At 30.7% G+C, this 57671-nt stretch carries 62 protein-coding genes, 1 pseudogene and 1 other annotated feature (1 of these 64 running past the window's edge); of the genes and pseudogenes, 13 read left to right on the top strand and 50 right to left on the bottom strand.

Translation table 11 applies throughout. The annotated features are described in order from the left end of the window. The 13 genes from B5E79_RS03580 to B5E79_RS03525 all read right to left on the bottom strand — a co-directional run. A protein-coding gene (locus tag B5E79_RS03580) for a glycosyltransferase family 2 protein (RefSeq protein ID WP_087296993.1) crosses the window boundary here: on the bottom strand, positions 1–328 show its 5' portion. Its footprint begins 503 nt before the window's first position; the window shows 328 of its 831 coding nt (coding positions 1–328); its start codon is at positions 326–328; the stop codon falls past the left edge of the window. Next, positions 328–1371, bottom strand: a complete 1044-nt coding sequence (locus tag B5E79_RS03575) for a nucleoside-diphosphate sugar epimerase/dehydratase (protein ID WP_087296992.1) — start codon at positions 1369–1371, stop codon at positions 328–330. The genes B5E79_RS03580 and B5E79_RS03575 overlap by 1 nt, the downstream gene beginning before the upstream one ends. Continuing rightward, a complete protein-coding gene (locus B5E79_RS03570) occupies positions 1368–2561 on the bottom strand; it encodes a glycosyltransferase family 4 protein (RefSeq protein WP_087296991.1) in 1194 nt (397 codons plus the stop codon). Before B5E79_RS03570 ends, B5E79_RS03575 begins: the two co-directional genes overlap by 4 nt. 1 nt (position 2562) lies before the next feature. Continuing rightward, entirely contained in the window at positions 2563–3447 is an 885-nt protein-coding gene (locus tag B5E79_RS03565; protein ID WP_241147443.1) for an NAD-dependent epimerase/dehydratase family protein, read from the bottom strand. Beyond that, positions 3438–4058, bottom strand: coding sequence for a sugar transferase (locus B5E79_RS03560; protein ID WP_087296990.1), 621 nt, complete (start codon positions 4056–4058; stop codon positions 3438–3440). Before B5E79_RS03560 ends, B5E79_RS03565 begins: the two co-directional genes overlap by 10 nt. A gap of 62 nt (positions 4059–4120) precedes the next feature. Then, positions 4121–4477, bottom strand: coding sequence for an antiterminator LoaP (gene loaP, locus B5E79_RS13785; protein WP_255376338.1), 357 nt, complete (start codon positions 4475–4477; stop codon positions 4121–4123). Between the two features lie 15 nt (positions 4478–4492). After that, positions 4493–4639, bottom strand: coding sequence for a transcription termination/antitermination NusG family protein (locus B5E79_RS13780; protein WP_241147441.1), 147 nt, complete (start codon positions 4637–4639; stop codon positions 4493–4495). Between the two features lie 121 nt (positions 4640–4760). After that, positions 4761–6659, bottom strand: a complete 1899-nt coding sequence (locus B5E79_RS03550) for a nucleoside-diphosphate sugar epimerase/dehydratase (RefSeq protein WP_087296989.1) — start codon at positions 6657–6659, stop codon at positions 4761–4763. A gap of 212 nt (positions 6660–6871) precedes the next feature. Continuing rightward, on the bottom strand, positions 6872–7312 hold the full coding sequence (locus B5E79_RS03545; protein WP_087296988.1) for a hypothetical protein: 441 nt from the start codon (positions 7310–7312) through the stop codon (positions 6872–6874). A gap of 81 nt (positions 7313–7393) precedes the next feature. Beyond that, on the bottom strand, positions 7394–7942 hold the full coding sequence (locus tag B5E79_RS03540; protein ID WP_087296987.1) for a hypothetical protein: 549 nt from the start codon (positions 7940–7942) through the stop codon (positions 7394–7396). An 11-nt stretch (positions 7943–7953) separates the two neighbouring features. Continuing rightward, positions 7954–8280 (bottom strand): hypothetical protein, encoded by a 327-nt coding sequence (locus B5E79_RS03535; protein WP_087244648.1) that lies wholly within the window; start codon positions 8278–8280, stop codon positions 7954–7956. Positions 8281–8282: 2 nt separating this feature from the next. Further along, positions 8283–8696: a bilirubin utilization transcriptional regulator BilQ gene (bilQ, locus tag B5E79_RS03530; RefSeq protein WP_087244649.1), complete on the bottom strand. Its 414-nt coding sequence runs from the start codon at positions 8694–8696 to the stop codon at positions 8283–8285. A 115-nt stretch (positions 8697–8811) separates the two neighbouring features. Beyond that, entirely contained in the window at positions 8812–11259 is a 2448-nt protein-coding gene (locus B5E79_RS03525) for a YhgE/Pip domain-containing protein (RefSeq protein ID WP_087296986.1), read from the bottom strand. A gap of 151 nt (positions 11260–11410) precedes the next feature. Here B5E79_RS03525 and B5E79_RS03520 point away from each other — a divergent pair, with 151 nt between their 5' ends. From B5E79_RS03520 to B5E79_RS13445, 4 genes are all read left to right on the top strand, one after another. Then, entirely contained in the window at positions 11411–11839 is a 429-nt protein-coding gene (locus tag B5E79_RS03520; RefSeq protein WP_087244651.1) for an Rrf2 family transcriptional regulator, read from the top strand. A 12-nt stretch (positions 11840–11851) separates the two neighbouring features. After that, on the top strand, positions 11852–12871 hold the full coding sequence (locus B5E79_RS03515) for a M42 family metallopeptidase (RefSeq protein WP_087296985.1): 1020 nt from the start codon (positions 11852–11854) through the stop codon (positions 12869–12871). Positions 12872–12881: 10 nt separating this feature from the next. After that, complete coding sequence (locus tag B5E79_RS03510; protein ID WP_087296984.1) at positions 12882–13694, top strand: HAD family hydrolase; 813 nt, start codon at positions 12882–12884, stop codon at positions 13692–13694. Positions 13695–13768: 74 nt separating this feature from the next. Next, positions 13769–13945 (top strand): hypothetical protein, encoded by a 177-nt coding sequence (locus tag B5E79_RS13445; RefSeq protein WP_158095459.1) that lies wholly within the window; start codon positions 13769–13771, stop codon positions 13943–13945. 62 nt (positions 13946–14007) lie between these two features. On the opposite strand, the gene B5E79_RS03505 is transcribed toward B5E79_RS13445, so the two are convergent. The 6 genes from B5E79_RS03505 to B5E79_RS03480 form a co-directional block, all read right to left on the bottom strand. Then, positions 14008–14970, bottom strand: a complete 963-nt coding sequence (locus B5E79_RS03505) for an alpha/beta hydrolase (RefSeq protein WP_241147440.1) — start codon at positions 14968–14970, stop codon at positions 14008–14010. 77 nt (positions 14971–15047) lie between these two features. After that, the gene (locus tag B5E79_RS03500; RefSeq protein WP_087296982.1) at positions 15048–15662 is read right to left on the bottom strand and encodes a cell division protein FtsQ/DivIB; all 615 of its coding nucleotides are present in this window, start codon (positions 15660–15662) and stop codon (positions 15048–15050) included. Between the two features lie 204 nt (positions 15663–15866). Next, positions 15867–17432 carry an ABC transporter permease/substrate-binding protein gene (locus B5E79_RS03495; RefSeq protein WP_087296981.1) on the bottom strand — a complete coding sequence of 522 codons (1566 nt, stop codon included), beginning with the start codon at positions 17430–17432 and terminating at the stop codon, positions 15867–15869. Beyond that, entirely contained in the window at positions 17432–18553 is a 1122-nt protein-coding gene (locus B5E79_RS03490) for a betaine/proline/choline family ABC transporter ATP-binding protein (RefSeq protein WP_087296980.1), read from the bottom strand. The genes B5E79_RS03495 and B5E79_RS03490 overlap by 1 nt, the downstream gene beginning before the upstream one ends. A gap of 165 nt (positions 18554–18718) precedes the next feature. Further along, positions 18719–22939 carry a 2-hydroxyacyl-CoA dehydratase gene (locus B5E79_RS03485; RefSeq protein ID WP_087296979.1) on the bottom strand — a complete coding sequence of 1407 codons (4221 nt, stop codon included), beginning with the start codon at positions 22937–22939 and terminating at the stop codon, positions 18719–18721. 82 nt (positions 22940–23021) lie between these two features. Further along, the gene (locus tag B5E79_RS03480; protein ID WP_087296978.1) at positions 23022–23453 is read right to left on the bottom strand and encodes a MarR family winged helix-turn-helix transcriptional regulator; all 432 of its coding nucleotides are present in this window, start codon (positions 23451–23453) and stop codon (positions 23022–23024) included. A 148-nt stretch (positions 23454–23601) separates the two neighbouring features. On the opposite strand from B5E79_RS03480, the gene B5E79_RS03475 reads away from it, so the two are divergent. Continuing rightward, positions 23602–24918, top strand: coding sequence for an amidohydrolase (locus tag B5E79_RS03475; RefSeq protein WP_087296977.1), 1317 nt, complete (start codon positions 23602–23604; stop codon positions 24916–24918). Positions 24919–24952: 34 nt separating this feature from the next. On the opposite strand, the gene B5E79_RS03470 is transcribed toward B5E79_RS03475, so the two are convergent. The 3 genes from B5E79_RS03470 to B5E79_RS03460 are packed head-to-tail and all read right to left on the bottom strand — an operon-like array spanning position 24953 to position 26827. Next, positions 24953–25183, bottom strand: a complete 231-nt coding sequence (locus B5E79_RS03470) for a hypothetical protein (RefSeq protein ID WP_087296976.1) — start codon at positions 25181–25183, stop codon at positions 24953–24955. 29 nt (positions 25184–25212) lie between these two features. Continuing rightward, on the bottom strand, positions 25213–26190 hold the full coding sequence (locus B5E79_RS03465; RefSeq protein ID WP_087296975.1) for an HD domain-containing protein: 978 nt from the start codon (positions 26188–26190) through the stop codon (positions 25213–25215). Beyond that, the gene (locus tag B5E79_RS03460) at positions 26183–26827 is read right to left on the bottom strand and encodes a YggS family pyridoxal phosphate-dependent enzyme (RefSeq protein ID WP_087296974.1); all 645 of its coding nucleotides are present in this window, start codon (positions 26825–26827) and stop codon (positions 26183–26185) included. Before B5E79_RS03460 ends, B5E79_RS03465 begins: the two co-directional genes overlap by 8 nt. A 135-nt stretch (positions 26828–26962) precedes the next feature. On the opposite strand from B5E79_RS03460, the gene B5E79_RS03455 reads away from it, so the two are divergent. Beyond that, a complete protein-coding gene (locus tag B5E79_RS03455) occupies positions 26963–27919 on the top strand; it encodes a hypothetical protein (protein WP_087296973.1) in 957 nt (318 codons plus the stop codon). A gap of 37 nt (positions 27920–27956) precedes the next feature. Here the strand turns inward: B5E79_RS03455 and metG are convergent, their stop codons facing one another. Beyond that, the gene (gene metG, locus B5E79_RS03450; RefSeq protein WP_255374749.1) at positions 27957–29951 is read right to left on the bottom strand and encodes a methionine--tRNA ligase; all 1995 of its coding nucleotides are present in this window, start codon (positions 29949–29951) and stop codon (positions 27957–27959) included. Further along, positions 29914–30112, bottom strand: a binding site (T-box leader). Its footprint overlaps the gene before it by 38 nt. A gap of 163 nt (positions 30113–30275) precedes the next feature. Between metG and B5E79_RS03445 the strand changes: the two genes are divergently transcribed. The 5 genes from B5E79_RS03445 to B5E79_RS03420 all read left to right on the top strand — a co-directional run bounded on the left by B5E79_RS03445 (position 30276) and on the right by B5E79_RS03420 (position 34367). Continuing rightward, complete coding sequence (locus tag B5E79_RS03445) at positions 30276–30617, top strand: DUF4299 family protein (RefSeq protein WP_158095458.1); 342 nt, start codon at positions 30276–30278, stop codon at positions 30615–30617. 437 nt (positions 30618–31054) lie between these two features. Beyond that, a complete protein-coding gene (locus B5E79_RS03435) occupies positions 31055–31513 on the top strand; it encodes a hypothetical protein (protein WP_087296970.1) in 459 nt (152 codons plus the stop codon). Positions 31514–31524: 11 nt separating this feature from the next. Further along, positions 31525–32694, top strand: coding sequence for an iron-containing alcohol dehydrogenase (locus B5E79_RS03430; RefSeq protein ID WP_087296969.1), 1170 nt, complete (start codon positions 31525–31527; stop codon positions 32692–32694). Then, on the top strand, positions 32684–34054 hold the full coding sequence (locus B5E79_RS03425) for an aldehyde dehydrogenase (protein ID WP_087296968.1): 1371 nt from the start codon (positions 32684–32686) through the stop codon (positions 34052–34054). The genes B5E79_RS03430 and B5E79_RS03425 overlap by 11 nt, the downstream gene beginning before the upstream one ends. Positions 34055–34130: 76 nt before the next feature. Next, positions 34131–34367 (top strand): TFIIB-type zinc ribbon-containing protein, encoded by a 237-nt coding sequence (locus B5E79_RS03420; RefSeq protein ID WP_087296967.1) that lies wholly within the window; start codon positions 34131–34133, stop codon positions 34365–34367. Positions 34368–34410: 43 nt separating this feature from the next. Here B5E79_RS03420 and mscL read toward each other — a convergent pair whose 3' ends face one another. From mscL to B5E79_RS03320, 20 genes are all read right to left on the bottom strand, one after another. Next, on the bottom strand, positions 34411–34806 hold the full coding sequence (gene mscL, locus B5E79_RS03415) for a large conductance mechanosensitive channel protein MscL (protein WP_087296966.1): 396 nt from the start codon (positions 34804–34806) through the stop codon (positions 34411–34413). A gap of 92 nt (positions 34807–34898) precedes the next feature. Further along, positions 34899–36329 carry a polysaccharide deacetylase gene (locus tag B5E79_RS03410; RefSeq protein WP_087296965.1) on the bottom strand — a complete coding sequence of 477 codons (1431 nt, stop codon included), beginning with the start codon at positions 36327–36329 and terminating at the stop codon, positions 34899–34901. Positions 36330–36390: 61 nt separating this feature from the next. Beyond that, positions 36391–37170 carry an N-acetylmuramoyl-L-alanine amidase family protein gene (locus B5E79_RS03405; RefSeq protein ID WP_087296964.1) on the bottom strand — a complete coding sequence of 260 codons (780 nt, stop codon included), beginning with the start codon at positions 37168–37170 and terminating at the stop codon, positions 36391–36393. A 98-nt stretch (positions 37171–37268) separates the two neighbouring features. Beyond that, entirely contained in the window at positions 37269–37577 is a 309-nt protein-coding gene (locus tag B5E79_RS03400) for a PTS sugar transporter subunit IIB (RefSeq protein ID WP_087296963.1), read from the bottom strand. Positions 37578–37664: 87 nt separating this feature from the next. Beyond that, positions 37665–38072, bottom strand: a complete 408-nt coding sequence (atpC, locus tag B5E79_RS03395; protein ID WP_087296962.1) for an ATP synthase F1 subunit epsilon — start codon at positions 38070–38072, stop codon at positions 37665–37667. Beyond that, entirely contained in the window at positions 38059–39465 is a 1407-nt protein-coding gene (gene atpD / locus B5E79_RS03390) for a F0F1 ATP synthase subunit beta (protein ID WP_087296961.1), read from the bottom strand. The genes atpC and atpD overlap by 14 nt, the downstream gene beginning before the upstream one ends. Positions 39466–39479: 14 nt before the next feature. Beyond that, on the bottom strand, positions 39480–40328 hold the full coding sequence (gene atpG / locus B5E79_RS03385; RefSeq protein WP_087296960.1) for an ATP synthase F1 subunit gamma: 849 nt from the start codon (positions 40326–40328) through the stop codon (positions 39480–39482). 3 nt (positions 40329–40331) lie between these two features. Beyond that, positions 40332–41855 carry a F0F1 ATP synthase subunit alpha gene (gene atpA, locus B5E79_RS03380; protein WP_087245152.1) on the bottom strand — a complete coding sequence of 508 codons (1524 nt, stop codon included), beginning with the start codon at positions 41853–41855 and terminating at the stop codon, positions 40332–40334. A gap of 8 nt (positions 41856–41863) precedes the next feature. Further along, entirely contained in the window at positions 41864–42394 is a 531-nt protein-coding gene (locus tag B5E79_RS03375; RefSeq protein ID WP_087296959.1) for a F0F1 ATP synthase subunit delta, read from the bottom strand. Continuing rightward, a complete protein-coding gene (gene atpF / locus B5E79_RS03370) occupies positions 42394–42897 on the bottom strand; it encodes a F0F1 ATP synthase subunit B (protein WP_087296958.1) in 504 nt (167 codons plus the stop codon). Before atpF ends, B5E79_RS03375 begins: the two co-directional genes overlap by 1 nt. Before the next feature lie 37 nt (positions 42898–42934). Further along, entirely contained in the window at positions 42935–43177 is a 243-nt protein-coding gene (atpE, locus tag B5E79_RS03365) for an ATP synthase F0 subunit C (protein ID WP_087296957.1), read from the bottom strand. A 57-nt stretch (positions 43178–43234) separates the two neighbouring features. After that, entirely contained in the window at positions 43235–43900 is a 666-nt protein-coding gene (locus tag B5E79_RS03360; RefSeq protein WP_087296956.1) for a F0F1 ATP synthase subunit A, read from the bottom strand. Further along, positions 43901–44266, bottom strand: coding sequence for an ATP synthase subunit I (locus B5E79_RS03355; protein ID WP_087245157.1), 366 nt, complete (start codon positions 44264–44266; stop codon positions 43901–43903). It lies immediately after the preceding gene. A gap of 163 nt (positions 44267–44429) precedes the next feature. Beyond that, positions 44430–45053: a uracil phosphoribosyltransferase gene (gene upp, locus B5E79_RS03350; RefSeq protein ID WP_087296955.1), complete on the bottom strand. Its 624-nt coding sequence runs from the start codon at positions 45051–45053 to the stop codon at positions 44430–44432. Positions 45054–45167: 114 nt separating this feature from the next. Then, positions 45168–46409 (bottom strand): serine hydroxymethyltransferase, encoded by a 1242-nt coding sequence (locus B5E79_RS03345; protein WP_087296954.1) that lies wholly within the window; start codon positions 46407–46409, stop codon positions 45168–45170. Between the two features lie 2 nt (positions 46410–46411). Further along, entirely contained in the window at positions 46412–46852 is a 441-nt protein-coding gene (gene rpiB / locus B5E79_RS03340; RefSeq protein WP_087245160.1) for a ribose 5-phosphate isomerase B, read from the bottom strand. Next, positions 46849–47451 carry an L-threonylcarbamoyladenylate synthase gene (locus B5E79_RS03335; RefSeq protein ID WP_087296953.1) on the bottom strand — a complete coding sequence of 201 codons (603 nt, stop codon included), beginning with the start codon at positions 47449–47451 and terminating at the stop codon, positions 46849–46851. Before B5E79_RS03335 ends, rpiB begins: the two co-directional genes overlap by 4 nt. A 108-nt stretch (positions 47452–47559) precedes the next feature. Continuing rightward, positions 47560–47766, bottom strand: a complete 207-nt coding sequence (locus B5E79_RS03330) for a hypothetical protein (RefSeq protein WP_087296952.1) — start codon at positions 47764–47766, stop codon at positions 47560–47562. 594 nt (positions 47767–48360) lie between these two features. Next, positions 48361–49386, bottom strand: a complete 1026-nt coding sequence (locus B5E79_RS03325) for a zinc-dependent alcohol dehydrogenase (RefSeq protein WP_087296951.1) — start codon at positions 49384–49386, stop codon at positions 48361–48363. Between the two features lie 82 nt (positions 49387–49468). Continuing rightward, on the bottom strand, positions 49469–50020 hold the full coding sequence (locus tag B5E79_RS03320; RefSeq protein ID WP_087296950.1) for a TetR/AcrR family transcriptional regulator: 552 nt from the start codon (positions 50018–50020) through the stop codon (positions 49469–49471). 658 nt (positions 50021–50678) lie between these two features. Between B5E79_RS03320 and B5E79_RS03315 the strand changes: the two genes are divergently transcribed. Next, positions 50679–51602: an alpha/beta hydrolase gene (locus tag B5E79_RS03315; protein WP_241147439.1), complete on the top strand. Its 924-nt coding sequence runs from the start codon at positions 50679–50681 to the stop codon at positions 51600–51602. A gap of 52 nt (positions 51603–51654) precedes the next feature. On the opposite strand, the gene B5E79_RS03310 is transcribed toward B5E79_RS03315, so the two are convergent. From B5E79_RS03310 to B5E79_RS03280, 7 genes and pseudogenes are all read right to left on the bottom strand, one after another. After that, a complete protein-coding gene (locus B5E79_RS03310; protein WP_087296948.1) occupies positions 51655–52206 on the bottom strand; it encodes a DUF5714 domain-containing protein in 552 nt (183 codons plus the stop codon). A gap of 89 nt (positions 52207–52295) precedes the next feature. Beyond that, positions 52296–52943, bottom strand: coding sequence for an ABC-2 transporter permease (locus B5E79_RS03305; RefSeq protein ID WP_087296947.1), 648 nt, complete (start codon positions 52941–52943; stop codon positions 52296–52298). Then, positions 52937–53803 (bottom strand): ABC transporter ATP-binding protein, encoded by an 867-nt coding sequence (locus B5E79_RS03300; RefSeq protein ID WP_087245852.1) that lies wholly within the window; start codon positions 53801–53803, stop codon positions 52937–52939. The genes B5E79_RS03305 and B5E79_RS03300 overlap by 7 nt, the downstream gene beginning before the upstream one ends. A 3-nt stretch (positions 53804–53806) precedes the next feature. Then, on the bottom strand, positions 53807–54181 hold the full coding sequence (locus B5E79_RS03295) for a GntR family transcriptional regulator (protein WP_087245850.1): 375 nt from the start codon (positions 54179–54181) through the stop codon (positions 53807–53809). A 138-nt stretch (positions 54182–54319) separates the two neighbouring features. Beyond that, positions 54320–55702: a leucyl aminopeptidase family protein gene (locus B5E79_RS03290; RefSeq protein WP_087296946.1), complete on the bottom strand. Its 1383-nt coding sequence runs from the start codon at positions 55700–55702 to the stop codon at positions 54320–54322. A 146-nt stretch (positions 55703–55848) separates the two neighbouring features. Next, positions 55849–56220 (bottom strand): hypothetical protein, encoded by a 372-nt coding sequence (locus tag B5E79_RS03285; protein WP_241147438.1) that lies wholly within the window; start codon positions 56218–56220, stop codon positions 55849–55851. Positions 56221–56265: 45 nt separating this feature from the next. Further along, positions 56266–56883: pseudogene (locus tag B5E79_RS03280) on the bottom strand (YczE/YyaS/YitT family protein). 101 nt (positions 56884–56984) lie between these two features. Between B5E79_RS03280 and B5E79_RS03275 the strand changes: the two are divergent. Further along, entirely contained in the window at positions 56985–57659 is a 675-nt protein-coding gene (locus tag B5E79_RS03275; protein ID WP_087296945.1) for a LysR family transcriptional regulator, read from the top strand. The last annotated feature ends 12 nt before the right edge of the window (positions 57660–57671 follow it).

Here is a 57671-nt window from a genome sequence, read left to right as displayed (position 1 = left end):
CATTAATATCAGTATCTTTATTTTCTTTACAAATTTTCTCAATTTCTTTAGAGGCTTCAATTGAAATCATTTCGTCTGCATCTAAACGCATAATCCATTGTGTATTTATTTTTAATGTCTCAATTGCATAAATAAATTGTTTTGCCTGATTAATAAATTCATGTTGAATTACTTTTGCACCTAAATATTCGGCTATTTCTACAGTTCGATCATTTGAATAACTGTCAACAACAACAATTGTTTTTGAGATTTCTTTTACAGAATTAATTGCATTAGCAATATTCTTTTCTTCATTATAGGTTAAAATAATAGTTGTTAAATCTGCCATTACTTATTCTCCCAAGCTTCTAATTCTTCTCTAACTAATGGTACTTCTAATAATTTGTTTTTAACTTCTTCCACACTCATTAATGCTGTATTGTTAGAATTAAACTGTGTTAAAGTATTTACTTTCATTCCTTCAAAGAAATATTTATCATAATTTAAATCTCTCTTGTCTGCTGGGACTTTATAGAAATCACCTAAATCAATAGCATTAGCACATTCTTCATCTGTAAGCAATGTTTCATACATTTTTTCACCATGCCTAATTCCAATCACTTTGATTTCATTATCAACTTTGAATAATTCTTTGACTGCTTGTGCTAATACGTCAATTGTACAAGCTGGTGCTTTTTGAACAAAAATATCACCAGATTCACCATTTTCAAAAGCAAACAATACTAAATCTACTGCTTCTTCTAATGTCATAACAAAACGTGTCATTGTTGGCTCAGTCACAGTTAGTACATTTCCTTCTTTAATTTGATTAATGAATAGTGGTACTACAGATCCTCTTGACGCTAGAACATTTCCATATCTTGTACACATAATTGCTGTTTTTTCTGGATCAACTGTTCTACTTTTCGCAACGATAACTTTTTCCATCATTGCCTTACTTGTCCCCATAGCATTTACTGGATAAGCTGCTTTATCCGTACTTAAACATACAACTCTTTTAACACCACATTCAATTGCTGCAGTTAATACATTTTCTGTACCTAATACGTTTGTTTTGACAGCTTCAATTGGGAAAAATTCACATGATGGAACCTGTTTTAATGCTGCTGCATGATAGACATAATCAACCCCATGCATCGCATTTTTAATCGATTGAATATCTCTAACATCACCAATATAGAATTTTAATTTATGAAATGTATCAGGATATTTTGCTTGATATTCATGTCTCATGTTATCTTGCTTTAATTCATCTCTACTAAATACTCTAATTTCTTTAATATCTGTTTCTAAAAATCTGTTTAATACAGCATTTCCAAATGATCCTGTTCCACCAGTAATCATTAATGTTTTATCTTTGAATTGTGTCATACTATTTCCTCCAACATTTTTTCTAATCTAGAAATTAGTTCTAATTTATTAAAATTTTCTTCTCCGTATTGATAAGCTTTATCCTTATATTTATCTAAGCCTTCAGAATTCAAACAAACAAATTTACGGCACGCTTTGACTAATGCATCTACAGATATTTCTTCACTAACAATTCCAGCTTGAGACTCTTCAATAATCCGTCTACCTTCACCACTTACACAACCAAGTATAGGAACTCCACATGACAAATATGTTTGTAGTTTAGCAGGTATTGTCATTTCAAAAATAGGATTTGGCTTAAGAATTAAAAGTGCTGCATCAGCATTTTTTAAGAACTTTGGAATTTCTTCTTCAGGATGAAATCCATAAAAAATTACTTTATCAGTAATTTTGTAATCTTTTACCATTTTTTCTAATTTATCTTTATTTCGTCCATCACCAACAAAATGCCAACATATTTTCTCATCTTTTAATACGTTAGCTGCCTCTATTGCTAAATCAATTCCCTGAGCTTCTCCAATATTCCCAGTAAAAACAATATTGAAAAAATCCCTATTATATAGAGATATATCTTCCTTAGTTTTACTTACAATTGAATACTGTGGCCAATATTTAACTTTATCTTTATTTTTAATTCTTTCTTTAATTTTATCTACAAAACTAGGGCTAGCAGTTAAAATAAGATCACAATGCTTATATATATAGTTGACCATTTTATTTATTAATCCAATAATGATCAGATTAGTTATCCCAGTAACTGCTACAATATTTTCTGGCCATAAATCTTGAATATTTATAACGATTGGAATATTCTTTTTCTTTTTAAACTTAATAGCAGGCAAAGCTACTGTTATTGGCGATACTTCAAAAACATATATTAAATCAAAATCTTGATTTTCAATTTCTTTGATTTTTTTATTAGCCTCAATAACAAAACTTAAATAATTTCTTATCAAATTTACAGAACCAGTTTTTCTAGGGCGAAGTTTACAACGATAAATAGGAATATCAAACCATATCTCATCGCAATTTTTATTTTTTGAATAACCAGAATAATACTCTCCAGAAGGATAATTTGGTAAACCAGTAAGAACTGATACTTCGTGACCTCTTGTTTTTAATTCTATAGCTAAATCATTGATTCTAAAGTTTTCAGGATAAAAATACTGAGATATAATAAGAATCTTCATATTACTTTACCTCAGTTTCATGAATTGATTGAACAAAATCGTACTGTTCTACCAAGTTATCTTCCATATCATAAACCATATTGCCAAAGGCTTTATTACACATACCACTTACTTTTCCTGGAATCTTAGAGCATATGTATACTACTGGATTTAATAATCGAGTAACATAAATCTTCTTATGGTGTTCATATGCTATTTGTTTAACAAGTTCTGATGTTGATATATATTTAGCATTTTGAGGAAAGAATGTTCCTTCTTTATTCTTATCAATAATGTCTTTAATGTAAAAACACAAATTACCCACATATAACATACTTCTTTGATTTTTAATATTTGGAAAAATGGGCAACTTCTTTGCTAGTTTAGATAATAATTGATAATTCCCCTTACTGCCTGGTCCATAAATCATAGGTGGTCTGACTATACAAACTTTAAAATCATCTTTTGATAATTTATTTAATTGAAAATCCGCTTGTAATTTACTATCACCATAAAAATTTGATGGATTTGGTTTTGTATGTTTAGTTATAATTTTACTTTTACCTAAAGGAGCACTTTCACCATAAACAATAATTGATGACATATAAATGAATTGTTTTACTCCTTCTTTTTGTGCCTTTTTTGCTGTTTCTACTGCTAAATCACAATTAACTTTATAATACATCTTCTTTTGTTCTTCGCTGACATGCCCTATATCCGCATGTGCAATCCCTGCAACATGAAAAATTGTGTCATAACCGTAAAATTTGCAATCCATCCATTTTGGATCAATCATATCAATCGTATCAATTTGATATTCATTAGGAAAATTATTTTGTAAATAACTTTCAAAAAAAGCCCCAATATAACTATTAGCTCCTGTAATTAAAATCTTTTTCAAAGGCATTCACCATCCTTTTTATGTAATTCTCCGGTTCCTCCTTCAACAACACCATCTGACTTAAGAACAGATGTAATTGTTCCAAAAAAGCATTTTATATCAAATAAAAAAGAGATACGATTTACGTATTCTCCATCTAATTTCGCTTTTACTGGTATTTCCAGTTCATCTCTACCATTGATTTGTGCCCATCCTGTAAGTCCTGGTCTCACATCATTAGCGTGATATTTATCTCTTTCTGCTATTAAATCATCCTGATTCCATAGCGCTGGCCTTGGACCAATAATAGCCATTTCACCTTTTAAGATATTTATAATTTGTGGCAATTCATCTAATGAAGTTTTTCTTAAAAATTTTCCTGCTTTTGTTATATATTGATCAGGATTAGATAACATATGTGTCGGCATATCTTTAGGTGTATCAATATACATCGTTCTAAACTTATATATATTAAAATATGATTTATGAATTCCTATTCTTTTTTGTTTAAAAAGAATAGGTCCTTTACTATCTAACTTAATCCAAATACATAAGATAAGAAAAATAGGACTTAAAACAATTAAACCTATAAATGATAATACAAAATCTATACCTCTTTTTATTCCATTTTTGTACATTATTTCACCCCATAACCAAAGTCTTTATATACGAAAAAAAATCATATTGTTAAATATGAGTTTTATATTTTTTTAATAATTTCTAATGCGATTTGGACAATTCTTGATTGTCCTAATAATGAGACTTCTATAAATGCAATTCTTTTATGTCTATCAATCTTGCGAATCAAGCCTTCTATTCCCATCAAAGGACCACTAGTCACCTTAATCGTATCTCCCTCAATATATCCAATAGAAATATCGATAAGATGTTTTTGACCACCAACCTGTGATAGAAACATAGCTTCTTCTTTATATATAGGATAGATGTTTTCTCCATCATTTCCTAAAAGTTTTGTCAGATCTGGAACTTTTTTAAGTTGGGTATACAAATCATCAACATGATCAGTAATCATAAAGACATAACCTTTAAATAAGATATCATCAACTTGTTTCTATTCTCTTCTAAACTTCTTCATTCTTTTACATCGAGGAATAAAGCATTCTTGATAAACACCTTGATCGATTAATATATCACATGCTCTGACAACTTCATCTTCTTTACCGCTTCTCACTTGAACGGCATACCAGTTTTCAAACATCGTTATCCTCCTTTAGGGTAGGCTTCGCCTATCGAAGAATGTATCATTCTTCGACTAGATCAATATGACAGAAAATTGATCATAACGCGACCCTGCGACGATTATCATCACTTTTTCATTTTTAAGCTTCAACTAATTCCTTAATTTTTCTAGGAACACTTGTTGGTTCTTTTTTATATTGATAAGTTGGAACTATATGTTTCACAGCAGCTTTAATATGACTGTGTTCATCATAAGTAACTTTATATAAATCATTGAGTTCTTCAAGGAATACTTCACTATCAAAATCAATTGGTTTTCCAATGTGAATTAACTTGTTAGGCGTTGTTTGCATTCCTTCTTCTTTCATCAACATTTCTTCATATAATTTTTCACCTGGTCTTAACCCTGTAAATTCTATCTTAATATCGACATCAGGTTCAAAACCCGAAAGTTTGATTAAGTTTCTTGCCATATCTAAGATTTTTACTGGTTTACCCATATCTAAGACAAAGATTTCTCCACCTTTAGCGTATGCTCCTGCTTGTAAAACAAGGGAAACAGCTTCAGGAATTGTCATAAAGTAACGAATGATATCAGGATGTGTGACAGTTACGGGTCCACCATTGGCTATTTGTTTTTTAAATAATGGAATAACAGAACCATTTGAACCTAATACATTTCCAAATCTTACAGCGACATATTCTGTTGCAGACTTTTTATCAAAAGTCTGAACGATCATTTCACATAAACGTTTAGAAGCACCCATGATATTTGTTGGATTGACAGCTTTATCTGTTGAAATCAAGATAAATTTTTTCACATGATATTGATCACATGCTTTGGCTACATTTAATGTTCCAAAGACATTGTTTTTAATCGCTTCATGTGGTGCATCTTCCATTAATGGGACATGTTTATGTGCAGCAGCATGATAAACAATATCTGGATGATAGGTTTCAAATAAATCATTGATTTTATTTTGATCTCTTACTGAAGCAATCATGACTTGAAGATCAAGTTTTGGATATTTCTTATTTAATTCCATTTGAATATCATAAGCATTATTTTCATAAATATCTACAATAATTAATTGTCTTGGATTTCTTTCTGCAATCTGTCGACAAAGCTCACTACCGATGGAACCACCACCACCTGTTACCATAATAACTCTATCAGTTACATAGGACATGATTTCATTTAAGTTAACTTTGATTGGATCTCTTCCAAGTAAATCTTGGACTTCTACATCTTTTAATTTATTTAAGATGATTTCACCATTAATAAATTGGTACATTCCTGGTAGTCTTTTTAACTTACATTTTGTTTCTTTGCAGATATTTAAAATATCTGCAACTTCTTTTTTATCAACAGAAGGTAAAGCAATATATATTTCATCAACTCTCAATTTTTCTACAGCTTCTACTACACGATAACGATTTCCATAAATCGTTATATTATGTATTGATCTTCCTTGTTTGGCTGGATCATCATCTATAAAACATACAACTCTTTTATTCAGACTTGGCGTATTAGAGATCTCTCTATATATTTTTTCACCTGCAGCTCCAGCACCAACAACCATAACATTACTAATAGCTCCATCATTTCTTCCAAATAAATGATGGCGTGAAATATAAAGACGAACAAATCGATAACCGAAACGACTTCCTCCTACTAATAATGTTAATAATAAGAAATAAACAATATAAAGTGCTGAAGGAACATATAATCCTAATACAAGACTTATTATACATGCTCCAAAGGTACTCCATAATGTAGCCAAAATAATATTCATTAATTCTGTCACTGAAGCAAACTGCCATAAACTTGTATAGAGTTTAAAGAAGATAAAAATACCCATAGTGACAATCCATAATGATACGGCTTCTGGAAGCACATAGGTTATAAATTGCATAGATAATAAACTATTGTAAAAAATCATGAATGATGCATAAAAAGAAACGAAAATACTCAATGAATCAAGTAGCAGTAAAATGATTCTTCTTATTAGCATTGGTGTTTTGCTATTGTTTTTCATTGCTCATTCCTCCCCAAACTTTATTTTCATTCACCCTAAACAAACACATTTATAATAGTATTTTTTGCATTAAAATTCAAGGAAAAAGTCGTTTATTTTCCTTTTTTGTAAAAATCATTTTTTTATGACAATAACATTGCTAATTATTCCCATTTTATGAGCTATTTTTGTTATAAATATAAAAAAGCCTTGCATTTCTACAAGACTTTCACCTATTTTAAATTCCTAAAAATATCTAAAACATCCTCAGATAACCCATCTGATACAATCACCATATGATCATTCACTTCTACTTTTCTTTTATCATCACCTATAGTCTTTTCATTCATGATACGATCAAACTCATCACCATCATCATAACGATAAACATCAATATTTCCATTTGCTGTTACATAACGATAACCTTCAACACCACCAACATCTGATGCATCTAAAACATTTTTAGATGAATAATTAATATTTCCATCTTTTAATCCATTTTCAAATTTTGTATACCAGTCATCTGTTTTATCCGGTGTTGACGTATTGTTATTGTTTTGTGTTGTATTATCCGTTACCGGATTATTGGATGCTGTATCATCAACAGAATCATTCGTTGTACTACATCCAGTAAAAAAACTCATACATAAAAGTAATGCCAAAATTTTCTTCATATTCTAACCTCCACATACATAGCATGGACAAAGATTTTAAGAATATACAGAATTTATAGAAATAATCATATATATAGATATTTATTTTCTCTTGTAAATTATCGGTTCGTCAAATCCAAATACTTTTTTTCCACGAACTTCCATTGATTCATCAACTTCTAAATAATCTTCACAAAATCTTTCAAATAAATGAAATTTTAATACCGGTGAAAACATACTGTCACTTCCGCCTTCCCATACTTTCCCAGTGTAATGATAGATAGCTGGTGTAAATTTTTCTGATACATTTAAATCTTTATAAGATACTTCTTTCATTTGCTGATACGTAAAACTATCTTTATCATATCCATCAGGTAATTCATAAGATGTTAATTGAACATCTTGTCCTTCTTGAGTGAATAAAAACAAATGTGGTGTCGCACGTGTTTGTCCATCCATCGTATAATAACTTTCTTCAACCATAAAAATTCCCTGAAAATCATCTGGAAGATCTGTTATCTTATCATTACAGATCGTATTGACATGACGCGCATATGGATAAGCAATTCCTGCTTTTTCTTTTTGTTCAAATTGTTCCTGATTATCAAAATTTCCTGTTAATACACTCATAAAATGATTTAATTCTTTCATATTGTTTCTCCTTATCTCCTTAATATTTTATCTTTAACTAAAAACATAGCTGTAATACCTGGAATAAAAACACTACCCACAAATGACATCACTATATAAATAATCATTTGTGAACTTCCTATACTACTTATAACACTATATATAAATGAAAATACATAACATATACATGTTAAATAAAATCCACGTTTGTCATTTCTCAACAGTAGCTCAATTAATCCTATAATAGCAACTATTGCTAAAACAACACTTATCCATCTTGCTTCAACAACATTTATACATGTTGTAAGTGCACAGATGGCTATTGCAACAAGCAACCATATCTTTGTCTTCTTTTCCAAATCTATTCTCCTTCTCTTGTGATTTTCTTTAATATGTTGATCATCTGTTGGCGTTCATCATAACTTAATGACTTTAATATTTGTTCATCCCATTCATGAAATAAATCTTGGCTAAAATGAAAAACATTTTCACCTTCCAAAGTCAAACATAATATTTTTGCACGTTTGTCTTTTTCATTTGGTTTTTGTATTAAAAAACCATTATCTACAAGTTTATTGATTGTACGATTCAGATGACCAGCATCTAATTTTAAAGCCTGCGAGATTTCACTAGGCGAACATGACCCTTTTTTACCAATATAAATAATGATATATAATTGACCATAACTTACACCTATTTCATTTAATCTCTCACTACAATATTTTGTAAATTGCTTTCTTAAAAGCGTTATATAAAATGCAAATGAATCAGTCATAAATCCCTCCTATTTACTTGACTAAGTCAAATATATACCATTTAATTGACTTGGTCAAGTATTTTATAATATAAAAGACTTACATTGTTAGATATTCATGTAAGTCTTTCCTTTCTTATTCATTCACTTTTTCAAAAGCTTCAGGTATAAGATGTTTATCTTCTTTATTTTTAAAACGATAATAAAGAATTGTTAATAATGAACAAATGATAAATATACCTACAAAAACAATCATTTCTGTTGATATGGATGCATGAGCCATACTAATGACTTTTCTAAATCCATTCACACTATAAGTATAAGGTACAAATGGATGAATCATTTGATAAAAGAGACTTGATGTTTCTAATGGATATGTTCCTGCTGATCCACCAAGATTGATAATCATAAAAATGAGTAGTAAGAATTCTCCAATATACCCAGTTGTAAGTGATAACAACATCACAAGTGACATAAATGCTGCAGAAACAATAATTGCGAAAAGATATGTCATCAATAATTGTTGAGGTTCAAAACCACATATCCACCTCAAGCTTGTAATTAAAACGATTGCTGCTAATGTAGAAATACTATACATAACAGAGGCTTTTGATAACCAATATTTGACAGGTGATGAAGCTTGTTTTATACCTTCTCTGATTGGATACATCAATGTCAAAGCCAGTGCAGCAACATATAATGCTACGCTCATCATATAGGGTGCCATCGCATGCCCATTATTTTCTACAACTGAAATTTCTTGATGTGATGTCTCTACAGGAGCTGACATCATATCTAAAGTCTTATCATCGATATCAAGACTTGCTTTTTTTACACCATCAGCTAAACTTTCATCTAAAGTTTCGAGTCCATTTTGTAATGTCTGTAAACCTGAACCCAATGTTTGAGAGCCATCACTTAACTGTTGTGATCCATCTTTGATTTGGGTAGAACCGTCACTTAACTTAGCAGAGCCGCTTATTAATGTATCATTATTGGATACGATTTTTGAAGTTCCTTCATATAATGCTTTTGCTCCTTGATCTAATTGTTGAATGCCATCAATAAGTGCTGGTGTCTGTTTTTGAAGAGCTGATAGCCCATCATTCATTTGTTGACTACCATCTAGTAACACTTGACTTTGACTATTCAATGTTTCTAAGCCACCATAGACTTGTGTTACACCGTTCATATAAGTTTCAAAACCAGGTTTCAATGTTTCTTCTACTGAATTATTTAAAGATTCTAATCCTGTTTGTACTTTTTGACTTCCTGCTTCTAATTTCTGTGTATTCCCATAAACTTGTGTTAATCCTGAACTTAATTGATTGATTGCTTCTTGATTTCCACTTGTGACAGTTTTTACCAATTCTGTATATGAATAATGCGTTAATAAATATTGAGCAGTTTGATTATCCTTAGCAATAAGATTAGCTTCATCCATGCTCAATGACCTATTCATCCATGTCTGAGCAATGGTTGGATTTGTAGTAAGTATTTGATTTAATAATGTTGTTGCCTGATTCAAAGAATCATTTGCTTGATTTGCTGAAGATATTTTATTCATATTATCAGATGATAAATTATTTTTTAATTGTTGATCCAACTGTGTTAAGCCTTGTAAGACTTGCTTATTTCCATCAACGAGCTGATGAACACCTTGATTGAGGCTATCTATTCCATTATTTAATGCTTCATTGTTTTCAATAAGTTTCTGTGTCCCCTGATAAGTTTGTAAAACACCATTTGTATATTTTTGGAGACCTTCATTCAATGAAGAAGAACCCGTTGCAAGCTGTTGAACACCATCATTTAATGGTTTTGTTGAATCATTGAATGTATCTAAACCTGTTTTTAAGGAATAAACGCCATTATGAACAGTCAATACACCATCTGTATAATCTTTTAACCCCTGGCTAAGTGTTTGAACACCATCATCAAATGTTAATGAACTGCTTGCTAAAACTTGAAGATTATCCGAAATAAGTTGATTTCCATCTGTTAATTGTTGCGAACCATCTACTAATTGACTCGTTCCATCCTGTGCTTCTTTCAATCCATCTGTTAATGTTCCCACTTGTTCAAAGATAGTTTTCGCATATGTTTTCGTTACTGTTTGAGAAACTTCTTCTTTTATTTTTTCAATAGCTGAATCATCCATCTTTGAAGCAATATAATTACTTCCTGGATTTGTTATATATTGAAGTTTCATCTTTTGTGGTTGTTGATCTAAAAGCGTCGTTGCATTTTTTGAAAAATCTTCAGGAATACTTATAATCATATAATATTGACCGTTCCTTAAACCATCCTGTGCTTTTCCTTCATCTACACATTGAAAATTCATACTTTGATTCTCTTGCAGACGATCAACCAATTCTTCTCCTACATTCAAAGTTGAATTCCCATAATCAACCGCTTGATCATGGTTGACTACAGCAACTGGTATTTTATCCGTATTTCCGTAAGGATCCCACATAGACCCTAAAAAGATACACGCATATAAACTTGGAATCAAAATGATTGCAACCAGTACAACTTTTATCCAAGTGTGATGAAAAATATTTTTCCATTCTTGCTTAAGCATAAAATTCCTTCTTTCTTTTCATCTTTAGATATTTATTATCCATAGATATATAATATCTATGAAGTATTATATAAATTTATACATATTTGTCAACTCTTTTAGATACAAAGTGTTATTTTTCTGTTAAAATAAAAAAGAAGGTGATAAGGATATGAAGATTAGAAAAAGTTTTGAACAGGCTATTTGTATATTACTTTTAATTGGGGCACAGGATAAACCTATTAAAAGTCATGAATTGAGTGAAAAACTACTTGTATCAGATTCTTATCTCAAAAAAATCACCAGACAACTTGTTGTTTCTGGCTTAATTTCATCCATGGCAAATAAACGTGGGGGATTTGTGTTAACCAAATCATTGGATTGCATTTCTTTATTAGATATCTTTGAAGCTATGGAAGGCAAAGAAGCTTTTGTCAAGACAACACATCTGGTAGAAAAGGTTTTTGATTCTCAATTGAGAGTCAAAGAAACTGAAGACTTTATTGTTGATTATTTAAATGCAGCAGAATGGCAATACAAAGAAAAATTAAGAGAAATCACTTTGGCTCAAATTGTGGATGCTGCACATCAAAAGGAATAAGGAGATTATTTTATGAATGCATACATACTTTCTATTTTAAAAGATATTATGGCTATTGATAGTCCTTCTGGTTACACTAAAGAAGTGATTCAATACTGTCAAAAAGAAGCTCAAAATTTAGGATTTGAAACTAAACTGACAAATAAAGGAAATTTACAGATTTTTGTAAATGGTCAAGATGACTATACTGTTGGGTTTTGTGCACATGTTGATACTTTAGGATTAATGGTAAGAAGTATCAAAGATAACGGAACTCTAGCATTTACAAATGTGGGTGGTCCTATTATTCCAACTTTAGATGGTGAATATTGTCGTATCATCACAAGAAATCAACAAATATATACAGGAACGATTCTTTCTAATTCACCTGCTGCGCATGTTTATGAAGATGCTAAAAACAAAGAAAGAACATGTGATACAATGCATATTCGTATTGATGAAAAAGTGAAGACAAAAGAAGATGTGCAACAATTAGATATCTGTAATGGGGATTATATTGCGATTGATCCTAAAACAACAATCACAGATTCAGGATTTATTAAATCAAGATTCTTAGATGATAAAATGAGTGTTGCGATTCTTTTTGGTGTTTTAAAACATCTTTCACAAAATCATATTCAACCAAAACATAATCTTTATTTTATGATTTCCACTTTTGAAGAAGTAGGTCATGGCAGCAGTTATATTGATCATCATGTAGATGAATTGATTGCGGTAGATATGGGATGCATTGGGCAAGATTTATCATGTAGTGAATATGATGTCAGTATCTGTGCTAAAGATTCAAGTGGTCCTTATGATTATGAAATCACATCTACATTCATAGAACTTGCGAAAACTCATAATCTTCAATATGCCGTTGATGTTTATCCATTTTACAGCAGCGATGTTTCAGCTGCATTAAGAGGTGGACAAAATATCAAAGGCGCTTTGATTGGTCCTGGTGTTCATGCTTCTCATGGTATGGAAAGAACACATATGCAAGCAGTAGAAAATACATATCAATTAATTCTTGCTTATATTAATAAATAGGAGTCTTGTCATGAATAAAAAACTATTATTATTTGATGTAGATGGAACCTTAGTGAGTTATGATGGTATTGTACCTCAAAGCTGCAAAGATGCTTTAAAGCAGGCAAAAGATCATGGACATTATGTTTTTGTCGTTACGGGTAGAACGAAAAATAGAGCAACTGTTGGAAACATTGAAGTGAGTGGTATGATTTGTGGAAACGGTGCTTATATTGAATGTGAAGGAAAAGTTTTAAAAGATCAGAAGCTATCTTTACAACAAGTCATCGACATCACTGATTATTTAGATCAACATGACTTATGTTATTTTATGGAAGGTAATGATGGACTTTATGGTTCTCATGATTTTGAAACCAAAGCTGTACCTGCCTATCAAAAATATGGTCATGGAGGAACACCTTGCATTAGAGACATCTATCCTATGATGGAATTTCCTCAAAGTATGTATCAACAAAACATCACAAAAATCAACTATGTTTTAAATAGTTATCAAGATTATTTAGATTTTAAAAATCATTTTCCACAGTTTCAATGTCTCACTTGGGGTGGACAAGGTGAAGAAGCTTTATTTGGTGATTGTGCTTTACCAAATATTGATAAAAAAACTGCTATTGAACAATTAATTCATTATCTACAAATCAATAAGCAGGATATTTATGCTTTTGGAGATGCTGAAGTGGATATTCCAATGTTTGAATGTGCTGGTACAAGTATTTGTGTAGGTAGTGGTAGAGAAGCAGCTAAACAAGCGGCTGACTATATCAGTGATGATGTTAAAAATGATGGAATTGCCAAGGCTTTAAAACATTTTCATATCATTTAAAAAAACTTGTTTTCTAACTTGAAAGTGCTATGATAAAAGTATAAGATATGATAAATTTTAAAGGAGGCGGCAATATGAGAACAATCTTAGGTCAAGTCGTTTATCCATCAATGATTCAGGCAAGACCAATCATTGAAATTCAATTAAAAGAGGATATTTCTCAGTATATTATTCCTTCAAAATTAATCCTTACAAACAAAACAAAGAAATCCCCTCTTTTTCAACATGACACTATAAAAATTTCAAAATAATTTATCATATCTGTTCATATGAAAAATTTCGTTGTTTAAAGCAACGAAATTTTTTTACTCTTTTAAAATATATTTTCATCAATAAATGTAAAGACTTTGTCCCAATAAGCCTCAACATCATAATCTTTTGATTGAGCATGTCCTGCCTCATCTACAATATATATATCCTTTGTTGTTGGATAAGCCTCATAAACTTCATAAGCCATTTGAACTGGCACAAAATCATCTTTTCCACCATGAATAAACAACATTGGCTGATTTGCATTTTTCACTTGTTCTATACTTGAAGCTTCTTTAAAATCATATCCTACCTTGATTCTGGCTAGAAAATTAGAAATATCTAAAACAGGAAATGTTGGAAGTGAAAAACGTTTATCGAGTTCACTTGCAAATATATCCCATACACTTGTATAACCACAATCTTCAATATATCCAACGACATTTAAAAGACGATCTCCTGAAGCCATCATAACAGTGGCTCCACCCATAGATACACCATGTAAAAGAATCTGTGCCTGCGAATCTCTATTATTAATCCAATCTACCCAACAGGCAATATCATCTTTATCTAACCATCCCATTCCAATATATTCGCCTTCACTTTTTCCATGAGCACGATTATCTGGCAAGACAACATTATATCCATTTTCGTAATAAGTAGCTCCATAGGACATCATTTCTTCATTGCTTGATTTATAACCATGAATCAAGATAACCCACTGATGAACATTATCATGATCTAGATACTGTCCTTTCAATCTTAATGAATCATCTTGACTTACAATCATCGGTCTTGTTTTATTTTCAAAATCCACACCTTTTATAAATTCAGCATTAGCATTGTCATCAATCTGTTGTTGAACATCTCCTGTTAATTTGATTTCATCTTCCTCATCAACCACTCTTTGATCAGATTCACTTGCTGGTGATAAAGCATAATTCACAAAATACGTTCCTACACCATAAGCTCCACTTAATAAAATAGCTATAATGATAAAAGCAATGATAAATCCTCTTTTTTTCATTATCTTCATTCCCTTCATGTTGGCTTTATTGTACTGAAAAAATATGGACTCTTCAAGAAAACCACCAATATTATATTTTATTTTTCATATTTTTTTATATACATATACTTGCCTTCAAAGCTATATATTGTATTTTGAGGTTTTTTCAATTTATATGCAACATAATGAAAAGAATCTTCAGACAATCTTTGATCTATTTGAGAAATATTTATTTTAATGAAATTATGATCATACATATAAAACTCTATTAAATCTTTATCATAACGATCTCCACAATAGTGAATTTCACTTGTTTCATTTAAAACTATATCAGAAACATTATGTAATGAATGACCCAATTGACTTAACATCTCTGTACTTTGAAAATCACTACATTGAATCAATGATGATGGTATTTGTTTGGTTTGATAAACTCCACCTAATTTATTAATAAGGTAATTTTTGTTTTGAATCTTAGCATAACATAATGGCTGAACCTCTTGAACATGCACTTGTATATTTCCCATAAAATCAATTTCAACTAAAAAATTTTCAAAACGTTTCATTTCTTCTATATCCTGAACTATATTGTCTTTAGAAAACAACATATCTATCCATGTATAATCTCCCATATATCCTGATAGCTGTTCACTTATTTGTTGTTCCAATTCTGCATCATTGACACCTATGACATGAATTGTTTTAATTTTCATAATATCAGACAATAAAATAAAAAAACAAATCCTATGATTCCTAACACAAAGAATAATCTTATCACTTTTATTCTTTTCTTTTTTCTTCTTTTCATCATTAATTTTTTTACCTGATTATCCCTATATTCATCCATCATCTTACCTCCATATCTTTCATTATATAAATAATATCTATAAAAATAAATAAAAATGAGCAGGTCTTGCCTACTCACTGATTAAATCATTTTCAATTAAGAATTCCCTTGCGACATCACTTGTCTTTTCATTCAACTCATCCACTCTATAATTCAATTCTACCATGACTTCATCACTGAGATAATTTTGAAGCTGATTGATCAGTTCAACAACTTCAGGATACTCTTCGATAACTGTATTATTCGCAATTGGTATAGCACGATAGGGTAAGAAGAAATTTTTATCATCTTCTAAAACCTGTAAATCAAACTTCTTTAATAGTCCATCTGTTGAATAAGCATCAATGACATCACATTCATTGTTCATTAAAGCTGTATAACGTGGTGCTCCATCAATAGGAACAGTCTGTTTGAAATGAATAGGATATGCTTTTTGTAATCCTACCCAGCAATCTTCTCTTTCCATAAACATTAATGTTGGTGAAAATGTGAGTTGTTGAGAAACTTTACATAAATCACTTATTGTTTTGATATGATACTGCTCAGCTGTATCTTTTCTAATCGCAAGTGTATAAGTATTGTTGAAGCCTAGAGAATCTAAAACATTTAAATCATATTGTTCTTTCATCTGTTCTTTGACAGTGTTATAGACTTCATCAACATTTCCATTAGGTTCGTTGCCTAAGACATTACCATAAATTGTTCCTGTATATTCTACATACATATCAATGGATCCCGTACGCACGGCATCTAAGACAATAGAACTTGAACCTAGAGATAATGACTGTTCAACCTCAATATCAGTATGATCCTCTATATAATATTTCAACATATAATTTAATATTTCTTGTTCAGTAAAATCCATGCTTCCAATTCTAATGACTTGACTCCCGTTTGTCTTTGCTAAGCCTGTATAAACAAAGCTGGCTGCTAAAGCAAGACATGAAATAACAATGACAACTTTATCCAATGTGCCTTTCATTTTAGATCTTGGTTTTGATAATTGGAAACTCTTTGGTGTGACTAATCTCTCTAAAATAGAAAATATATAATCTATAAGTAATGCCAGTAAGCAGGCAGGTATAGCTCCAGCTAAGATTTGAGCATTATTGACCGTTCGAATACCCGCATAAACCAAATATCCTAAACCATCAGCGCCAATAAAAGCTGCCAAAGTCATCAAACCAACCGAACTAACTGCACTGACTCTGACACCAGCCATGATAACAGGTGCAGCTAATGGAATCTGAACTTTATATAAAACCTGAAATTTATTTAAACCAATACCTTTAGCGGCTTCTAAAGTTTCTCCGTTAATATTGTTCAGTCCTGTGACTGTATTTTTAATAATAGGTAATAAAGAGTAAAGTATCACCATGACAATGGCTGGTTTTGTTCCAATTCCTAAAAGAGGAATCATAAAACCTAATAAGGCCATTGATGGAATCGCCTGAATAATATTTGCTAATGCCATAATTGGTTTTTTAGATGGCTTAAAATAAGTAATAAAAATACCTAAAGGGACACCTATAATAATCGCAATCAAAATAGCCATAACAGTCAATTGAACATGACCTATTAATAAATCAAAAATCTGCATATAGTTTTGGGAACAATAATCTATAAATGCCTGCATTATTCTCCCTCACTTTCATCATATTTTTTAGAAAGCGTTGTAACCAGGGTACTCTTGGTAATTAAACCTTTTAAGATCCCATCATCTACAACAGGAATTGTATACATATTCTTCTCTTTGGTGATATTTAAAACATCAACGATTGATTCCTGTGAAGAAACTGTGATACATTCCTTTTGCATAACATGACCCACAATTTCATCTTTATTTTTTTCATCAGCTGCATCAGCCGCATGAATAACACCTTTAAAATGTCCCTGACGATCTATTACCATCAAACTATCAACGCTTGAATTAAACATCATATTTAAAGCTTTTACACATTTTAAACGATCATAACAGGTAATTGGTCGATCTATCATAATGTCTGCTGCTTTGATTAATTCTGGTGAATCCCAGATACGCTTTTTCCCAACAAAGTTTAAAACAAAGTCATTGGCAGGATGTTTTAAGATTTGTTCTGGTGTATCGTACTGTTGAATTTTTCCACCGCTCATAATACATATACGATCTGCCAATTTGATAGCTTCTGCCATATCATGAGTCACAAACACAATCGTCTTTTGAACACTATTTTGTAATGTCAACAGTTCATCCTGTAATTGATTTCTCGTAATAGGATCTAATGCACTAAAAGGTTCATCCATTAAAATAATATCTGGTTCACTTGCAAAAGCTCTTGCAACACCTACACGTTGTTGTTGACCACCACTCATCTGAACAGGATACTTATCTAAATATTCATCTGGATCTAAACCAACCATATTTAAAACATCTTTCACTTTTTCCAAAAGATGTTTATCATTTTTATTTTTTAACTTTGGAATCAGTTCAATATTTTCTTTCACTGTCATATGAGGAAATAATCCTGTTTGTTGAATAACATAACCAATATTACGTCTTAATTCAATTTCATTTTCCTCACTAATATCCTTTCCATTTACATAAATTGTCCCCTGGCTTGGTTTAATCAACCGATTAATCATCTTTAAAGCAGTCGTTTTTCCACACCCACTGGGTCCAATCAAACAAACAAATTCACCATCATTCACTGTAAAATTGATATCTTCCAATACATGTTTATCTTTAAATGACTTGTAAACATTTTGAAATTCTATCATAAGCAAAACACCTCACTTAAATACATTTTATATCTTAGATGTGACTCTTATGTGAATTTTTTAATTATCTATATCTTTATATCCTTAAAATATAGAGTTTTTTTATTTATATCCTAAATAATAACATAGATATCATTTGAATTTTGACGAAAAAAAGAATATGAATTATGACTTCATATTCTTAAATGCAGTTGAAAGCATCAACTTAATTCTATTTAATTGGTTAACTTCACTCGCACCTGGATCATAATCCACAGCCACAATGTTACTTTGTGGATATTTTTTACGTAAGGCTTTAATAACACCTTTACCTGTTACATGATTTGGTAAGCAGGCAAATGGCTGCATACACACAATATTTGGTGCACCTTCTTCAATTAATTCAATCATTTCTCCAGTTAAGAACCATCCTTCACCTGTCTGATTTCCAATAGAGACAACTTCACTTGCTTTTTTCGCAATTTGATCAATAGGTGTTGGTGGATCAAAACGTTTTGAATCTCTTAATGCCTTAATCATATCTTTTCTTAAGAAATCAACAAACCAAATGGCAAAATTACATAACCATACTGAAGATTGTGACGCATCAAAATGTTCATGTTCATACCAAGTGTTATAGAAACAATACTGGAAGAAATCAATTAAATCAGGCATAACGGCTTCTCCACCTTCTGATTCAATGATTTTCACAATTTCATTATTGGCAGTAGGATGGAATTTGACTAAGATTTCTCCAACCAATCCAACTCTTGGTTTTTTAATATCTAATAATGGCAATTCATCAAAATCTTTGACAATTTGATAAACATTCTTTTTAAATTCTTTCATACTACCATTTTTCACATTTTCCTGACATTTTGCAACCCATGATTCATAAAGTTTATTGGCTGAACCTTTGACTTTTTCATAAGGACGTACACGATAAAGAACGCGCATAAATAAGTCCCCATACATAGCACCAATGATTACTTTTTTAGCAATCTTATATGTAATCTTAAATCCAGGATTACTTTCTAATCCAGATAAGTTTGCAGAGATAACTGGAATTTGTTCCATATCTGCATCTTTAAGAGCTTTTCTGATAAATGCAATATAGTTCGTTGCACGACATCCTCCACCTGTTTGAGAGATAATCAATGCCACTTTATTTAAATCATATTTACCACTATTTAATGCATTCATCATTTGTCCTACAACTAAAATACTTGGATAACATGCATCATTGTTGACATATTTTAATCCCTGTTCTACTGCATCTTTATCAACTGAAGGCAACACTTCAAAGTTATAGCCTTCCGAATTCATTGCGGTTTCAACAAACTGGAAATGAATCGGTGACATCTGTGGACAAAGAATTGTATAACGATCTTCTTTCATCTGTTTTGTAAAAGGTACTTTCACCTGTTCATACTTCTTAGATAAATCAATAATATCTTCTTTCTTTTCAATTGTAGCTTTTAAAGAACGAATACGGATACGAATAGCTCCTAAATTGCTTCCTTCATCAATTTTAATTAAAGTATATATTTTATTTCTTGCTTTTAAAATTTCAGCTACCTGATCAGCTGTAACAGCATCCAAACCACAACCAAATGATGTTAATTGAATCAACTGTAAATCTTTTTGTGATGATACAAAAGATGCGGCTTTATATAAACGAGAGTGATAAGTCCATTGATCAACAACACGTAATTTTAAATGTTCTTCATCTAAATAACAAACACTATCTTCACTTAAGACAACAAATCCTTCACTTGTAATTAAATCTGGAATTCCATGATTAATTTCAGGATCCACATGATAAGGACGACCTGCCAAAACAATACCTTGCATATGATTTTCTCGCATATATTCCATGGCACGTTTTCCTTCCTGACGAATATCTTGCTGACAATGATCTAATTCTTCATAAGCTTTATCTATAGCCTGATGTAATTCCTGATCTGTAATATGAAACTCACTTAATTCTTCTTTTAAAACATGGAATAATGTTTTCTTATTATTTAAAGAAATAAATGGATTTTTAAATTTTATATTTTTCTGTTCAAGATTATCAACATTATTTCTAATGACCTCTGGATAAGAAGCCACCACAGGACAATTGTAATGATTTCCGGCATTTTCATTTTCTAAACGTTCATAGGCTACTGATGGATAGAAAATAAATGGAACTCCTCTAGCAATCAGATTTTCAATATGTCCATGTGTAATTTTAGCAGGATAACAAGCACTTTCACTTGGAATAGATTCAATTCCTTTTTCATAGATGGCTTTAGATGAACGAGATGATAAAACAACTCTAAATTTCAATTCTGTAAAGAATGTATGCCAGAAAGGATAATTTTCATACATATTTAAAGCTCTAGGGATACCAACAATACCTCTAGGAGCATCTTCTATTGGTAAAGAATGATAATTAAAGACACGACGATATTTATAATCAAATAAGTTTGGTAATGATTTAGATTTTAATGGTAAATTAGCTCCTCTTTCACATCTATTTCCACTAATAAACTCTCTTCCATCATTAAATGAAGTAATTGTCAACATACAGTTATTTGTACATTTACCACAATTTTTCATACTATTTTGATATGTTAAATGTTCTAATTCTTCACGTGTTAATAAAGTTGTCCCTTTGCCATCATCTTTTTCTTTCGCAATTGTTGCCATTCCATAAGCACCCATCAATCCTGCAATATCAGGTCTAATGACTTCAATACCTGCTTCTTTTTCAAAAGCACGTAAAACGGCTTCATTATAGAATGTTCCACCTTGTACAACAACATTTTTACCGATTTGGTCTTTACTTCTTAACTTAATAACTTTATATAAGGCATTCTTGATAACGGAATATGATAATCCTGCTGAAATATCTGCTAAAGATGCACCTTCTTTTTGAGCCTGTTTCACTTTTGAATTCATGAAAACTGTACAACGACTTCCTAAATCAAGTGGATGTTTTGACATCAATGCCATCTCGGCAAATTCATCAATTTCATATCCTAAAGAATGAGCAAATGTTTCAAGGAAAGACCCACATCCAGATGAACATGCTTCATTCAATGTAATATCTTGAATGACATCATCCTTAATGGTGATAGCCTTCATATCCTGTCCACCAATATCTAAAATAAAGTCAACATCAGGTTCAAAATGTTTAGCTGCTGTGTAATGAGCAATTGTTTCTACTTCACCATAATCCACTTTTAATGCTGCTTTAATTAAAGCTTCACCATATCCAGTGACACCAGTTTTTTGAATATGACATCCTTCAGGAATTAAATCATAGATTTCCTTCATAATTCTAATAATTAAATCTAAAGGATTTCCTTCGTTAGAATTGTAGAAAGAATATAATATTGATCCTTCATCATCAATTAATACAACTTTAGATGTTGTTGAACCAACATCAATTCCAACATAAATATTGCCTTGATATTTTTTTAGATTTCTTTTCTTTGTCATTGCTTGAAGATGACGATCTCTAAATCCTCTTAATTCATCTTCATTATGAAATAAAGGTTCTAATGTATGAGCTGCTTCAGTTCCATTATCTTTTAATGTTTTTAAATCTTGAATCAATTTTTCTAATGAAAGTGATTCTTCAACATCTTTTGCATTTAATGCAGCTCCCATAGCTACAAACAATTGGGAATTATCTGGGAAAATAATATCATCATCTTGAAGCTCTAATGTTTCAATAAAACGTTGTCTTAGTTCACTTAAGAAGTATAGAGGTCCTCCTAAAAAAGCCACTTTTCCTTTAATAGGTTTTCCACAGGCTAACCCACTGATAGTCTGATTAACGACCGCCTGAAAAATAGAAGCCGCTATATCTTCTTTTCTTGCGCCTTCATTGATTAAAGGCTGAACATCAGTTTTCGCAAAAACCCCACAACGAGAAGCAATTGGATAAATACGCTGATGATTTTTGGCTAATTCATTCAATCCTGAAGCATCAGTCTGTAATAAAGTGGCCATCTGATCAATAAATGCACCTGTTCCACCGGCACAAGTTCCATTCATACGTTGTTCTAACGAACCTTCAAAGTATGTAATTTTCGCATCTTCTCCACCTAATTCAATGGCAACATCTGTTTGTGGAATATAAGTTTCTATTGTTTTGGTACATGCAATCACTTCCTGTACAAATTTGACATTCAATGATTGAGAAATTGACAATCCTCCTGATCCTGTAATAACTGGATAAATATTGATTCCTGGATATTCTTGATGAATTTCTTCTAATAATGTAAGTATTGTATTTCTTACATCTGAATTATGTCTGACATAACGTGAAAATAAACAGACATCCTTTTCATCTGTTAAATAAGCTTTAACTGTTGTAGATCCCACATCAATTCCTAAATAATATTGACTCATAACACTTCTCCTTTAAACATTACAACTTATTTTATAATTTTCAATCTTAACGAATTTCGACATCTTTTTCAATCTTTATGCTTTATTTTAAGGCCTTAATAATCTGATTCACTTTACGATACAAACGTAGATATTCCTTTGTATCTTCTTCACCTAACATCTCCAGCATCTTTTTAAAATAATCCTCTATTTCTGCTCTTCTTTGTTGAGCAAAAATTCTTCCTTTGTCTGTAATAAATACTTTAATCTTACGTTTGTCCTGTAAATCAACGACACGCTCTATATATCCTTTTTTAGATAAAGCATTTAATACAGCGGCTACCCTAGAGGTATTAATATCAAAACGTTGGCTAATTTCAGATGCATTCACTCCATCATGGTCATCCATCAAGTAAATGAGGACAGCACCTTCTCCTCTAGCGATTTCACTAACATCATGATTACAGAATTTAAAATTCTGTTCATTTTCCACCATATAACAAATTAATTCTTTTGCATATTTTTGATAATCCATTTTTATTACCTCACACTATGAGCATTTTATACAACTTTATCACTTTTGTCAATTTTTTTGTTTATTTGTCTATTTGTGAAAAATAAGCGATATTGTTTGATGTTCAAATTTGATGTTGATACAATAAAGAAAAGAGGGGGAGATACATATGTATGAAAAAATAAAAGAACTTGCAAAGTTATATTATCCTGATACTGTAAATTGTCGTCGTGATTTACATAAGTATGCTGAAAAAGGCTGGTTAGAAATGCGAACAGCCTGTTATATTGCTTCTACATTAGAGGAATTAGGATACGAAGTGCTTGTTGGTGAAGATATTATGAAAAAAGAAGCACGTATGGGTGTGCCAGCAGAAACAATTTTACATTTAAATTACCACCGTGCTCAAAAACAGGGAGCAAATCCTTACTATTTGGAAAAAGTTAAAATGGGAATGACTGCCGTGGCAGGTGTTTTAAAATGTGGCGAAGGTCCAACACTTGCTTTAAGATTTGATATTGATGCTTTAGGCCTCATTGAAGAATCATCATCAAGTCATTTTCCTTTTACACAAGGCTTTGCTTCTGTTCATCGTGGAACAATGCATGCCTGTGGACATGATGGACATACTTCGATTGGACTTACAACAGCTAAAATACTTATGAACATCAAAGACCATTTACATGGAACAATCAAACTTATTTTTCAACCTGCTGAAGAAGGTGTTATGGGAGCCAGAAGTATTGCTGAAAGTGGATTCTTAGATGATGTTGATTATATTTGTGCAGCTCATATTATGCCTCAAGAAGATCAACCTTATGATTTGTATTTTGGTATGGATGAATCTTTTGCGACCACAAAACTTGATATTACTTATCATGGTGTTTCGACTCATGCTGCTGAATCGCCACAGTTTGGAAAAAATGCTTTATTATCAGCTGCCAACTGTATTTTAAATTTACACTCTATTCCTCGAAACAGTGATGGTCAGACACGTGTGAACGTTGGAACTGTTCATGCAGGAACGGGAAGAAACGTTGTACCTGAAACAGCTAAACTTGAAATTGAAGTTCGTGGGGTGACAAGTGAACTCAATCGCTATATGGAAATCTATGCCAGAGATATTATTGAAGGTTCTGCACGTATGCATGATACTGTTGTAGAAATCAAAGAAATGGGTAAAGCCTATGCTCTCAACTGTGACGATGACTTCATGAATACCATTCGCTCTATGTGTCAACAGTATCTTCCTGATCTAAAATTACCACCTTATAATTTAAGTCCACTTGGGGGTAGTGATGATTTTTCATATTTCATGGAACGTGTTCAAGCTCATGGTGGCAAAGCAACTTATATGAAACTTTTAACACCTATTGTTTCATCACCACATAATGATGCTTTTGATTTTGATGAAAAAGTTCTAGCATTAGGACCTCGCATCTTTGCAAGTCTTATCTATTATCTTTCTCATGAAAACAAGGCATAAGAGATACAAATCAAGTATCTTTTATGCCTTTTCATTATTTATTAGCTTTCTTATAACGTTTTCCTTTGGTTACACCATTATCAATAAGTTTTTCATTTTCTACTAGTTCTTTTAATAATGTTTGAACACGTCTTTCCTTAACACCCAAAATATCTATAAAATCTTTTACCTTATACCATTGTCCATATTCCATATAAGAAAGAATTTGTTCATATTGTTTGAATGTTTTTCCTGAACTTTTTTTCTCGCACTTTTTTTCTCGCACTTTTTTGAAAATATTCTAATGAAATAATTTTATATAGCTTTTATATAACGTTCAAAATTATCACTTAAATATTCCTGAACGAGTGCATTGAGCTTTGAATCAATATCTAAAATACGTTGATGATTGACTGTAGGATTAATATATCTTTTTTTAGCGTTCACCTTTAAATATCCAGTTTGAGGAAATGAAGATCTCAGAACTTTATGAAAGTGTGTATAATTTTCATAAAGTTCTTTTGTTAAGGAATGACTTATTAATTTTTGGATAACTTGTGTTTCGGTTGTATATAAATCATCATATGAACAAACATGATGATTTATAGCTAAACGCATTAATCTTGCAAGATATTCCATACAATAACGATTTTCATCACTTGTATAACATAAACTGCATTTCAACATCACTTGAGTAAATAGTCTAGCTATCTTGAAATCATCAAAAATCAATTCGTCTTTGGAATCATTGACTTGAACATGTTTATAAATATTGCCTATTTCTTCTTTAGTCATTATTTTATAATAGACTGCATTTGATAATGTATATTCTAAACGATCAGCTGATAATTGGGGTGTATCATTATCAGCAATGGGATAATCATGATAATTCATGACTTTATCACTATCAATATGATAATATTCAAAAATAGATTGAAGTTCTAAACTCTTTTGAATCATTTCCTCTGTTAAATTTTCTGTTGTTTCTTGATGTATATAATCATGATACATAAAATCAATCACATGAGCAAATACAGGTGTGGCTATATCATGAAGTAATGCAGCAATCGTTTGATGTTTATCGTGTGTAAAATGATAAACAATCAAAGCGACTCCTATACTATGATTATATCTTGATACACCTCGACAATCTTTAAATGGTTCAAACTGAGTATACTCCATACCACAATTCATACCCACATCTTTCAATCTTTGAAAAAGAGATGTTTTCATTATATCCTGTACATAATCAGGAATAAATTCATGATATAAATTATAAAGACTGTTACTCATGAAATAAAGCTCTGCCAATTCTGACTATTGTTGCCCCTTCTTCTAAAGCAATCTGATAGTCTTGTGACATACCCATTGATAATTCATGTAATGGATATTGTGGATATGTTTCTTTTAATCTTTCTAATAATTCTCTTGTCTGTCTAAAATAAATACGTGTATCTTCTGGTTCAATATTTGGTGCCATCATCATCAGTCCATCAACAATCAAAGATGGACATTTCATCAAATAATTCATCACTTCATCCATTTCTTCTATATCAAACCCATGTTTGCTTTCCTCTCTAGCAATATTTACTTGTAATAATATATGAACTTTTAAATCATGTTTTTTTGCCTGTTTTTCTAATTCATCAATCAAATGATAACTATTCACAGAATGAATCAAATCAACCTTATCAATAATATATTTCACTTTATTCTTTTGTAATGTTCCAATAAAATGCCAATGTCCTTGACCATGATATTGTTCATATTTTTCCAAAAAAGCCTGAACTCTATTTTCTCCAAAATATAAACAACCACATGCTTCCAGTTTTTCTATTTCTTTTTCATCTATATATTTCGTTGCTGCAACAAGTTTAGCTGGTTTCACTTTCTCTAATATTTCTTTTACTGCTTGTTCATTGACATACATAAAAAAGCCTCCCATCTTTATTCGATATTTCTATTATATAATCTTTTTAACATAACTTAAATTATAAAATCATACATTTATCAAAAAGAGTTCATAAAATCGTGTTATAATGGATGCATAAATGAGGTGAAGTCAATGAATGATTTATTAGAAAGATATCTAGGTGCTGTGTGTTCTTATTTTTTTGGAAGAAAACGCCAATATGTTTATCATGATTTAAAAACTCAAATCAGTCAATCGGTACATCAATATGAAGATATGGAAGACTTATTAATGAGTTATGGACATCCACTAAGTGTTGCTTACTCATATGGTTATCGTCCTACAATTTATCATCATTTTAATCCTAAAATAGTTAATTTCATTGAAAAACTTGTTTTTTTAATTTCAGGTATTTATCTTTTTTTATCAACCCTTTATTATCTTGAACAATTTGGTTGTTTATCATTTCAATCAACAAACAATGTTGTGACAACAATGAATACTTCATCTATCTTTGAAGCTTTTCTTTCTTATCCAATCATTATAATGATTGGTATCATTGCCATAGCAATCTTAGCTTTAATCATATTGGATAAAAAAGAGCCTATTCCTCAAGATTTAAATCTATGTTGGAATATACAAGATCTGGATCATTTACCCCATCCATCCCATTATCCAAATCATACTATTGAAACCATCTTTATGATTATATTTATTACTTTCTTTATTTGTTATGGTTTTTTCTTTTCTAGTGATATTATTATTAAAATACAACATGAATCATATCAAATGATTCATATGATGACCTATTTCTTTCAACCATTTATTATGATCATTATTTTTGATTACTTTATAGATATGACCAAAAAAATATATACTAAGAAATATTTAAAATATAGCTTTATCATTAATTTATTTACTATTGTTTCTTTAACAATCTTTGTTGTGAATTCTCATTTTTTAAGTCAATATTTATTACCTATAAATACAAATTTTCAATATATTCTTGTTAATGCATTTATTATTATAGCTTTATTCTTTATCTACTTTATTTCATTATATAAATTAGTGAGAAACATAAAATCATATCGTTTCTTATTTAAAAAATAGACCATAGAAATGATTCCATTTCTATGGTCTTGTGTTTTTATCTTATTTTTGTACCATTTGGTAAGTTTTCTACAGACACAAGTTCTAACATTTTTTTCTTAGATCCTGCAAGAATCATACCTTGAGATTCAACACCTCTTAATTTTGCAGGTTTCAAGTTAGATACAACAATAACTTTCTTACCAATCATATCTTCTGGTGTATAGAAATCTGCAATACCACTGACAATCTGTCTTGTTTCTTTACCAATATTGATTTGAGAAACTAACAGCTTATCAGCATCAGGATGTTTTTCACATTTTTCAACTGTACCTACAACCAATTCAATTTTTGCAAAATCATCAATTGTAATTTGATTGTCATCCTCTTGTTTTTCTTCTTTTTGAGGATATAAAGCTGCTACTTTCTTTTCTACTTCTTTAGGATCTAATCTTGCAAATAACTGTTGAGGTTTTTCAGTGACTTTTGTTCCTTCTTGATATAAACCAAAAGTATTTAAGTCTAAGAAGTTTCTTTGATCTGTATTGATTTGATCTAAAATCTTTGTAGATGTAGAAGGCATATATGGTTCTAATGCAATAGCAGCAAAACGGATGGCTTCAATTAAGTTATAAAGAACTGTTGCGAGACGATCTTTCTTGCTTTCATCTTTTGCAAGTGCCCAAGGCATTGTATCATCAATATATTTATTTGTTCTTCTTAGTAATACAAAGATTTCATCTAAGGCTTTAGATGCTTTAAATTCATCCATGTAAGCCTGAACTTTCTTTGGCATAGCTAAAGCAATTTCTTTTAATTCATCATCAACAGGTTCACTCACACCTGGATTTGTCACAATACCATCAAAGTATTTATTTGTCATGGCAATTGTTCTATTAACTAAGTTACCTAAAATATTAGCTAAATCAGAATTAATACGTTCAACTAATAAATCCCATGTGATACTTCCATCATTGTCATAAGGAATTTCATGTAAAACATAGTATCTGACAGCATCGACACCAAAGATTTTAACCAAATCATCTGCATAGATTACATTTCCTTTAGATTTAGACATTTTGCTTTCACCTTGTAATAACCAAGGATGTCCAAAAACTTGTTTTGGTAAAGGAATATCTAAAGCCATCAACATAATAGGCCAATAAATCGTATGGAATCTCACGATATCTTTACCAATTAAATGTAAATCTGCTGGCCAATATTTCTTATATAATTCACCATGATTTCCATCAACATCATAACCAAGTCCTGTAATATAGTTTGTTAAAGCATCAATCCATACATACACAACATGTTTAGGATCAAAGTCTACAGGGATAGACCATTTGAATGAAGTACGTGAAACACATAAATCCTGTAAACCTGGTTTTAAGAAGTTATTCATCATTTCATTTTTTCTTGAAACAGGTTGAATAAATTCAGGGTGCTCTTCAATATGTTGAATTAAACGATCAGCATATTTAGATAATTTAAAGAAATAAGCTTCTTCTTTCGCATCATGAACTTCTCCACCACAATCAGGACATTTTCCATCAACCAATTGAGATTCAGTAAAGAATGATTCACATGCTGTACAATATTTACCTTCATAATGTCCTAGATAAATATCTCCCTGATCATATAATTTCTTAAAGATTTTTTGCACTTGTTTCACATGGTATTCATCTGTTGTTCTCATGAAACGATCATATGTTGTATCCATCATATCCCAAATTTCTTTGACAACAGCTGCTTTTTCATCAACAAATTGTTTAGGTGGAATACCAGCTTCTTGAGCTTTTAACTCAATCTTTTGTCCATGTTCATCAGTTCCAGTCTGAAAATAAACATTGTATCCTTCCTGTCTTTTACTTCTTGCGATAGCATCAGCTAAAATAATTTCATATGTATTTCCAATATGAGGTTTTCCTGAAGTATAAGTAATCGCCGTCGTTAAATAATAATCTTTTGGATCTTTCATCATATCTCCTCCTTCAAAATAAAAAACGTCCTTATAAAAGGACGTATTATACGCGGTACCACCTTTTTTTATATCTGTCGATATACCCTCAAAACTTTAACGCAGTTAACGTTTATCTCTCACTATTCAAGATAACAGCTCCCAGCCCATCTTCATAAAAGTTATGTCCTGATTTGCACCAACCATCAGTTCTCTACAACGCCCTTTTAATCTCTGCTGTTCTTTGCCTTTTTTATACTCTTAAACATTATCAAATATTTTTTTTAAAGTCAATAAAGTTTCATAACTATTTTTTGCGAAATAGAAATCAATCTTTTTTTTAATAAGCGAAATCAATGATTTCATTGCAGTTCTAATGATATAATGAAATTAATAAGAATAGAAAGGACTGATTTTATGGGTTTATTTAACAAAAAGAAAAAGATTGACGTTTGGGATGATGCTTATAAAGCTAAACCTCATTTTTATAAGCAATCTGATGGGAGTGTATTTGGTGCAATGAGTTTAACTGAAGGTGTGAAAACAATGTTCTTAAAACAGCCTCAAATACATTTTGAGGTTGAAGGTCAGCGTATATCACAATGGAGAATCGCTCTTGTCGACGCGACAAATGATTCGATGATAGGTCAAATGGATTATGGAACATGTCTTAAAAAATTACAGCCTTATATCCTTGCTGAAGATAGCAATTTTATTTTAGTAAGAGGATTAACTTTAGATGAATTGAAGAGTCTATAAAATAACTTATAACAATTATAATATTTTGATTATTTGAACAATCTTATAAATATAAATATTGAACACATGAAAGGAAGGTAAAAAAAATGATTTTAGGTATTATTTTAGAGTTCATTGTTGTTTCTTGTATCATAGTCAAGATTTTAAACATAAAGTATCGTAATCAAAGTTATCTTAAAAAAGCCAATTCTCTTTTCACTGCTTTGTTATTGATTTATCTACTGATTATCAACACGCAAAGAGATAGTGTCATCTCTTTTATTTCTTCTTATTCTATTATATATATCATAACTTTGATTATTTATATTGTTCTTATCATTATTGAAACCATAAACACGATGAAGGGAAAAGGATAATGTATAAAAAATAATGGTCAAGTTTTATCTTTTTACTATCACTTTTTTAAATGTTATAATATTGATAAGGAGTGAGTGCATATGAAAAAGCTGATTATTTGGGTTGTGATGCAGTTTTTATATCGTGGTATGAAAGTTCTTTATCATGATGATCCACGTATGAAAGAAGAATTAGATGGATGGAAACAAGATAAATTTTTAACATTACAAGTCATGCATGGACCTTCCATCACAATCAAATACACATATCAAAAAGGATTACAGAAAGTCAAAAATGTAAAACCTGATATTTGTATTACCTTTAAAAGCATTCAGACAGCTTTGCTTGTTTTTACAGGTATAATGAGTGTCAAAAGTGCTTATTTAGAACATCGTTTTTCTTTAAGAGGAGATGTTTTTGAAAGTATGAGATTTGTCAGATGTGTTGATTTGGTGGAAACTTATCTTTTCCCTCGTTTTATGACAAAACGTATTTTAAATCATCAGGAAAAGAAATATAAACCGACTTTATTGATTTATATAAAAGCTTTATTTGCTTAGGAGGGATCATTATGTATTTTGAATTTGTCAATAAAACAAAGGTATGTGCTGGGCAAAATGCTTTAAGCCAACTTGAATACGAATGTCAACAATATCATATGAAACATCCTCTAATTTTAACAGACCATGTTTTATATCAACTCAAATATGTTGATATTCTTACCAAACATTTATCATTAGATTATAGTCTATATACAGATATTCCTGTTGATTCTTCTATTCATACAATTGAAGATATTCAAGATTATTATATGAAAGAAAATTGTGATGGATTGATTGCTTTAGGTGGTGGAAGTGTTTTAGATACTGCTAAAGGTGTTTATTTGATGTTATCACAGGAATGTGAATCCATTGAAGATATTTTAGGTTTTGAAGATTTAAAACTTGGTCAAGATGTGCCATTCTTTGCTATTCCAACAACAAGTGGGACTGGTAGTGAAGCGACATGTGTCGCCGTAGTCAGTCATCCTGAAAAGCAAGTTAAACTGGAAATCATCTCACAGCATATTCAAAGTCATGTTGCTTTCCTTGATCCTGTTTTAACACAAAATCTTCCATTAAAAACAACAGCTTCTACTGGTATTGATGCTTTAACACATGCGATTGAAGCTTACACATGTTCACAAAAAAATCCTATCAGTGATGCCTATGCAATTTTAGCTATCCAAACCATATCACAAAATATTTTAAAAGTTGTTGAAAACCCTAAAGATGAAAACATTCGACTGAATTTAGCTTTAGCTTCTTATGAAGCAGGATGTGCTTTTTCAAATTCAATGGTTGGTATTGTTCATGCGATTGGACATGCTTTAGGAGCTGTCTGCCATGTAGCTCATGGAGATGCCATGAGTATGCTGCTTGTCCCTTGTATGCGTTATAATCTTGAAATCAATAAAGACTTATATGGGGATTTGTTATTATATCTTGGACAAAAAGAACTTTATAGTCAAACACCAAAGGAGCAGTTAGGACAAAAGGCGATTGATTATATTGCGCGTTTATTACAAACTCTACATGAAAAGACAAATCTTCCTGTATCACTGGAAAGTGTTGAAAGTTTGCCTGAAAATATCAATGAAGTGGCTGAGAAGGCTTTAAATGATGGAGCTTTAATAGTCAATAACAAATATGCAAATAAACAAGATATTATCAATATATTGGAGGGTCATTATGGATATTAAAGAATTAGTGAAAACTCAACGTGAATTTTATCAGACACAATATACTAAAGATATTAATCATAGAATACAAACTTTAAAAGCTTTGAGAACTTGGATTTTAGAACATCAAAATCGTATTATTGAAGCCTTGAAAAAAGATTTGAATAAAGATGCTGTCGAATCTTATATGTGTGAAATTGGTTTGGTTTTAAGTGAATTAAACTATCAGTTAAAACATATTAAAAAATGGAGTCGTAATAAATATGTCTGGACGCCAATCTCTCAATTCTATGGAACAAGCCTTGAATCTTATGAGCCTTATGGTGTGACATTGATTATGAGTCCTTGGAATTATCCTTTCATGTTATCAATTGAACCAGCAGTTGGCGCTATTGCAGCTGGAAATACTGTAATTATCAAGCCGAGTGCTTATGCTCCAAATGTTTCACATGTGATTAAACAAATGGTGAGTGAAAGCTGCGATGAAAGATATGTGGCAGTTGTTGAAGGTGGAAGAGCTGAGAATACGGAACTTTTGGAACAACGTTTTGATTATATTTTCTTTACAGGTAGTGTGAATGTTGGCAAACTGGTTATGGAAAAAGCGAGTCGTTATTTAACACCTGTAACTTTAGAATTAGGTGGGAAAAGTCCTTGTATCGTTGATGATGATAAGAGCTTAAAACTGGCAGCAAAACGTATTGCTTTTGGTAAGTTTTTAAATGCAGGTCAGACATGTGTGGCTCCTGATTATTTATTAATCAAAGACAAATATAAAGATCAGTTCATTCAATATATGAAAGATGCTATTCATGAATTCTTTGGTGATCAACCTTTACAAAATCCTCAACTTGTTAAAATTATTAATCAAAAACACTTTGATAGATTATCACATTTATTAGAAAATCAGGATATTGTCATTGGTGGTCATAGAAATCCAGAAACCTTACAGATTGAACCAACGGTTGTTGATCATGTTGATGGAAACAATCCATTAATGCAAGAAGAAATCTTTGGTCCTATTCTTCCTATCTTAACTTATCAAAACATTGATGAAGCTATAGCCTTTATTAATCAAAGAGAAAAGCCACTGGCTTTCTATATCTTCTCTCAAAATAAGGCGATTCAAAAGAAATTATTAAAACATTGTAGCTTTGGTGGTGGATGTATTAATGATACAATTATTCATCTTGCGACAAGTGAATTAGGTTTTGGTGGTGTTGGAAATAGTGGTATGGGATCATACCATGGTAAAAAGAGTTTTGAAACTTTCTCTCATACCAGAAGTATTGTCAAAAAGGCAACTTGGATAGATTTACCAATGCGTTATTATCCTTATAATTCAATGAAAGATAAACTGATCAGAATGTTTCTCAAATGATTTCACATATTGTTAATATTGATTTAAAATATAATATATATCATATATATAAATACAACATAAAGGAGGAAATATAATGAAGTGTCCTGTATGCAAAGATGTGACATTACTTATGTCAGAAAAACATGGTATTGAAATTGATTATTGTCCTGAATGTCGTGGAATTTGGTTGGATCGTGGGGAACTTGATAAAATTATTGAACGAGCTTCAGGAGAACAAAAACAGCATTCATCTAAAGATTATGAAAAATCACACAAAAAGAAGAAAAGTTCTACTTTAATTGATATTCTTGAAATCTTTGGTGGAGAATAAAAGCTGTCAGGGATAAGTGAAATGCTTATTCCGACAGCTTTTTTTAGTTTTCTAATTGTGATGTACAATGAGGACAACGTGATGCCTCAATATGAATTTCTGATTTACAAAACGGACAAATTTTCTTATCAGGAATAACTTCATCCTCTTTTTTACCAATACTCATGAGTTTATTCACAGCCTTCATAATACAAAATAAAACAAAAGCCATAATAAAGAAATTTACTAATGATGAAAGAAATGCTGATGCAAAACCTGCAATATCCTGTAAAGTATATATTTTTCCACCAGTGACAAAATTCAAAATAGGGTTAATAAAATTGTCAGTTAAAGAGGTCACAATGCCAGTAAAAGCTCCCCCTATAATAACCCCAATAGCCATATCCAGCATATTTCCACGTAAAGCAAACTTCTTAAATTCATTTATAAAATTCTTCATATCTTCACCTACTTTTTCATAGAATAACATATTCCAACAAGAAAATACAGAATATCTTATTGAAAAAAAGTCAAACAATATCATGTCTGACTTTAATTATTAACCCCATGATGTGGAGTAAATGATGTATCATCTATTCCTTTAAATGTATAACCTAATTTTTGATAATGTTCTATAATTTTTGGTAAAGCTTCTACAGTTGTTGATTTTGCAGCTGTATCATGCATTAAAAGATTAATATTTTTTGCTTTACTTGATGTTCCATTTTTCACTAGGACTGAAACAGCCTGATTGTTTCTTACAGCATCTGTTGAATCAGCATTCCAATCATAATACTGATAACCTCTATTTTGGACTTCTGTCACTAATGTTGTCATTAATCCTTTACAATAACTTGCTGATTTGGTATTAGAACTTCCCCCAGGGAAACGAATATATTTAGGTACAAAACCAATCTGTTCTTTAACCATTTGTCCAATTTTATTTAAATCATCAAAATAAGCATCCATTGATGAATAAACTTCCTTATAATCATGACTATAGGTATGTAATCCTATCGTATGTCCTTTTTCATAAGCTTCTTTAATATACTTATTACATTTTTTATTGTTACCAGTTACAAAGAATGTTGCTTTCGCATCATATTTATCCAATATATCAATAATTTTCTTTGTATTTTCAGATGGTCCATCATCAAATGTTAAATATACAATTTTCTCTTCACTTGATGGAACAGCCTTTGTCACAACTTTTTTCAACACTTTAACATTTCTAGTAAAAGTATCAGCATTACCACTTCTATCTTTAACTGTATATTTAACTGTATATGTTCCTGTTTTCTTCAAATCAACATCGCTGGAATCAACAGTGATTTTTGGACTAGGATCTCGATTATCTTTAGCAGTTAAACCTGAAAGATAATCAATATCTCCATTGACTTTTACAGTTAAATCATGTAATCCTGTTAATTCTGGTTTTTCAGTATCTTTGACAATATTGACTTCTATCTCTTTCTCTGTTTTATTACCACCTTCATCTTCCACAACAACAGTGACATTTTGTTTACCTTCTTTTGTAAAATCATAATCTTTTTTAAAATATGCTTTTGTTTTTGTTGCATCTTTAATGTCTGAAACAACATCTTTAACATCTACTTTCATACCAACATCTATATCTAAATTTTTAACTTTAAAAGTAGGTGCATGTGTATCTACAACTTTAACAGTTAAATCATATTTTTTATCATTTAATGCATACTGGATAGTATATTCACCTAATTTTTTTGTATTCACTTGACTTGCATCAATTTTTACATCGCTGCTTTTATATTTTCCATGTATCTCTTCTATATAAGAAGTTGGATCAATACTTTCATTTATTTCTACTTCAACCGGATTTTTCTTAAATGCAATCAAAGGTTTATTGAACATTTTAAAGATAAAAAACACAACTGTAACAATACATAATATTCCAACCAATAATATAGCTTTTTTCTTTATATCCTTTTTTAATTTTAGACTCATATATAACACCTTTCCACGCTTTTCATGATATCAAATTGTTTTGAATTTCTTGTGGATATTTCTACTTATTTGTATTATTTTGTGCTGAATCTTTTAAAAGATGAGTTTGAACTTCATCAATAATTCCATTTGCTATAGCTTCTCCCAATTTTTGTAATTTTTCATCATCACTCAAATAACTATAGTCATTTTTATTATTAAGATATCCCATTTCAATCAAAACAGACGGTACTGTATTATCTCTTAAAACTTGTAGAGATTTCCCTCCATCTATAATACCTCTTTTTTTTGAATAATTTAATGTTTCCATATGTTTTCCAATATTTTGAGCTAATGATTCGCTCTCATTATTTTTTTTATAAATTTCAAATCCAGAAACTTCATCAGATTCATCAAATGAATTCACATGAACAGATACAAAATAGTGTGCATTATTTTCAGCACTTGTCGCTGCTCTTTTCTTTAAATCTTCTATTTTATTATCCGATAAAGAGACATCACTTTCTCTTGTATAGACAGCCTTAATATTGGCTTCTTCTAAGGCTTGACCAATTGCTTTTGCAGTTATTAATGTTATATCCTTTTCTAAGACATCATTGACATTAGCGCCTGGATCCCAATCTCCATGTCCAGGATCTAACACAACTGTTGCTATATACTCTTTAACCTTTTCTTCCTCTTTTTCTTGGACAACTTCTTGTTGAACTTCAGGTTCTAATAAAGAAGAAATTGTATGAATCATCCAAGATGTTCCTTTATAAATACCAAAACATATAACTAATGCTAATACACAAACAATAATCACTCTATCTTTTCTAATTCTTTTCTTTTTTCTAACCACTTTTTCACTTCCTTTGCAATCGTTGTTATTTTATCATTTTTTGTCGTATAATCAAATGTTTTCCATAAAAAAATCATATTGACTCTCATCAATATGATTTATTTCTTTGATTCTATAAGTTGAATCGCTTCATCAAGAACCTTTTTCCCATTCATCATCCCATAATCTTTCATATCAATAACGGCAATAGGTTTATTTTCATCAAATAATGAACGAATATGTTCTTCCTGAAAACGAACTTGAGGTCCTAACATGATTGCATCAGCATCTTGACCATATTGAACTGTATCTGCAATTGGTCTGGCTTCAATATCAACATCTAATTGTCTTTTTTTAGCAGCAGCTAACATTCTTTCAACTAACAAACTTGTTGACATTCCTGCTGAACATACTAGTAAAATTTTCATAAGCATTCCTCCATTTATTATGATAACAATTTCAAAGGAAGTTGTAAAATTTTTTAATCAGTTTTTGAAAAAAACATAGAGATAACTCTATGTTTGATGTGTTGTTTTCACATTTATTCTTGTTATTGCTTTTTTCAATGCAATTTCAGCACGTAAAACATCAATGTCCTGTGGTGTTTTTAAACGATCCTCTGCTCTCTTTTTGGAATTTTGAGCACGTAATAAATCAATTTCATCACTTGATTCAATAGCACTTGTGATAATGGTTGTATCTTCTTCACCCACATAAACAAAACCACCTGCAATCGCAAAATAATGTTTATCATGATGAGAATCAACATAATTCATTTCTGATATATCTATGCTACTGGCTAGAGGAATATGATGGGCAAGTATACCAATTTGCCCTGTTGTTGTTCGTAGATTTAGCATTTCAACATCTACTTCCTGATAAACACCTTTAGGTGTTACAATCTTTAATTTAAATGTTGCCATCTGTTAAAGTTTTTGCTTTCTCAACTGCTTCTTCAATAGATCCGACATTATGGAAAGCCTGTTCAGGTAAATCATCCCATTTTCCTTCAAGAATTTCTTTAAATCCTTGAATTGTATCTTGTACACGAACATATTTTCCTTCTAATCCCGTAAACTGTGAAGCAACAGTAAATGGTTGTGATAAATAATTACGAACACGTCTTGCTCTAGCAACTGTGACTTTATCTTCTTCACTTAATTCATCCATACCTAAAATGGCAATAATGTCCTGTAAATCCTGGAATCTTTGAAGAATCTGTTGAACACCATGAGCAACTTCATAATGTTCTTTTCCGACAATCAATGGATCCAATGCACGTGATGATGAATTCAATGGATCAACGGCTGGATAAATACCCAACGCAGCAATAGAACGATCTAAGACAACTTTTGCATCTAAGTGAGCAAATGTTGTTGCTGGAGCAGGGTCTGTTAAATCATCTGCCGGAACATAAACAGCCTGAACTGATGTAATAGACCCTTTCTTTGTCGATGTAATACGTTCCTGTAATTGTCCCATTTCTGTAGCTAAAGTAGGCTGATATCCTGCTTGTGATGGAACACGTCCTAACAATGCTGACACTTCTGAACCTGCCTGAGTAAAACGGAAAATATTATCAATAAACAATAAGACATCCTGATGTTGTTCATCTCTAAAATATTCTGCCATTGTCAATCCAGTTAAACCTACTCTTAAACGTGATCCTGGCGGTTCATTCATTTGTCCAAAGACAAGTGTTGTTTTATTTAAAACGCCACTTTCCTTCATTTCATAATACAAATCATTACCTTCTCTTGAACGTTCTCCAACACCTGCAAATACAGATAAACCACCATGTTGCGAAGCAATATTATTAATCAATTCTTGAATTAAAACTGTTTTTCCAACACCGGCACCACCAAATAAACCAATCTTTCCACCTTTGATATAAGGACAAATTAAATCAATAACTTTAATCCCTGTTTCTAAGATTTCTGTTTCTGTTTTTTGATCAGCATATGTTGGAGCATTACGATGAATTGGCATTTTTTGAATATCTGAAGGTAATGCCTCTTTTTCATCAATCGGTTGCCCTAGTACATTAAACATTCTTCCCAATGTTTCATTTCCTACTGGTACACAAATAGGATGCTCAGTATCTTTGGCTTCCAAACCTCTTTTTAAACCATCAGTAGACCCCATCGCAATACAACGAACCACATCATCACCAATGTGTTGTGCGACTTCTACTGTCAATAATTCGCCATTATTATCAATTTCAATAGCAGTATTTAATGCTGGTAAATGTCCATCATCAAAAGCAATATCAACAACTGGACCTACCGCACGTACGATTTTTCCTATATTTGACATGCTGCACCTCCTTATTAAGCATTGGCTCCTGCCACGATTTCACTAATTTCATTCGTAATAGCACTTTGCCTTGCCTGATTATATTTCAATAATAATTCTTCTATTAAATCTTCTGCATTATCTGTAGCATTTTCCATAGATGTTCTTCTTGAAGCATTTTCACTTGTCACTGATTCTACCAAATATCCATAAATAACTGACTGTAAATACATAGGTATCAAATCATTCAAAACAGCTTCTGGACTTGGTTCAAATAAAGTCGCTTTTTTAGTTAAAGTCATATTTTCAAAATCCTGTGTATGAACAGGCAATAAATCCATCACACATGGCTGGAATGTCAAGTTATTAACAAACTTTGTATAAATCATTTGAATACTTGCAATCTCTTGATTTTGATAACGTTTTGTTAATTCATGAACAAGTCTAATGACATCTTTGAAATCTAATGTTGAATTTAATTCTACATATTGTGAATGATAGTCAATATGATGATGTGCTAAATAGCTTGCACCTTTACTACCAATCATATAAATTTCATCATCTGGCTTTAAACATTCAACCATGGTTTTAAAAACATTTGCATTATAACCACCACATAATCCTAAACTTGACGTGACAATAATATAAATATGTTTTCCTGCCTGATTTTCTATTAAATATGGACTTTCCACCATACCTTTATTGCTTTCTAAGATTTGTCCTACCGTTTCTTGAATTTTACTATAGTAAGGTCTTAATTCATCCATCTGATTTCTTGCTTTTCTCAACTTAGAAGTTGCGACAAGCTGCATTGCTTTTGTAATTTTCTTTGTTGATTCAACGGATTTTATACGTCTTTTAATAGACTGCATATCATTAGCCATAAACTAACCTTCCTTATTCACTTTTAAGAAATTTTCTACAAAAGCATTCATGACATCTTTCATTTTTAAAGATAATTCATCGCTGATTGATTTTTGTTGTTGAATATCTGTTATCATTTCAGGATGTTGATTTTGAATATTTTGATAAAGTTCATCCATGAATTGATTGATTTTAGCAACTGGAATTTGTTTTGTATAACCATATTTTAAAGCAAATAATGTGATAACCTGCTGATCTACACTACGTGGAGAATATTGAGCCTGTTTTAAAACTTCTCTCACTCTTTGTCCATGTTCCAAAGTTGCTTTTGTCGCAGCATCCAAATCACTACCAAATTGTGCAAATGCCTGCATTTCACTATATTGTGCAAGTTCTAATTTTAAAGAGCTTGATACTTGTTTCATAGCCTTAATCTGTGCTGATGAACCAACACGACTGACAGATAATCCAGTGTCAATAGCCGGTCTTATTCCTGAGTTAAATAAATCCTGTTGTAAGAATATCTGTCCATCTGTAATAGAAATCACATTTGTTGGAATATATGCTGAAATATCCCCTGCCTGTGTTTCAATAATTGGTAAAGCTGTAATTGATCCTCCCCCATGTTCATCATCTAAACGACAAGCTCTTTCCAGTAATCTTGAATGTAAGTAGAATACATCACCTGGATAAGCTTCACGTCCTGGTGGTCTTTTTAATAATAAAGAGACTGTACGATAAGCAACCGCATGTTTAGATAAATCATCATAAACAATCAAGACATCTTTACCTTCTTCTAGCCATTCTTCTGCCATAGCACATCCTGCATAAGGCGCAATATATTGAACAGGAGCTAATTCACTGGCCCCAGCAGATACAACAGTTGTATATTCCATTGCTCCACCTTGACGTAATTTTTCAACAATTTGAGCAACAGTAGAATTCTTTTGCCCAATAGCAACATAAATACAATAAATATTCTGTCCTTTTTGATTTAATATTGTATCAATCGCAATAGCTGTCTTTCCTGTTTGTCTATCACCAATAATTAACTCACGTTGACCTCTACCGATAGGAATAATTGCATCAATACATGTAATTCCTGTCTGAAGTGGCTGATCAACAGATTTTCTTGTCATAACACCTGGTGCAATTTTTTCAATAGGACGTGTATGCTGATAAACAATTTCTCCTTGTCCATCAATAGGTTGTCCTAATGGATTGACAACACGCCCTAATAATCCATCACCAACAGGAACTTCAATAATTCGTCCTGTTCTTTTGACTTCATCGCCTTCTTTGATAGAACCTTCATCACCAAGTAAAACAGCACCTACAGCATCTTCTTCTAGATTCATAACCATTCCATAAACATCGCCAGGAAATAACAACAATTCTCCTAACATGGCATTATCTAAACCATGAATCAATGTTACACCGTCACCTACTGTCATAACAGTTCCAACATCTTTTGATTCTATTTGATCTGCAAAATGTTTAATCTGTTCCTTAATTAACGAACTAATCTCATCTGGTCTTAAATCCACACTTTCACCTACTTTCTTAATAATTCCTGTTTCAATAACCCCATCTTATAAGATATAGAATTATCATATACATGATGATCAATCTCAACTTTAATTCCACCAATTAAAGATGGATCGATCGCTTGTTTTAATAAGACTTTCTTGTTTGTCTTCATAGACATGGCTTCTTGAATTTTCTCTATTTCTGCTTGAGAAAGTTTGTAAGCACTCCATACTTTTCCAACTTGAATACCCAAGTATTCATAACATAAATTTTGAAATTGATGACAAATCAAAACAATATATTTGATTCTTCTTTTTTTAATCAGCAATAAAAGAAATTGATAGACATATGTTTCAATTTGTCCTTTTAAGCATTGATTCAATACCTGATATTTATCTTCATCATGAATCGCAACATGACTAAAAAACTGTAAAATACTTTGATCATGAAAGATATCTTCAACTTTCTCCATATCTTTTTGATATGTTTTGACAGCATTTTCCTCTTTTGCTAAAGCAAATAATGCTTCAGCATATCTTTTTGCAATGGTATCCATTAATGAACAACCTGATCAACAAAATCTTCTACCATTTGTTGATTTTCCTTTGAATTCATTTCTTTACTCATTACTTTTGTTGCTGCCTCAATAGCTATATTAACCATTTCTTTCTTCATGTCTTCTCTAGCCTGTTGTTTTTCAACTTCAATTTCTCTTTCTGCCTGTTCTAGCTTACGAGCAGCTTCTTCTTTTGCCTTTGCAACTAAATCTTCATGAATTTTTAAAGCATCATTTTTAGCCTGTTCAATAATATCATGATACTCTTTGGCAGATTGACGTGCCTGTTCTTCACTTTCTAACATAAGCTGCTTTGCTTTTTGCTGAGATGTTTTTGCATCCTGAATTTGTGATTCGATAAAATCAGCACGTTTTTGAAAATACTTTTGTGTTGGAGCCCAAAAGAACTTTCTAAAAATAATCAATAAAACACCTGTGGATAATAATTGAATCACGATTGTCGCAAGATTAGGGAATAATTTCCCTGCAACATCAATACTCATTGTATGCCTCCCTTCTTATAAAAAGCCAATCACCTTTTTATAAATATAAAGCTGGGAATACGAAAATTAAAATAATTGAAATCAATAATCCATAAATAGCAACTGTTTCAGTTAATGCGATACCTAAAATCATCATTGTTCTGATTTTACCTTCAGCTTCTGGATTTCTACCGACTGCTTCAACTGCTTTACTTGCAGCAATACCTTCACCAATACCTGTACCTAAACCTGCACATACTGCAATTCCTGCAGCGATTGCAACTAAACCTAAATCTGTCATATTTTATTTACCTCCATTATATTTTTTTAATTATCAAAACTATATTTATAGTTAAGATCAATCTTCATTTTCCATCATGATTAATATAGATGAAATTGTTACAAACACTAATGTCTGAATAACACCAGCAAATAAATCAAAATAAACATGGAACACTGGCGCAATAACTGGTCCTAAAAAATTAACTGTCGTTGGAATAATTAAACTTGATAACCAACCTGTAAACTGATAAAGCAACGACATTAAAATACTACCACTTAAAATATTACCAAAAATACGGAATGATAACGATATTAAGGGAGCTATTGTTCCAAAGATATTCGTTGGTGGCCAAACATTACCCTTGATATATTCTTTAATTCCTTTTTTTCGAATTGCGTTAAACTGTATCAAAACAAATGTAATAATTGTCATAGCCAACGTAATAGAATAATTGGATGTTGGTGCATCAAAACCAATTAATCCACTAATATTAGCCACGATCAGATAACAAAACAGCATTGCAAAATAAGGATAATAGTTCTTTTCAAAGCGACTAGGCATAATTGATTTCAAATAGTTATAAATCATTTCTACACCTGTTTCAACGACCAGAACTAAACCTTTAGGTCTCTTGGTTGCATCTGCTAATGCAATCTTTCTTCCTGCATAAATAAAAAAGACTGCTAACATGGCTATGATAATTAAAGAAAATATCAATTCTGTCTGAATCACTATATGCATCTATTTCATCTCCTTTCTTGTTTTTAAATTTAACCAATGAATTGTGATAGGTGTAATCAAATAACCAAAAAACACACTCAAAAGATGAACGTATTCTTTCCATATAACAGCTATCATAAATCCTACAATCATCAAAAATAATTTTAACATAAACATCAATATAATTAATAAAATATGATGTCCTTCCTGTAAAATTGTATGACTAAATTTAATTGTCAATATAAAATTGATATAACAAATGATATATCCAACAATGACTCCTAAAGGATAGGCCATATTCTTCAATATTAGACCTATCAAACAAAAAAAGAGCAACATGATTAAAAAGATTTTTTTAGACTCTGTTTGAACATCTTTTTCATTCACATTGCTCACTCCTTATTTTAACACTATCTTGATTATACCGTGGATAATCAAAAATAACAAATCTTTTGATTGCAAGATATAGTTCAAAAGTCATTTCTTTTTAGTATTTGTCAAGATAACTTAAATCATACCATTATTCACACTATACAATTTTGACATATAGCTAATCTGTTCCAAACAAACGATCTCCAGCATCTCCTAATCCTGGCACAATATAGCCTTTATCGTTCAGTTTCTCATCTAGTGCTCCAACAATTAAATCCACATCAGGATGCTCAGTTTCAATCACCTGAATACCTTCTGGAGCAGCCACAAGACAAGCAAATTTAATATTTTTAGCGCCTCTTTTTTTAATGTTTGTAATAGCAGCACAAGCACTACCACCTGTTGCTAACATTGGATCAAGGACAATCACATCAGCTTCTTTTAAACATGAAGGAAATTTAGCATAATATTCCTCTGGCTGTAAAGTTTCTTCATTTCTTGACATTCCTATATGTCCAACTTTGGCTGTTGGTATCATTGTTTTAAAACCATCAACTAAACCAAGACCTGCTCTTAAAATAGGAACCAAAACAATAGGACGGACTAATTTTTTACCAGTCATAGAACATATTGGTGTTTCAATTTCAATATTTTGTAATGGTAAACTCTTTGTCACTTCATAAGCCATTAACATCGCAATTTCATCTAAGTTCTGTCTAAATTCTTTTGTACCTGTTTCTTTATTTCTCATAATGGTCAACTTATGATCAATAAGAGGATGATTTAAAATAATTGTTGCCATTTCTAATCCCTTCTTTCTTTCATTTCTAGTATCATTATATCAAATTATCCCTATAAAGCCTATCTTTATCCATCTTCATGATCAATAATCAAAAAAGAGAAGATTAAACTTCTCTTATTTCAAATATGTTTTATCTTGATACATTGTCACTTTATCAGTTAATGCTTTTACTCTTTTTAAACATTCTTCTTTAACACTATCTGTTTCATCATTTTTTAAACGATACGCAATAATTTTACCAACTTCTCTAAAATCATTTTCATCAAAACCTTTTGTTGTCATCGCTGGTGTTCCTACACGAATACCACTTGCTTTAAAAGGTTTCTCAGTATCAAATGGAATCGCATTTTTATTAGCTGTAATATGAATTTCATCAAGCAATCTTTCCGCTTTTTTTCCACTCATGCCACAACTTGCTTTAACATCAATTAAAATTAAATGATTATCCGTTCCATCAGCCACTAATCTAAATCCTTCTTCTTTTAAAGATTGTTCTAATGCTTTGGCATTTTTTATAATCTGGTTTGCATAATCTTTAAACTCTGGTTGTAAAGCTTCATAGAAACATGCGGCTTTCGCTGCGATAATATGCATTAATGGACCACCCTGCATACCAGGAAAAACAGCTTTATCAATCGCTTTTCCTAATTCTTCTTTACACATAATGACACCACCACGTGGTCCTCTTAATGTTTTATGTGTTGTTGTTGTGACAACATCAGCATAAGGGAAAGGTGAAGGATGTAAACCAGCAGCAACTAAACCAGCAATATGTGCCATATCTACCATAAATAAAGCACCATTTTCATGAGCAATCTTGGCCATATATTCAAAATCAATAATTCTTGAATAGGCACTTGCTCCTGCAACAACTAACTTTGGTTTGATTTCTTCGACTTTTCTCTTATATTCATCATAATCAATCGTTTCTGTATCACGAGAAACACCATAACTATAAAATTCATAATTGATTCCTGAATAATTGAGTGGATGTCCATGTGTTAAATGTCCTCCATCAGCAAGTGACATTCCTAACACTTTATCCCCATGATTTAATAATGCCAAATAAACAGCTGTATTGGCTTGAGCCCCACTATGAGGCTGAACATTTGCATATTCACAGCCAAATAATTCCTTTAAACGATTGATTGCTAAAGTTTCGACTTCATCTACAAATTGGCATCCTCCATAATATCTCTTACCTGGATATCCTTCTGCATATTTATTTGTTAAAACACTTCCAGCTAATTCTAATATCTCTTTGGAAACAAAGTTTTCTGAAGCAATTAACTCAATATTATTTCTTTGTCTATTGAGCTCTCTTTCAACACTTTCAAAGACTTGTTCATCTCTCATCTTTATTCACTCTCCAAAGCCATCATCTTGGCAATTCTTTGATCATGTCTACCACCTTCATAATCAGTATGTAGCCACGCATTTAAGATTTCTAATGCTAAACCTTCTCCAATCACTCTTTGCCCCATTGCTAACATATTTGTATCATTATGAGCTCTTGTTGCTTTGGCACTGAACACATCATGAACTAATGCACAACGAATACCTTTGACTTTATTACATGTAATAGAAACACCAATACCTGTACCACAAACGACAACACCTTTTTCACATTCTCCATTTGCGACAGCTTTGGCAGCTTTGGCAGCATAATCAGGATAATCACAGCTTTCCTCATTATATGTTCCAAAGTCTACAACTTCATATCCTTGTTTTTTCATTTCTTCCATTAATACATTTTTTAAACGATATCCCCCATGATCACATGCAACTGCTATTTTCATTTTATTGCCTCCTCTATCTGTTCTTTTGTTATTTTTCCAGCTCTTAATATTTTGATTTCATCTTGACTCACGTCAACAACTGTACTGGCAATGTTATCAGATGTTTTACCATCAACGACTAAATCAATACGTCCATCCAATTGATTCAATACTTCTTGAGTTGAAGTTGTATTAGAATGTTGAGATAAATTCGCACTTGTGACTAACATAGGTCCTACCTTTTTTAATAAAGATAAAACAAATTCACTATCTGGAATACGTATTCCTATGGTTGATTTTCCATTTGTCATGCTATCACGAACAGATTCTTTTTTCTTAAAAATCAACGTAATCATTCCAGGCATAAATTGATCAATCATCTTTTGTGCCTGTGGACTAATGTAAGCATACTGAGAAATATCTGCTTTATCCGCAACCATCAAAGTAATCGCTTTAGAATAATCTCTATTTTTTGCTTCCATTAAACGCTCTAATGCTTCTTCATCATCAAAATGAATACCTACGCCATAAACTGTTTCAGTAGGAAAAGCCACAATACCACCTTTTTGAATCACATCACAAATTTCATTCATTTGATTTTCTAATACAACTTTTGTCATCTTCATCACCTTAGCTGATATTCTAACACAAATGCCTTTAAAATTATACAAATATCACTTGAAAATAAAAAATAGGCGATAGATTCTTTATTTTCTATCGCCTTATTATTATTCTTTTGAAATATTTTTAAGTTCTTTGATCCATCTCATACCTTTTTGAATCACTTTCCAATAAAATAATCCTAGACCCCAAATCAAAACAAACACACCACTATAAATAAAAACTACTGAAAATGAAGAAAGCGTATATTCAGCTAATGAACCACCTAAAATCATTAAAACCCCTAGCCCAAAAATTTCTATTAATTTCTTCATAAAAATCTTCTCCTCTTATATATCATAACAAAAAGATATGGAAACATTATGACTAAATCTGTGACTTGATAACTTTCCATTCCTCTTCTAGCATTGACATCAAAATATCATCTACATACTGATTGCCAACTTTAATAGCATCTCTTAATACACCCTCATGTTTAAAGCCTACTTTTTCATAAGTATGAATAGCTCTTTGGTTGAAGACAAAGACATCTAAAGAAACATGATGTCATTTTAAAATAACACTTTTTCAATAATATGCTCCCTTTAATCAAAGAAAATAAAATCATAATGATCTTTTGCTTCTACAAAGCGAATAACTTCATCACGCTTATAAGATGATGGGCTCTCAATAAATTTTATAATTTATAAACCCCATATTTTTTATAAAGTCTTGCTCTTTTCAGTTTATTCAATATTCATTTTTTATTGTACAATGACTCTTTGTAAATGAGGAATTATGAGCATGCTTTTTTATTTGAAATATTTTCTTCATTTTCAATATGATATTCTATATATGAATTTGTAAAAGAAAACCCATATGATATTTTCACATGGGTCAAAATTATTATTTATTTGTATAAGATTATTTTATAGTTCGTAATCAATAATAACTTTAATTCCTTGTCCTGAAGCCGCAAATTCTAATGCTTTACTGATATCTTCATGTTTAAATTTATGTGTCACCATAATAGAAGCAATTGGCGTTTTTTTATTTAATATATGATCAATAACTTCAACAATTGTCTCATGCGTATAACCTTGAGAACCATAAATAATTGGTTGGGCTGCAATAAAAGGTCTTCCTTCTAATTCAACCTTTTGGAATACTGAGATTATTGCATATTTTGTATGATTTCTCGCATAATTAAATACTTCTGATAATAATGGTGGAGCTCCTGCTGCGTCTACATACATATCCACATCAGGAATTGGATCATAACTTGGATAAGTACCAAAAATCTCTATTAATTTATCCTTCAAATTTTCAGTAGAGGTATTAATTGTTTTTACTCCTAATAATGCTGCTTTGGATAATCTCAATTCATTTCTATCTACGACAACAACATTTTTTATACCTCTTCCAAGCAATCCCGCAGTAGCTCCTAATCCAATAGGACCTGCACCTAGCACAACAATCTTGTCGTCAAGTTTAGGATTAAATGCTAATGCTCCTTGGGCTCCAACAGACATTGGTTCAATAATAACCGCTTGATCTAAATCGACATCATCATCAAGTGGGTATAGATTCACACCAATTTTTGCATTTTGTACCAAAGCATATTCAGAAAATGCCCCTGCCATAGTTGAACCAGCAACTCCATACGGTTGACTCATGACAGGATCAACAAATACTTTTTCTTCTAATTTAATATCATCAGATACATTTTTTCCTTTTTCGACAACAATACCTACAAACTCATGCCCAAATTGTGATCCGGGAAATACACCATAGTTTTCACCACCATGATAATAGATACCAACATCAGAACCACAGATTCCAGCTCTTAACACTTTCACAAGAACATCATTTTCTTTGACTTCTGGAATAGGTCTCTCTTCAACAGTCACATTTTGAACAGAATTATAAATTGCACATTTCATCATTTTTGTCATAAAAACATCCTCCTTAAAAATATTTTAACAAAATAGATTAAGTGTTCAATTTACATTTTCTATAAAATGTGTAATATCAAGACTACCAGTTTGTTTTTTTATTAATGATAGACTCATGCATATTTTCGTAATTTTTATGTGAATCAAGATAGACTTCAGTCATAAATTCAGGCGATTCTACCATCCCATTATTTAACCATTTCTTGAGAAGCATCACTTGAGTAGAAGCATATTTATATGATAAATAATCTAATTTGATTTGATCTTGAATAATATCTTTATATAAATAAGAAAATACTATTTGATTTCTTTCAATAATTGTATCAAATAAAGAATTTTGTTCATCATCTTTTATAGCAACGATGAAAAAGTTTTTGTTTTTAAAAAAAGCTTTATAAATCTCTGTAATAAACATTTCTGTAGTCATTTTTTTATCAAAACATTCTTTAATTGTACTTTCTATAGTCTCAATATATATATCTTCTGTTATAGATTGTCGATCTGCATAATAATTATAGAAAGAACGTCTTGATATTTTGGCTCTTTTTACAATATCTTTGACAGAGATTTTAACCGTTTGTTTTTCAATGACCAATGCAATAAAAGCATCTTTAATTTTTTCTTTTGTTGTCATATATAATCATCCTATATTTCATTATTACTATTTTTCTATTTTCATCATATAAATTATTTTAAAAGAATATTTTGGATAAATTCCAGTTAAAGAACTTTTTCATCTCATCTTACTAAAACTATATTCCTTAAGACAAAACTATCTAAAGTTTTAAGATGTTTTTTTAGTTAAGTCAACAGCAATTCATAAAACATCATTGATTAATTGTTTTTCTATCTCATCAATCATGAAGCTTCTCTTTTTAAAAATTCAATTTCATTATATGATTATATTATTTTTTAAAGAGAAGAATAATATAAATTGATAAAAAAATAGAAATCAAATGAAAAGATAGTTAGAAATACCTATTGTATTGTCGCTAATTATACATAGTATTTATATATTTATCTTTCTATATAACTACTATTTTAACACTATTCTCAAATTCCATAAATATAAAAAGCATTTTTATTCATTGTTTATATATTCTTACTTTATACTAAAATGTAAATTTCAATCATCTTTATAAGATTCATCAGTATCTTCATTTTTTGATATTCTTAAAATATATCCATCTTTTTGATACATTATATTTTCACTACCTATATTAATTATAGTTGAAAAAGAGTATTATTTTCGTATAAATTTATGTTATAATATTATCATTAAGAAAGGAATGATGATATTGAAAAAGAAAACTCTTGCTTATGGTGCTTTAATATCTGGAGCTATTATTGGTTTTGTTGGAGTCACTGCAATTGATTTTGCCTGTCATAAAAGCACACCACTTAATAAAATGAAACCAAAAGTTGATCCACGTATTGAAAAATATCTTCCTTGGTTAAAACAACAACATTTTGAAACATGGGAAATGACTTCAAATGACGGTTTAAAACTCAAAGCTAAATTTTTAAAAGCTGATAGAGATACAAATAAAGTATTAATTGCTGTTCATGGTTATCGTTCATATAATTTAAAAGAATATGCCTATTATATTAAATTTTATCATGATCTAGAATTCCATATTTTATTACCAGATAATCGTGCTCATGGAGAAAGCGAAGGAACATATATTGGATTTGGATGGTTAGATCGATTAGATTGTATTCAATGGATTCATCAGGTTAAAGATTATTTTCATAAAGATTTACAAATTGTTTTACATGGTATATCAATGGGAAGTGCCACTGTTCTCATGGCTAGTGGTGAAGAACTTCCTGATGATGTCAAATGTATTATTTCTGATTGTGGATTTACAAGTGTTCTTGATGAATTTAAACATGAACTTCATCAAAGACATATTCCTGCTTCTCTTGTCTTACCAACTGCAACTTTATTAAGTAAAAAACGTGTAGGATATAGCTTCAAAGAAGCTTCAACAATTGAACAAGTTAAAAAATCTAAAACACCAACTTTATTTATACATGGTGATCGTGATAATTTTGTACCAACCTATATGGTTTATGATCTTTATAATGCATGTAGTGCTGATAAAGATTTATTGATTGTTGAGGGAGCTGGTCATGCGCAAAGCTATTTGGTTGATCCTCAATTATGTGAAAGCACAATTATTGAATTTATGAATAAATACGTTAAAGAGTAAAAAATGACTGATTTTCAGTCATTTTTCTTTTAATAATAAATTCTTATATCTGTTAGTGATGATAAAATGGACATCTTTCTTTGATACATTGTTGATTCAAATGAGAAAACTCACATTTTTCATCAGTATCTTCTAATAGAATACCATACGTTTCTTCAACGAATTTGATAGCTGTTTTTAACGAAAGATAAGCATTTCTTTTACAACATCTTGGTCCTCCAATTTCAGCTATGTTGCCAAGTGCTAATGAAGTCAATTTTAAATTATCTTTATAATATTCATTGTCAGATAAAGGAGTTGTCTGATGAATAATAGCTAAAGCTGCACCAACAGAAGCACTTGATCCACAAATTCCCCATTGTCCACAAGTTGCTCCTGGCATTTTCTTTCCTCTGATTTCTAATTCATCTAAGGCTTTTGGAAAATCAAATTCAACTCCTACATTATGCATAGCAGTCAAAAAAGCAAAACCATCAATGATATGATGAATAGGTCCATGGATTGGTATATTTTCAATTTTCATCAATTTTTTCACAATTTTTATTGGATTTTGACTTGCTTCTTTTAAACATATATCTTTTATCATTTGCATATTTTCATCCATAAATCTCACCTCTCTCTTTATTGTATATAAACATTCTTAGACATTCAATAAATTCAAAAATAAAAAGATGAAATCATTATAATTCCATCTTATGAATGTTTTCTTTTATAAATAGAAACACATATCAAATAACTAATAATATTTAATATAATTGCAAGAATACTTCCAATTATGATAATAACATACATTGGTAATGATAGTAAATAATCTACTGTAAAAGCAAAATGTAAAATAATATAAGCAAATGAAAATGTAATCACAAAAATCATATAAACAACAGTTCCTTTTTTACTTCCTAACCAAAAGAAACCTATACTCGTTAGTGAGTTCATAATAAAGGAAAGAATAAATCCTAACATCCATATGAAAAATGAATTTTGAACGGATGTCACATGATAAACACCAGTAAATAAACAGACAATAGGTAATGAAAGACATAATTGTACGAATAATGTAAATAAAATAGTAGATATAAATTTAGCTTGAACAATTTGTTCTTTTGTGATAGGAAATGTTAATAATATCTTATCATATTTGGATATTTCATCTTGCTCCATAGAATACTGTAATATTGAAATGCCAATCATTGGAAAGGCAACAACAATAAGAATCATACTATAAATACTTTTCATTAAAATTAATATAGCGATTAAACATAGAGATGAAATAATCATACCTATTAGATTTTTCTTGATAAAAAAACTTTCATAACAATCTTTAATCATAATTCCTAGCATTGTTTTTTCACCCCTTTGGCATAAAATAACATAATTTCTTCAATAGTCGGTCTACTTATTTCTAAATCCTTAAAAATTTCTTGAATTTGTTGTCGATTTTGTATCAAAATAGATACGCTATAAGGTTCAGTTATATAACTGACAATATCATCATGAGATAACGTATCAAGCAAATTTTGATTCCCATGAATAATCCCATAATTTTCTTTCATATCATCATAAGTCTGCATAAATAGACATTTTCCCTGATGGATATAAACAATATAATCAGCTATTTTATCTAAATCACTGGTAATATGTGAAGACATAATCACTGTATGATTCTCATCTTCAGTAAAATCTCTAATTAAATCTAAAATTTCATCACGAATAATAGGATCTAATCCACTAGTTGCCTCATCAAGAATAAGCAATTTGGCATCATGACTAAAAGCTATAGCAAATTCAAGTTTCATTTTCATTCCTCTAGAAAAGAATTTTAATTTCTTATGATAAGGTATATCAAATTGTTTTAAATATTTTAAATACAACTCATGATTCCAATTTCTATACGTATGACTTAAAATACGATCAATCCATTGTGCAGTTAATTCAACATCATAATGTGATGTTTCAAAAATAACAGCTAAATCTTCTTTAATCTCTTTTTCATATTGATGAAAATCTTTTCCAAAATAAGATAATTTCTGATATTGAGATTGAACAATTCCAAGTATAGCATTGATAAAAGTTGATTTTCCTGCCCCATTTTCACCAACAATACCTACAATTGTTCCTTTAGGAATATTAATTGATATATCTTCTAATATAAAATCTTTATATTTCTTTGTTAGATTTTTAATTTCAATAGCATTATCCATAAACTATTTCTCCTTGTCTATTTCCTCAATCATTTCTATTAATACTTTTTGAGAAATGCCACTTTCCTGAGCCAATGAATATGCATCTTTAATTAAAGATTTGATTCTTCTTAAATTTTCTTCACGAATAAAATCTTGGTTTTGACTTGCAACAAAAGCTCCTTTTGCAGGAATAACAACAATAAATCCATCTTTAGATAACTCATCATAGGCTCTTTGAGTTGTAATAATACTGACATGTAAATCCTTTGCTAACTTGCGCATAGACGGCAAAGAATCATTTGGTTTCAATTGGCCATTCATAATCATTGCTTTGATTTGAAAGACAATTTGTTCGTAAATAGGCTTTGAACTTGTTTGGCTTAATATAATTTCCATGCATCTTCTCCTTGTAATCATATATACTGTACATATCTTACATATACAGTATATATGATTTTTCTATATCTGTCAATACTGTATATATACAGTAAAAACAAAAAAAGAATGCTTATTTTCATAAACATTCTTAATCTTTTATTTTATAAATTCAACAACACTTCTTATCATGGCTCCTGTTGCACCAGTACCATCATTGTCCGCTGTTCCTGCAATATCTAGGTGAATCCATTTTGTACCTTCTTCTACAAAAGCATTCAAGAAATTAGCCGCAATGCTTGCTCCTGCACCAGGTTTTCCCATAGAATTTTTGAAATCTGCGCTATTTGATTTAATTTTTGCAAAATATTCATCATCCATTGGTAATCGCCATCCCTTTTCATCAGCTGCTTTCATGGCTTGTTCAAATTCTTGATAATAGGCATCATCATTAGCGAAAACACCTGTATAAACATCTCCTAAAGCAGCTACGCATGCTCCTGTAAGAGTCGCTAAATCAATAAGATGAGTAGCTCCTAGTCTTTGTGCATACGTGATAGCATCACATAAGATCAATCGTCCTTCTGCATCTGTGCTTACGACTTCGACTGTCTTTCCTGATAGTGTTGTGATGACATCCTGTGGTTTATAGGCTTTTCCATTCACCAAATTCTCTGTCACTGGAATGATTCCATAAACATTTGTCTTAGCTTGGATGCCAGCAAGAATCTTCATGATTCCTAAAACATCTGCACCTCCACACATGTCATACTTCATGCCATAGCTGTTTGATTTCAGGTTGTATCCTCCTGAATCAAATGTGATTCCTTTTCCTATCACGGCTTTATGCGGTGCATTTCCATTATGCGTATACTTCAATACAATCATGTAGGCTGGTATATGACTTCCCTGATTGACGGACAGAATGCCTCCTGCTTTCATTTCCTCCAAGGCACTTTTGTTGAGTATTGTATATTCAATGTTATACGCCTTAGCCAGTTCGACAGCTTCTTTGACCATGTCTTCTGGTGTCATCAGATTAGATGGTGTATCAGCAAGTCTTCTGGCATAGTTGATGCCTTCTCCATAGATTCTTCCTGTTTCGATATCCTTTTCAACATATCCTGATGATACAATATCCAAATCAGCTATCATTTTCACATCATGTCCAATCTTGCATTCCTGATACTGGGCAATGATATGTGATTCTACCCATATTCTGACAAAGGCATGCTTGTCAATACCTTCATCAAGATGATCAGTCATCAGCTGAACAGGCTCGTTAATATTTTTTGAAATATTCAAAACTAACTTTCTAAGTCTGGCAGTCGTCAGTTCACTGACATCACCAAGTCCCACAAAAAGAATATAAGGGAAATCATATTTTCCAAGTGTATAGACTTTTGTTGAATGATTGAAGTCTTTATTAATGATTGTGTTGATATCATATCCTAAGGTATCACATATATCATTCAAGACACTTTGATGGTGATAAATCGGATAAATCATTATTTTATTGTCTGGTTGTTTTAACTGTTTCATGAAACAATCCTCCTTATGATATATATCATATCACTTTTTGATAACGAAATAAAATAATTCATTAATTTTACCCTTAATCCTATAATATTTGCTTATTCTCTTATTTTTTAAAGAGAATAAAAAAATATGAAACATATTGTTTCATATCAAAATAGCCAATCCCATATCAAGGATTTTGTTTCTATATCTTCAGTTGTTTCACAATAATTGACCTTTAAATCTCCTGTTAAAGTTTTCCCTTTTCCTTTTCCTAAAACAATAGTATAAACACCCTGTTTAAAGGTTGCCTGATAATCACTCTGGTGATCAGCTAAAGCCTGATCTGGATTATCAACCCCTTTGACCCATTCTTTATAATCTGTTAGTAATTGATTTTTTATATCATACATGTCTTGAATATCAGTTTGATGATAACTGTTAGATATAATTTTATATTTAGGAACGTCACTTTTCGCTTCAACACTGACACATAACATGCATACAAGTATAATAAAAACGATTTTTTTTATATTGTTCATATTGTTTATCACCTCATATGTGAATTATGAACACATATAAAAACTTTATACCTCAATAAATAATCTTTTTTGAAGAAGATATTGCCAGACTTTAATAAGCCTACCAATCATAACTGCTGAAATGATAGTTCCTATACCTATTCCCATAATAGGATTATGTGTTATCCAACTTAAAACAAGCGAACATAAAATCATAGAAATATCAAACATATTTTTGACATTATAGAAAGGATAATGGAAAACTTCACTTATTGTTTTCACAATGCCATCGCCTGGATTCAATACAAAGTTTGTTTCACTTGTCAAATAAACGCCTAAAGAAATACAAAGTAAAGCGATACATAATAGTAACAGTGAATGTATAAAAGATGATGGTGTTATATGAATGATATAATCATAAAAATCATTAAGATAACCAAATACAAAAGATAACGGTATTTCTAAAAGGTATTCCTTAGTTATTTTCTTTGATAATAAACATTGTATTCCAACAAACACTATATACCAGATAATAGAGGCTGTTCCTCATGATATATGAAATATTTGACTTGTTGTATAAATGGAACTTGATAAAGCAGCAACTCCCAGTCCTGTAGAAATATTCAATACAATTCCTAATGCTAAAAAATTTAAACCAATAATATAAATAATGATTTTTTTCATAATCTAACTCCTTCAATTTATACTTATTTTAATCAATTTATTATAATTGTCTAATATAAAAATAATATAATAACTAAAAGTTATAATAAAGGAGTTTTTCTATGAATATTCAACAATTAAAATGCTTTGTCAAAGTTTCTAAAACTTTAAACTTTACAAAAGCCAGTCAAAATCTATTTATTTCTCAAACAGCTGTTAGTAATCATATTAAACATTTAGAAGAAACACTTGGTTTTCATTTGTTTATAAGAAACAAAAAGCATGTTCAGTTAACTCAACAAGGAAAAATCTTTTTAAAAAGTGCTCTTAAAGTCTTGGAAGCAAATCAAGAATGTTATCAAACGATTCAATATTTACATCATGAAAATTTTGGTCAATTAAGAATTGGATATTTAAAAGGTATTGAACATTGCATTATGATTAAAAATATTCAGAATTTTTATCAACACAATAAACATATGGATATTCAGCTTTATCGTGATTCTAGACAAGAAATTGAAGAGCTGTTAAAAAATCATAAAGTCGATTGTGTATTTACTGCTAGAGTTGGTCATGATCCTATTCCTTTTGAAGATCAGTCTGATTATCTCCATATTTATTCTTATCCATTTGTTGTTGCTATGAATAAAAATCATATTTTATCTTCATATCCTTCTTTAGACTATTTTGATATAAAAAAAGGACAAAATAAATTTTGTCCATGGCGATTAATCATCTTTGATGATTATCGCTTTTTTGTATTGTATAATCATCTTAGGTGGTGTTCTTATGATTGATCTCTCTACTCC

The organism is Massilimicrobiota sp. An134 (assembly GCF_002160815.1).
GTDB lineage: Bacteria > Bacillota_I > Bacilli_A > Erysipelotrichales > Coprobacillaceae > Allocoprobacillus > Allocoprobacillus merdigallinarum.
This window is presented reverse-complemented; position numbering and strand designations above follow the sequence as displayed.

What these genes read in the sequence shown, in the direction of transcription:
- B5E79_RS03445 (WP_158095458.1), top strand. Translation starts at nt 30,276, where the DNA reads ATGGGTTTATTTAACAAAAAGAAAAAGATTGACGTTTGGGATGATGCT.
- B5E79_RS03455 (WP_087296973.1), top strand. Translation starts at nt 26,963, where the DNA reads ATGAATGATTTATTAGAAAGATATCTAGGTGCTGTGTGTTCTTATTTT.
- B5E79_RS03330 (WP_087296952.1), bottom strand. Translation starts at nt 47,766, where the DNA reads ATGAAGAAATTAATAGAAATTTTTGGGCTAGGGGTTTTAATGATTTTA.
- B5E79_RS03525 (WP_087296986.1), bottom strand. Translation starts at nt 11,259, where the DNA reads ATGCTTAAGCAAGAATGGAAAAATATTTTTCATCACACTTGGATAAAA.
- B5E79_RS03505 (WP_241147440.1), bottom strand. Translation starts at nt 14,970, where the DNA reads ATGAAAAAAAGAGGATTTATCATTGCTTTTATCATTATAGCTATTTTA.
- B5E79_RS03320 (WP_087296950.1), bottom strand. Translation starts at nt 50,020, where the DNA reads ATGACAACAAAAGAAAAAATTAAAGATGCTTTTATTGCATTGGTCATT.
- atpC (WP_087296962.1), bottom strand. Translation starts at nt 38,072, where the DNA reads ATGGCAACATTTAAATTAAAGATTGTAACACCTAAAGGTGTTTATCAG.
- B5E79_RS03490 (WP_087296980.1), bottom strand. Translation starts at nt 18,553, where the DNA reads ATGATAGAATTTCAAAATGTTTACAAGTCATTTAAAGATAAACATGTA.
- B5E79_RS03420 (WP_087296967.1), top strand. Translation starts at nt 34,131, where the DNA reads ATGAAGTGTCCTGTATGCAAAGATGTGACATTACTTATGTCAGAAAAA.
- atpD (WP_087296961.1), bottom strand. Translation starts at nt 39,465, where the DNA reads ATGTCAAATATAGGAAAAATCGTACGTGCGGTAGGTCCAGTTGTTGAT.
- B5E79_RS03495 (WP_087296981.1), bottom strand. Translation starts at nt 17,432, where the DNA reads ATGCAGGCATTTATAGATTATTGTTCCCAAAACTATATGCAGATTTTT.
- B5E79_RS03410 (WP_087296965.1), bottom strand. Translation starts at nt 36,329, where the DNA reads ATGAGTCTAAAATTAAAAAAGGATATAAAGAAAAAAGCTATATTATTG.
- B5E79_RS03560 (WP_087296990.1), bottom strand. Translation starts at nt 4,058, where the DNA reads ATGTACAAAAATGGAATAAAAAGAGGTATAGATTTTGTATTATCATTT.
- B5E79_RS03565 (WP_241147443.1), bottom strand. Translation starts at nt 3,447, where the DNA reads ATGCCTTTGAAAAAGATTTTAATTACAGGAGCTAATAGTTATATTGGG.
- B5E79_RS03325 (WP_087296951.1), bottom strand. Translation starts at nt 49,386, where the DNA reads ATGACAAAAATGATGAAATGTGCAATTTATAATTCTGTTCAAAATGTG.
- B5E79_RS03430 (WP_087296969.1), top strand. Translation starts at nt 31,525, where the DNA reads ATGTATTTTGAATTTGTCAATAAAACAAAGGTATGTGCTGGGCAAAAT.
- B5E79_RS03485 (WP_087296979.1), bottom strand. Translation starts at nt 22,939, where the DNA reads ATGAGTCAATATTATTTAGGAATTGATGTGGGATCTACAACAGTTAAA.
- atpG (WP_087296960.1), bottom strand. Translation starts at nt 40,328, where the DNA reads ATGGCTAATGATATGCAGTCTATTAAAAGACGTATAAAATCCGTTGAA.
- B5E79_RS03545 (WP_087296988.1), bottom strand. Translation starts at nt 7,312, where the DNA reads ATGAAGAAAATTTTGGCATTACTTTTATGTATGAGTTTTTTTACTGGA.
- bilQ (WP_087244649.1), bottom strand. Translation starts at nt 8,696, where the DNA reads ATGACTGATTCATTTGCATTTTATATAACGCTTTTAAGAAAGCAATTT.
- B5E79_RS03460 (WP_087296974.1), bottom strand. Translation starts at nt 26,827, where the DNA reads ATGTATGTCAATGAACAAGCAGTAAAAGAAATATTAGAGAAAGTGAAA.
- B5E79_RS03375 (WP_087296959.1), bottom strand. Translation starts at nt 42,394, where the DNA reads ATGGATACCATTGCAAAAAGATATGCTGAAGCATTATTTGCTTTAGCA.
- B5E79_RS03465 (WP_087296975.1), bottom strand. Translation starts at nt 26,190, where the DNA reads ATGAGTAACAGTCTTTATAATTTATATCATGAATTTATTCCTGATTAT.
- B5E79_RS03480 (WP_087296978.1), bottom strand. Translation starts at nt 23,453, where the DNA reads ATGGATTATCAAAAATATGCAAAAGAATTAATTTGTTATATGGTGGAA.
- mscL (WP_087296966.1), bottom strand. Translation starts at nt 34,806, where the DNA reads ATGAAGAATTTTATAAATGAATTTAAGAAGTTTGCTTTACGTGGAAAT.
- B5E79_RS03285 (WP_241147438.1), bottom strand. Translation starts at nt 56,220, where the DNA reads ATGAACAATATAAAAAAAATCGTTTTTATTATACTTGTATGCATGTTA.
- B5E79_RS03510 (WP_087296984.1), top strand. Translation starts at nt 12,882, where the DNA reads ATGAATAAAAAACTATTATTATTTGATGTAGATGGAACCTTAGTGAGT.
- B5E79_RS03520 (WP_087244651.1), top strand. Translation starts at nt 11,411, where the DNA reads ATGAAGATTAGAAAAAGTTTTGAACAGGCTATTTGTATATTACTTTTA.
- B5E79_RS03315 (WP_241147439.1), top strand. Translation starts at nt 50,679, where the DNA reads ATGATATTGAAAAAGAAAACTCTTGCTTATGGTGCTTTAATATCTGGA.
- B5E79_RS03335 (WP_087296953.1), bottom strand. Translation starts at nt 47,451, where the DNA reads ATGACAAAAGTTGTATTAGAAAATCAAATGAATGAAATTTGTGATGTG.
- B5E79_RS03345 (WP_087296954.1), bottom strand. Translation starts at nt 46,409, where the DNA reads ATGAGAGATGAACAAGTCTTTGAAAGTGTTGAAAGAGAGCTCAATAGA.
- B5E79_RS03295 (WP_087245850.1), bottom strand. Translation starts at nt 54,181, where the DNA reads ATGGAAATTATATTAAGCCAAACAAGTTCAAAGCCTATTTACGAACAA.
- B5E79_RS03305 (WP_087296947.1), bottom strand. Translation starts at nt 52,943, where the DNA reads ATGCTAGGAATTATGATTAAAGATTGTTATGAAAGTTTTTTTATCAAG.
- B5E79_RS13445 (WP_158095459.1), top strand. Translation starts at nt 13,769, where the DNA reads ATGAGAACAATCTTAGGTCAAGTCGTTTATCCATCAATGATTCAGGCA.
- B5E79_RS03310 (WP_087296948.1), bottom strand. Translation starts at nt 52,206, where the DNA reads ATGGATGAAAATATGCAAATGATAAAAGATATATGTTTAAAAGAAGCA.
- B5E79_RS03570 (WP_087296991.1), bottom strand. Translation starts at nt 2,561, where the DNA reads ATGAAGATTCTTATTATATCTCAGTATTTTTATCCTGAAAACTTTAGA.
- B5E79_RS03275 (WP_087296945.1), top strand. Translation starts at nt 56,985, where the DNA reads ATGAATATTCAACAATTAAAATGCTTTGTCAAAGTTTCTAAAACTTTA.
- B5E79_RS03300 (WP_087245852.1), bottom strand. Translation starts at nt 53,803, where the DNA reads ATGGATAATGCTATTGAAATTAAAAATCTAACAAAGAAATATAAAGAT.
- B5E79_RS03500 (WP_087296982.1), bottom strand. Translation starts at nt 15,662, where the DNA reads ATGAAAATTAAAACAATTCATGTCATAGGTGTCAATGATGCAGAATTG.
- upp (WP_087296955.1), bottom strand. Translation starts at nt 45,053, where the DNA reads ATGGCAACAATTATTTTAAATCATCCTCTTATTGATCATAAGTTGACC.
- B5E79_RS03290 (WP_087296946.1), bottom strand. Translation starts at nt 55,702, where the DNA reads ATGAAACAGTTAAAACAACCAGACAATAAAATAATGATTTATCCGATT.
- B5E79_RS03425 (WP_087296968.1), top strand. Translation starts at nt 32,684, where the DNA reads ATGGATATTAAAGAATTAGTGAAAACTCAACGTGAATTTTATCAGACA.
- atpE (WP_087296957.1), bottom strand. Translation starts at nt 43,177, where the DNA reads ATGACAGATTTAGGTTTAGTTGCAATCGCTGCAGGAATTGCAGTATGT.
- B5E79_RS03540 (WP_087296987.1), bottom strand. Translation starts at nt 7,942, where the DNA reads ATGAAAGAATTAAATCATTTTATGAGTGTATTAACAGGAAATTTTGAT.
- B5E79_RS03400 (WP_087296963.1), bottom strand. Translation starts at nt 37,577, where the DNA reads ATGAAAATTTTACTAGTATGTTCAGCAGGAATGTCAACAAGTTTGTTA.
- B5E79_RS03360 (WP_087296956.1), bottom strand. Translation starts at nt 43,900, where the DNA reads ATGCATATAGTGATTCAGACAGAATTGATATTTTCTTTAATTATCATA.
- B5E79_RS03515 (WP_087296985.1), top strand. Translation starts at nt 11,852, where the DNA reads ATGAATGCATACATACTTTCTATTTTAAAAGATATTATGGCTATTGAT.
- B5E79_RS13780 (WP_241147441.1), bottom strand. Translation starts at nt 4,639, where the DNA reads ATGTTTGAAAACTGGTATGCCGTTCAAGTGAGAAGCGGTAAAGAAGAT.
- atpF (WP_087296958.1), bottom strand. Translation starts at nt 42,897, where the DNA reads ATGAGTATTGATGTTGCAGGGAAATTATTCCCTAATCTTGCGACAATC.
- B5E79_RS03575 (WP_087296992.1), bottom strand. Translation starts at nt 1,371, where the DNA reads ATGACACAATTCAAAGATAAAACATTAATGATTACTGGTGGAACAGGA.
- B5E79_RS03550 (WP_087296989.1), bottom strand. Translation starts at nt 6,659, where the DNA reads ATGAAAAACAATAGCAAAACACCAATGCTAATAAGAAGAATCATTTTA.
- rpiB (WP_087245160.1), bottom strand. Translation starts at nt 46,852, where the DNA reads ATGAAAATAGCAGTTGCATGTGATCATGGGGGATATCGTTTAAAAAAT.
- B5E79_RS03475 (WP_087296977.1), top strand. Translation starts at nt 23,602, where the DNA reads ATGTATGAAAAAATAAAAGAACTTGCAAAGTTATATTATCCTGATACT.
- B5E79_RS03435 (WP_087296970.1), top strand. Translation starts at nt 31,055, where the DNA reads ATGAAAAAGCTGATTATTTGGGTTGTGATGCAGTTTTTATATCGTGGT.